This window comes from Rhizobium sp. NZLR1b (genome assembly GCF_019685155.1).
Lineage (GTDB): Bacteria > Pseudomonadota > Alphaproteobacteria > Rhizobiales > Rhizobiaceae > Rhizobium.
On record NZ_JABDWC010000009.1, the window covers coordinates 1 to 56865 of the forward strand.

General features: G+C 60.8%; 56 protein-coding genes and 4 tRNA genes (1 of these 60 only partly in view). 43 read left to right on the forward strand and 17 right to left on the reverse strand.

Annotation, left to right across the window (positions count from 1 at the left end; all coding sequences use genetic code 11):
* The first annotated feature begins 408 nt into the window (after positions 1–408).
* Positions 409–672, forward strand: coding sequence for a hypothetical protein (locus HJB84_RS14785; RefSeq protein ID WP_207583816.1), 264 nt, complete (start codon positions 409–411; stop codon positions 670–672).
* Positions 673–804: 132 nt separating this feature from the next.
* On the opposite strand, the gene rnr is transcribed toward HJB84_RS14785, so the two are convergent.
* The 6 genes from rnr to HJB84_RS14815 all read right to left on the reverse strand — a co-directional run bounded on the left by rnr (position 805) and on the right by HJB84_RS14815 (position 10147).
* Positions 805–3177 carry a ribonuclease R gene (gene rnr, locus HJB84_RS14790; RefSeq protein WP_221116265.1) on the reverse strand — a complete coding sequence of 791 codons (2373 nt, stop codon included), beginning with the start codon at positions 3175–3177 and terminating at the stop codon, positions 805–807.
* A 1-nt stretch (position 3178) separates the two neighbouring features.
* Positions 3179–5833, reverse strand: a complete 2655-nt coding sequence (gene topA / locus HJB84_RS14795) for a type I DNA topoisomerase (RefSeq protein ID WP_207583818.1) — start codon at positions 5831–5833, stop codon at positions 3179–3181.
* Between the two features lie 246 nt (positions 5834–6079).
* A complete protein-coding gene (gene dprA / locus HJB84_RS14800) occupies positions 6080–7222 on the reverse strand; it encodes a DNA-processing protein DprA (protein ID WP_221116266.1) in 1143 nt (380 codons plus the stop codon).
* Positions 7222–7842: a glycerol-3-phosphate 1-O-acyltransferase PlsY gene (plsY, locus tag HJB84_RS14805; RefSeq protein WP_221116267.1), complete on the reverse strand. Its 621-nt coding sequence runs from the start codon at positions 7840–7842 to the stop codon at positions 7222–7224. Before plsY ends, dprA begins: the two co-directional genes overlap by 1 nt.
* A 62-nt stretch (positions 7843–7904) precedes the next feature.
* Positions 7905–9194, reverse strand: coding sequence for a dihydroorotase (locus HJB84_RS14810; protein WP_221116268.1), 1290 nt, complete (start codon positions 9192–9194; stop codon positions 7905–7907).
* The gene (locus HJB84_RS14815) at positions 9191–10147 is read right to left on the reverse strand and encodes an aspartate carbamoyltransferase catalytic subunit (RefSeq protein WP_207583822.1); all 957 of its coding nucleotides are present in this window, start codon (positions 10145–10147) and stop codon (positions 9191–9193) included. The genes HJB84_RS14810 and HJB84_RS14815 overlap by 4 nt, the downstream gene beginning before the upstream one ends.
* 179 nt (positions 10148–10326) lie before the next feature.
* Here HJB84_RS14815 and HJB84_RS14820 point away from each other — a divergent pair, with 179 nt between their 5' ends.
* Positions 10327–11985, forward strand: coding sequence for an acyl-CoA dehydrogenase family protein (locus tag HJB84_RS14820; protein WP_207583823.1), 1659 nt, complete (start codon positions 10327–10329; stop codon positions 11983–11985).
* Between the two features lie 443 nt (positions 11986–12428).
* Here the strand turns inward: HJB84_RS14820 and HJB84_RS34100 are convergent, their stop codons facing one another.
* Positions 12429–12518 carry a type II toxin-antitoxin system VapB family antitoxin gene (locus HJB84_RS34100; RefSeq protein WP_405049244.1) on the reverse strand — a complete coding sequence of 30 codons (90 nt, stop codon included), beginning with the start codon at positions 12516–12518 and terminating at the stop codon, positions 12429–12431.
* 138 nt (positions 12519–12656) lie between these two features.
* Positions 12657–15536: a ribonuclease E/G gene (locus tag HJB84_RS14830; protein WP_221116269.1), complete on the reverse strand. Its 2880-nt coding sequence runs from the start codon at positions 15534–15536 to the stop codon at positions 12657–12659.
* A 623-nt stretch (positions 15537–16159) separates the two neighbouring features.
* Between HJB84_RS14830 and HJB84_RS14835 the strand changes: the two genes are divergently transcribed.
* The 3 genes from HJB84_RS14835 (at position 16160) to prfB (ending at position 21499) form a co-directional block, all read left to right on the forward strand.
* Positions 16160–17446 (forward strand): N-acetylmuramoyl-L-alanine amidase, encoded by a 1287-nt coding sequence (locus tag HJB84_RS14835; protein ID WP_221116270.1) that lies wholly within the window; start codon positions 16160–16162, stop codon positions 17444–17446.
* A 361-nt stretch (positions 17447–17807) separates the two neighbouring features.
* Positions 17808–20267: a penicillin-binding protein 1A gene (locus tag HJB84_RS14840; RefSeq protein ID WP_207583827.1), complete on the forward strand. Its 2460-nt coding sequence runs from the start codon at positions 17808–17810 to the stop codon at positions 20265–20267.
* A 100-nt stretch (positions 20268–20367) separates the two neighbouring features.
* A protein-coding gene (gene prfB, locus HJB84_RS14845) for a peptide chain release factor 2 (RefSeq protein WP_164009024.1) occupies positions 20368–21499 on the forward strand; the annotation gives its coding sequence in 2 pieces (ribosomal slippage) (positions 20368–20436 and positions 20438–21499; 1131 coding nt in all).
* A gap of 68 nt (positions 21500–21567) precedes the next feature.
* Here the strand turns inward: prfB and HJB84_RS14850 are convergent.
* The 3 genes from HJB84_RS14850 to HJB84_RS14860 are packed head-to-tail and all read right to left on the reverse strand — an operon-like array spanning position 21568 to position 23909.
* Positions 21568–22587, reverse strand: a complete 1020-nt coding sequence (locus HJB84_RS14850; protein WP_221116271.1) for a dienelactone hydrolase — start codon at positions 22585–22587, stop codon at positions 21568–21570.
* A 34-nt stretch (positions 22588–22621) separates the two neighbouring features.
* The gene (locus tag HJB84_RS14855; protein WP_207583830.1) at positions 22622–23131 is read right to left on the reverse strand and encodes a hypothetical protein; all 510 of its coding nucleotides are present in this window, start codon (positions 23129–23131) and stop codon (positions 22622–22624) included.
* A gap of 4 nt (positions 23132–23135) precedes the next feature.
* Positions 23136–23909 (reverse strand): NAD kinase, encoded by a 774-nt coding sequence (locus HJB84_RS14860; protein WP_207583831.1) that lies wholly within the window; start codon positions 23907–23909, stop codon positions 23136–23138.
* Between the two features lie 157 nt (positions 23910–24066).
* On the opposite strand from HJB84_RS14860, the gene HJB84_RS14865 reads away from it, so the two are divergent.
* Positions 24067–24142: transfer RNA gene (locus HJB84_RS14865), tRNA-Thr, on the forward strand.
* A 109-nt stretch (positions 24143–24251) separates the two neighbouring features.
* Positions 24252–24677 (forward strand): hypothetical protein, encoded by a 426-nt coding sequence (locus tag HJB84_RS33585; RefSeq protein ID WP_246762755.1) that lies wholly within the window; start codon positions 24252–24254, stop codon positions 24675–24677.
* Positions 24678–24738: 61 nt separating this feature from the next.
* Here the strand turns inward: HJB84_RS33585 and HJB84_RS14875 are convergent, their stop codons facing one another.
* On the reverse strand, positions 24739–24876 hold the full coding sequence (locus HJB84_RS14875; RefSeq protein ID WP_207583833.1) for a hypothetical protein: 138 nt from the start codon (positions 24874–24876) through the stop codon (positions 24739–24741).
* 167 nt (positions 24877–25043) lie between these two features.
* The gene (locus tag HJB84_RS14880; RefSeq protein ID WP_207583834.1) at positions 25044–25202 is read right to left on the reverse strand and encodes a hypothetical protein; all 159 of its coding nucleotides are present in this window, start codon (positions 25200–25202) and stop codon (positions 25044–25046) included.
* A gap of 206 nt (positions 25203–25408) precedes the next feature.
* Between HJB84_RS14880 and HJB84_RS14885 the strand changes: the two genes are divergently transcribed.
* Positions 25409–26149, forward strand: coding sequence for a hypothetical protein (locus tag HJB84_RS14885; protein WP_221116272.1), 741 nt, complete (start codon positions 25409–25411; stop codon positions 26147–26149).
* Between the two features lie 42 nt (positions 26150–26191).
* Here HJB84_RS14885 and HJB84_RS14890 read toward each other — a convergent pair whose 3' ends face one another.
* Genes HJB84_RS14890 through HJB84_RS14900 form a run of 3 tightly spaced genes read right to left on the reverse strand, consistent with a single transcriptional unit; the run spans position 26192 to position 27986 of the window.
* A complete protein-coding gene (locus tag HJB84_RS14890) occupies positions 26192–26884 on the reverse strand; it encodes an AprI/Inh family metalloprotease inhibitor (protein ID WP_207583836.1) in 693 nt (230 codons plus the stop codon).
* 38 nt (positions 26885–26922) lie between these two features.
* Positions 26923–27813: a 23S rRNA (guanosine(2251)-2'-O)-methyltransferase RlmB gene (rlmB, locus tag HJB84_RS14895; protein ID WP_207583837.1), complete on the reverse strand. Its 891-nt coding sequence runs from the start codon at positions 27811–27813 to the stop codon at positions 26923–26925.
* Complete coding sequence (locus tag HJB84_RS14900; RefSeq protein ID WP_207583838.1) at positions 27810–27986, reverse strand: hypothetical protein; 177 nt, start codon at positions 27984–27986, stop codon at positions 27810–27812. Before HJB84_RS14900 ends, rlmB begins: the two co-directional genes overlap by 4 nt.
* 30 nt (positions 27987–28016) lie before the next feature.
* Here HJB84_RS14900 and HJB84_RS14905 point away from each other — a divergent pair.
* From HJB84_RS14905 to rpoC, 14 genes are all read left to right on the forward strand, one after another.
* Positions 28017–28101 (forward strand) — tRNA-Tyr (locus tag HJB84_RS14905).
* Positions 28102–28125: 24 nt separating this feature from the next.
* A tRNA-Gly gene (locus tag HJB84_RS14910) sits at positions 28126–28199 on the forward strand.
* A gap of 302 nt (positions 28200–28501) precedes the next feature.
* Positions 28502–29905 carry an elongation factor Tu gene (gene tuf / locus HJB84_RS14915; protein ID WP_221116273.1) on the forward strand — a complete coding sequence of 468 codons (1404 nt, stop codon included), beginning with the start codon at positions 28502–28504 and terminating at the stop codon, positions 29903–29905.
* A 202-nt stretch (positions 29906–30107) separates the two neighbouring features.
* Complete coding sequence (locus HJB84_RS33590; RefSeq protein WP_259669787.1) at positions 30108–30242, forward strand: hypothetical protein; 135 nt, start codon at positions 30108–30110, stop codon at positions 30240–30242.
* Positions 30243–30411: 169 nt separating this feature from the next.
* Positions 30412–31305 carry an NAD(P)-dependent oxidoreductase gene (locus HJB84_RS14920; protein ID WP_207583840.1) on the forward strand — a complete coding sequence of 298 codons (894 nt, stop codon included), beginning with the start codon at positions 30412–30414 and terminating at the stop codon, positions 31303–31305.
* Positions 31306–31473: 168 nt separating this feature from the next.
* A tRNA-Trp gene (locus HJB84_RS14925) sits at positions 31474–31549 on the forward strand.
* A 194-nt stretch (positions 31550–31743) separates the two neighbouring features.
* Positions 31744–31944, forward strand: coding sequence for a preprotein translocase subunit SecE (gene secE, locus HJB84_RS14930; protein ID WP_003573826.1), 201 nt, complete (start codon positions 31744–31746; stop codon positions 31942–31944).
* Between the two features lie 17 nt (positions 31945–31961).
* Positions 31962–32492, forward strand: a complete 531-nt coding sequence (nusG, locus tag HJB84_RS14935; protein ID WP_003547516.1) for a transcription termination/antitermination protein NusG — start codon at positions 31962–31964, stop codon at positions 32490–32492.
* 176 nt (positions 32493–32668) lie between these two features.
* Entirely contained in the window at positions 32669–33100 is a 432-nt protein-coding gene (gene rplK, locus HJB84_RS14940; protein ID WP_003547518.1) for a 50S ribosomal protein L11, read from the forward strand.
* Between the two features lie 4 nt (positions 33101–33104).
* The gene (gene rplA, locus HJB84_RS14945; RefSeq protein ID WP_207583841.1) at positions 33105–33806 is read left to right on the forward strand and encodes a 50S ribosomal protein L1; all 702 of its coding nucleotides are present in this window, start codon (positions 33105–33107) and stop codon (positions 33804–33806) included.
* A gap of 328 nt (positions 33807–34134) precedes the next feature.
* Positions 34135–34653, forward strand: a complete 519-nt coding sequence (gene rplJ, locus HJB84_RS14950) for a 50S ribosomal protein L10 (RefSeq protein WP_164009047.1) — start codon at positions 34135–34137, stop codon at positions 34651–34653.
* A gap of 58 nt (positions 34654–34711) precedes the next feature.
* A complete protein-coding gene (rplL, locus tag HJB84_RS14955; RefSeq protein ID WP_164009049.1) occupies positions 34712–35089 on the forward strand; it encodes a 50S ribosomal protein L7/L12 in 378 nt (125 codons plus the stop codon).
* 261 nt (positions 35090–35350) lie between these two features.
* Positions 35351–39490: a DNA-directed RNA polymerase subunit beta gene (gene rpoB, locus HJB84_RS14960; protein WP_207583842.1), complete on the forward strand. Its 4140-nt coding sequence runs from the start codon at positions 35351–35353 to the stop codon at positions 39488–39490.
* A gap of 189 nt (positions 39491–39679) precedes the next feature.
* Positions 39680–43888, forward strand: a complete 4209-nt coding sequence (gene rpoC, locus HJB84_RS14965; protein WP_207583843.1) for a DNA-directed RNA polymerase subunit beta' — start codon at positions 39680–39682, stop codon at positions 43886–43888.
* A 164-nt stretch (positions 43889–44052) separates the two neighbouring features.
* Here rpoC and HJB84_RS14970 read toward each other — a convergent pair whose 3' ends face one another.
* The gene (locus HJB84_RS14970) at positions 44053–44346 is read right to left on the reverse strand and encodes a hypothetical protein (protein WP_007626097.1); all 294 of its coding nucleotides are present in this window, start codon (positions 44344–44346) and stop codon (positions 44053–44055) included.
* Between the two features lie 498 nt (positions 44347–44844).
* On the opposite strand from HJB84_RS14970, the gene rpsL reads away from it, so the two are divergent.
* From rpsL to rplF, 21 genes are all read left to right on the forward strand, one after another.
* A complete protein-coding gene (rpsL, locus tag HJB84_RS14975; protein WP_003547537.1) occupies positions 44845–45216 on the forward strand; it encodes a 30S ribosomal protein S12 in 372 nt (123 codons plus the stop codon).
* 77 nt (positions 45217–45293) lie between these two features.
* Positions 45294–45764 carry a 30S ribosomal protein S7 gene (gene rpsG / locus HJB84_RS14980; RefSeq protein ID WP_003578662.1) on the forward strand — a complete coding sequence of 157 codons (471 nt, stop codon included), beginning with the start codon at positions 45294–45296 and terminating at the stop codon, positions 45762–45764.
* A gap of 29 nt (positions 45765–45793) precedes the next feature.
* Positions 45794–47893, forward strand: a complete 2100-nt coding sequence (gene fusA, locus HJB84_RS14985; RefSeq protein ID WP_207583844.1) for an elongation factor G — start codon at positions 45794–45796, stop codon at positions 47891–47893.
* A gap of 68 nt (positions 47894–47961) precedes the next feature.
* Positions 47962–49137: an elongation factor Tu gene (tuf, locus tag HJB84_RS14990; protein ID WP_207583839.1), complete on the forward strand. Its 1176-nt coding sequence runs from the start codon at positions 47962–47964 to the stop codon at positions 49135–49137.
* Between the two features lie 154 nt (positions 49138–49291).
* Positions 49292–49600, forward strand: a complete 309-nt coding sequence (gene rpsJ, locus HJB84_RS14995) for a 30S ribosomal protein S10 (protein ID WP_003547547.1) — start codon at positions 49292–49294, stop codon at positions 49598–49600.
* Between the two features lie 39 nt (positions 49601–49639).
* Complete coding sequence (gene rplC, locus HJB84_RS15000; protein WP_007626085.1) at positions 49640–50281, forward strand: 50S ribosomal protein L3; 642 nt, start codon at positions 49640–49642, stop codon at positions 50279–50281.
* Between the two features lie 13 nt (positions 50282–50294).
* On the forward strand, positions 50295–50915 hold the full coding sequence (rplD, locus tag HJB84_RS15005) for a 50S ribosomal protein L4 (protein WP_207583845.1): 621 nt from the start codon (positions 50295–50297) through the stop codon (positions 50913–50915).
* A complete protein-coding gene (locus HJB84_RS15010; RefSeq protein ID WP_003547550.1) occupies positions 50912–51205 on the forward strand; it encodes a 50S ribosomal protein L23 in 294 nt (97 codons plus the stop codon). The genes rplD and HJB84_RS15010 overlap by 4 nt, the downstream gene beginning before the upstream one ends.
* An 11-nt stretch (positions 51206–51216) precedes the next feature.
* Positions 51217–52053: a 50S ribosomal protein L2 gene (rplB, locus tag HJB84_RS15015; RefSeq protein ID WP_007626082.1), complete on the forward strand. Its 837-nt coding sequence runs from the start codon at positions 51217–51219 to the stop codon at positions 52051–52053.
* Between the two features lie 15 nt (positions 52054–52068).
* Entirely contained in the window at positions 52069–52347 is a 279-nt protein-coding gene (rpsS, locus tag HJB84_RS15020) for a 30S ribosomal protein S19 (protein WP_003573797.1), read from the forward strand.
* A gap of 2 nt (positions 52348–52349) precedes the next feature.
* On the forward strand, positions 52350–52739 hold the full coding sequence (gene rplV, locus HJB84_RS15025) for a 50S ribosomal protein L22 (RefSeq protein ID WP_007626081.1): 390 nt from the start codon (positions 52350–52352) through the stop codon (positions 52737–52739).
* The gene (gene rpsC / locus HJB84_RS15030; protein WP_003547554.1) at positions 52739–53470 is read left to right on the forward strand and encodes a 30S ribosomal protein S3; all 732 of its coding nucleotides are present in this window, start codon (positions 52739–52741) and stop codon (positions 53468–53470) included. The genes rplV and rpsC overlap by 1 nt, the downstream gene beginning before the upstream one ends.
* 36 nt (positions 53471–53506) lie before the next feature.
* Positions 53507–53920, forward strand: a complete 414-nt coding sequence (gene rplP, locus HJB84_RS15035; RefSeq protein ID WP_003547555.1) for a 50S ribosomal protein L16 — start codon at positions 53507–53509, stop codon at positions 53918–53920.
* 12 nt (positions 53921–53932) lie between these two features.
* Positions 53933–54133, forward strand: a complete 201-nt coding sequence (rpmC, locus tag HJB84_RS15040) for a 50S ribosomal protein L29 (RefSeq protein ID WP_003547556.1) — start codon at positions 53933–53935, stop codon at positions 54131–54133.
* Positions 54134–54145: 12 nt separating this feature from the next.
* Positions 54146–54385 (forward strand): 30S ribosomal protein S17, encoded by a 240-nt coding sequence (rpsQ, locus tag HJB84_RS15045; RefSeq protein ID WP_003573791.1) that lies wholly within the window; start codon positions 54146–54148, stop codon positions 54383–54385.
* Between the two features lie 257 nt (positions 54386–54642).
* Positions 54643–55011 (forward strand): 50S ribosomal protein L14, encoded by a 369-nt coding sequence (rplN, locus tag HJB84_RS15050; protein ID WP_003573790.1) that lies wholly within the window; start codon positions 54643–54645, stop codon positions 55009–55011.
* A gap of 11 nt (positions 55012–55022) precedes the next feature.
* Entirely contained in the window at positions 55023–55331 is a 309-nt protein-coding gene (gene rplX / locus HJB84_RS15055) for a 50S ribosomal protein L24 (protein ID WP_003547559.1), read from the forward strand.
* Complete coding sequence (rplE, locus tag HJB84_RS15060; protein ID WP_003547560.1) at positions 55324–55881, forward strand: 50S ribosomal protein L5; 558 nt, start codon at positions 55324–55326, stop codon at positions 55879–55881. Before rplX ends, rplE begins: the two co-directional genes overlap by 8 nt.
* A 32-nt stretch (positions 55882–55913) precedes the next feature.
* Positions 55914–56219 carry a 30S ribosomal protein S14 gene (rpsN, locus tag HJB84_RS15065; RefSeq protein ID WP_007626078.1) on the forward strand — a complete coding sequence of 102 codons (306 nt, stop codon included), beginning with the start codon at positions 55914–55916 and terminating at the stop codon, positions 56217–56219.
* A 12-nt stretch (positions 56220–56231) separates the two neighbouring features.
* A complete protein-coding gene (rpsH, locus tag HJB84_RS15070; RefSeq protein WP_007626077.1) occupies positions 56232–56630 on the forward strand; it encodes a 30S ribosomal protein S8 in 399 nt (132 codons plus the stop codon).
* 42 nt (positions 56631–56672) lie between these two features.
* Positions 56673–56865 carry the 5' portion of a 50S ribosomal protein L6 gene (gene rplF, locus HJB84_RS15075; protein ID WP_007626076.1) on the forward strand. 341 nt of this gene lie beyond the right edge of the window, so only the first 193 of its 534 coding nucleotides appear in the window; its start codon is at positions 56673–56675; its stop codon lies beyond the right edge, outside the window.

Genomic DNA, 56865 nt, shown 5'->3' on the forward strand with positions numbered 1-56865 from the left:
TCGACATACGAAAACAGCGACCCCGTCCGATCATCCCCGCCGCGCATCCAAATTCCCTCGAAATCACTTGCAAGATGGAATCATGTGTCCAGCCCAAAAGCCAGTGGGTTTTTCAGCAGCCTGCTAGTGGTCGTGGGTACTGAGAGCTGACGCGGCCGGTAGCGCGATCGCGGTCGCGGAATATTCGCACCCTAGCAGCACGGGCCAATCGATCATCCCCCAACTGCAACAGGTTTGGCGGATTTCAATCCTCCGATGTGATTCGGTCGATCGCATCCTTGCATGCAGCCTTGATCAGGAGGACAACCGCCTCTTGGGATCGTCCCACCCCCAGCATTCGAACTATTGCGAAGCTCGTAAAAGCAAAGATTAGATGCGACAGCATCGCGTTGGCTGATTGAAAACGCCTTGCCCTTTGTTATTCGCCCAACCAGCACTTCGATGGTTTGCCGCCGGCGCTCGTTTCGCTCGATCAATGCCTGCGCGAATTCGGCGTCGAGCACCATTGCATCATGCAACCGACCGACGGCCGTTCCAGAAATTGCAGAAGATTTCGATCAAATGATCGAGTCCCGCTTGGGCATTCGGCATCGCCATCGCCTGGGCGATCCGCGTAAGGCCACCCTGAAGCGCAATCTCATCGAAAACGGTTTCAAGCAGTCCTCGCCGTGATCCGAACTGATTGTAGACGGCTGACGGGGCTTCTGACCATTCCGCCCATGCTACTCCAACCTGAAGCCCGTGGTCGTCTCAACGGGGTATATGGGGATTCATGTTTCTCGGCGGATCTCTTGCGGAATGGTACTAATGCCGCCCGCGCGGCGGCCTCGTTCCGGGCTTCTTGCGGACCTGGCCCCTGTCGCGGCGGCCCGCTTTGTGGAAGGAGCGCACCGCCGTCGGCATTTCGCGCCCTTCGCTGACCATTTCGAAACGCAGCGCGCCGGCGAGCGGAATCGCTTCGGCAAGCTTCACCGTGACGCTGTCGCCAAGGCGATAGCCAAGCCCTGTCCCTTCACCGGAGAGCGCCTGATGCGCCTCATCATAGATGAAATAATCGGTTCCAAGCGTCGATATGGGGACGAAACCGTCGGCGCCATAGTCCGGCAGAACGACAAAAAGCCCCGATTTCGTCACACCCGAGACGCGGCCGGCAAACTCCTCGCCGACGCGGCCGCTGAGATGGTGGGCGATCAGCCGGTCGACCGTCTCACGCTCGGCCGCCATGGCGCGGCGCTCGAAGGTCGAGATTTCGGCGGCGATATCGTCGAGAGCCGCCTCTTCCTCGGGCGTGATGCCCCCTTCACCGAAGCCCAGCGAGCCGACGAGGGCGCGATGCACGATGAGATCGGCGTAACGGCGGATCGGTGAGGTGAAATGCGCGTATTTCATCAGGTTGAGGCCGAAGTGGCCGATATTCTCCGGGCCGTAGATCGCCTGGCTCTGCGAACGCAGCACCATCTCGCTGACCATGGTCTGGTGCGGCGTGCCGTCCGCTTTCGCCAGGATGCCGTTGAAGTTGTTGGCGCGCATGTTGCCGCCCTTGGCAAGCGGGATGCCGAGCGTCGCCAGGAACTCGCGCAGGATTTCCTGCTTGGCAAGCGTCGGGCCGTCATGGATGCGGTAGATCAGCGGCTGACGTGCCTTTTCCAGCGTCTCGGCGGCGCAGACGTTCGCCTGGATCATCATCTCTTCGATCAGCTTGTGCGCCTCAAGGCGCGGCGGCACGACGACCCGGTCGACGGTGCCGTCGGGCTTCAGCTGGATCTTGCGCTCCGGCATGTCGAGTTCCAGCGGCTGGCGCCGGTCGCGTCCGCGCTTCATAACCTCATAGGCGTGCCAGAGGGGCTTCAGGATCGGCTCGAGCATCGGTCCGGTCTGATCGTCCGGCTTGCCGTCGATCGCCGCCTGCGCCTGCTGGTAGGACAGCTTGGCCGCGCTCTTCATCATGATGCGATAGAAGGTGTGGCCGATCTTGCGGCCTTCTCCGGAAAAGCTCATGCGCACGGCAAGCGCCGGGCGGTCGACACCTTCCTTCAGCGAACACAGATCGTTGGAGATGCGCTCCGGCAGCATCGGCACCACCCGATCCGGGAAATAGACAGAGTTGCCGCGTTTCAGCGCCTCGCGGTCGAGCGCCGACTTGGAGCGGACATACCAGGAGACATCGGCAATCGCCACGGTGACGACGACGCCGCCGGGATTGTCGGGCGAGGGGTCGAGTTCGGCATAGACGGCGTCGTCATGGTCCTTGGCGTCGGCCGGGTCGATGGTGATCAGCGGCACGTCGCGCCAATCCTCGCGATGCGACATCGTGGCGGGTTTTGCTGCGTCCGCCTCGTCAACGACGGCTGGCGGGAACACATGCGGGATGCCATGCGCATGAATGGCGATCATCGAGATCGCCTTTTCCGAGCCGACGGAGCCGACGACGGAAAGCACCTTGGCGCGCGGCAGGCCGAGACGGCCGAGGCGGGCGATTTCGACTTCGACCAGGTCGCCGTCCGTGGCGCCGCCGGTGAAGTCTGGATCGATGACCATCTCCTCGCCACGCCGCTCGATCGGCAGCAGCCGGCCGCCGCCGCCAGGCGCCGTGCGGAAAACGCCCATCGAGGCGCCGCGGCGCTTGTCGATCACTTTGATGATCCGCGCCGTATAGGCCGGCCCGCCGCGATCGACGGCCGGGAAGATCTTCGCCAGGATGCGGTCGCCGAGACCGGCGACGGGCGCCTTGCCCTTGCCCTGGCGGCCAGCAGGCGATTGTTGGCGGATGGCGACGGCAGGTGCGACACCCTGGTCTTCCGGCCATTCCGCCGGCCGGCCGATCAGATCGCCATCCTTGTCGCGCGTGGTGATATCGAGGACAGTGACCGGCGGCAGCGCGCCGGGACGGATCAGCGACTTGCGGTTCTTCTGCAGCATGCCTTCCTGCTCAAGCTCCTGCAGAAGGTGCTTGAGCTCGACGCGGTTGTCGCCCTTCAGGCCGAAGGCCCTGGCGAGTTCCCGTTTGGAGGCCTTCTGCGGATGATCGGCGATGAAGCGCAGGATCACCTCGCGCGAGGGCAGCGCGCCGTGGACGATGTTCAGCGGCTCGACCGCGGAAGCATCCTTGCCGGCACGACCGATCTTGCCAGGGCGCGTTCCCGCAGGGTTCGTTCTGTCGCGCGGTATTCTGCTCACGTCAGCTCTTTTTCGATTTCGCGGGCGCCTTCGCCTTTGTTGTCTTCGGCTTGGCCGCCGTCTTGGTGGTCTTGGCTTCGGCGGCCGCCGCCTTCGGCTTGGCTTTCGCCTTGATGGTTTTGCCAGCAGGCGCCTTGCCGGCCTTCTCGGCGATCAGCACGAGCGCCTCCTCGACGGTGATCGCCTGCGGATCCTTGCCCTTCGGCAGGGTGGCATTGACCTTGCCCCAGTTGACGTAAGGGCCGTACTTGCCGTCGCGAACGGTGATCGCGCCGCCGTCGGGATGGTCGCCGAGTGTCTTCAACGCCGCCGGCGTACCGCGCGAACCCCGGCCTGGCGGCTGGTTCGCCTTTTCGGCAATGACAGTCACGGCGCGGTTGAGGCCGACTGAGAACACGTCCTCGATGGTTTCCAGGTTGGCATAGGAGCCGTCATGCAGCAGGAACGGCCCATAGCGGCCGATGCCCGACGAGATCATCTTGCCGGATTCCGGATGTTTGCCGATATCGCGCGGCAGCGAAATCAGAGCCATCGCCTTTTCATAGTCGATGTCTTCGGGCTTCCAACCCTTCGGCAGCGAAGCGCGCTTTGCTTCCTTGCCGTCGCCGCGCTGAATATAGGGGCCGAAGCGGCCGGAACGCAGCGTCAGCTCCTCGCCGGTCGTCGGATCGGTGCCGAGGTTCTTCGGCTCGTTCAATCCGGCACCATCCGCTTCCCCGCCGTTTTCAGAAGAGAGCTGGCGGGTGTAGTTGCATTCCGGATAGTTCGAGCAGCCGACGAAGGCGCCATATTTGCCGAGCTTCAGCGACAGGTTGCCGGTGCCGCAGACCTGACAGATCCTGGGATCGCTGCCGTCCTCCCTTTTCGGGAAGACCAGGGGTGCCAGCGACTCGTTCAGCGAATCCAGCACATTGGTGACGCGCAATTCCTTGGTGTCTTCGATCTGCGCGAAGAAATCCTTCCAGAAATCGCGCAGCACCTGCTTCCAGTTCAGCTCGCCGGCGGAAATCCGGTCGAGCTTTTCCTCGAGATCGGCGGTGAAGTCGTATTCGACATATTTGGTAAAGAAGCTTTCGAGGAAAGCCGTCACCAGCCGGCCCTTGGCCTGCGGGATCAGCTTGCGCTTGTCGATCGTCACATAGTCGCGATCGCGCAATGTCGCCAGCGTCGCCGCATAGGTGGACGGGCGGCCGATGCCGAGCTCTTCCATCTTCTTGATCAGCGAAGCTTCCGAGTAGCGCGGCGGCGGCTCGGTGAAATGCTGGGTCGAATTGATCTTCTGCTTGGCGAGCGTCTCGCGCGCATTGATCTCCGGCAGGCGGCCATCCTCATCGCCGTCGTCGCTCTGTTCGCCGTCTTCCTTCTGGTCGGTATAGGCGGCGATGAAACCATCGAAGCGGATGACCGAACCGACGGCGCGCAGGCCGGCCTTCTCGCCCTTGTTGTCGGCGGTGATTTCAGCCGTCGTGCGTTCGATCTCGGCCGAGGCCATCTGGCTGGCGATGCCGCGCTTCCAGATCAGGTCGTAGAGCCGGATCTGGTCGGCATCGAGGAATTGGCGCACGCGGTCGGGTGACCGGTAGAAATCGGTCGGACGGATCGCCTCATGCGCTTCCTGGGCGTTCTTGGCCTTGGTGGAATAGAAGCGCGGCTTCTCAGGCATGTAGCGCTCGCCGAACTGGTCGACGATGGCGCTGCGCGCCGCATCGATCGCTTCCGGTGCCATCTGCACGCCGTCGGTTCGCATATAGGTGATCAGACCGACCGTCTCGCCGCCGATATCGACGCCCTCATAAAGCTTCTGAGCGATCTGCATGGTGCGCGAGGCGGAGAAGCCGAGATTGGAGGAAGCGGCCTGCTGCAGCGTCGAGGTCGTAAACGGCGGTCCCGGGTTGCGCTTGACCGGCTTGGCCTCGACCGTGTCGACGACATAGCTCGCACCATCGAGCAACGCCTTCAGCCGGCCTGCATCCTCGCCGTTGCCGATCGCGCGCGGCTGCAGCCGTTTGCCGTTCGCCGAAACCAGCCTTGCCTCGAACTCGTCGCCGCGCGGTGTCTTCAGAAGCGCCGAGATGTTCCAGTATTCTTCCGAAATGAAGCGCTCGATCTCGGATTCGCGGTCGCAGACCAAGCGAAGTGACACAGACTGGACACGGCCGGCCGAACGTGCGCCGGGCAGCTTGCGCCACAGGACCGGCGAAAGATTGAAGCCGACGAGATAGTCGAGTGCGCGGCGCGCGAGATAGGCGTCGACCAGCGGCACGTCGATGTCGCGCGGATCGGCCATCGCGTCGAGCACCGCCTTCTTGGTGATGGCGTTGAAGACGACGCGCTTGACCGGCTTGCCGTTCAGCACGCGCTTCTTGTTCAGCATGTCGAGAACGTGCCAGGAAATCGCTTCGCCTTCGCGATCCGGGTCGGTCGCGAGAAAAAGGCCGTCGGAGGATTTCACCGCGTCGGCAATGTCCTTCATCCGCTTGGCCGAGGCGCTATCGACCTCCCAAAGCATTTCGAAATCCTGATCGGGGAGGACCGAGCCATCCTTGGCAGGCAGATCGCGCACATGGCCGAAGGAGGCGAGCACTTTGTATCCCGGACCCAGATACTTGTTGATCGTCTTGGCCTTGGCAGGCGATTCCACCACTACAACATTCATGATGATTCTCTAAAAAGGAAACGACGCCAGCATTTAAGCCAGCGCAACACACACCGCAACATGGATGCCCGGCCCTCCGACATGGACAGGGAAATCGCCGCGGTCAAGGGGTTTGGTACAATTTTACGTCTTGCGTCTGTTGCAGCCGAAAGAGGATCGTCGGAAAAATACACCTTGAGATAGGTTGCCGATCATTTTCGGCATGGTTCGCCATTCTCAGCGCCGCGCCGAGATATCGCGCGAAATTCAATCGGCAAGCGAGACGAGACCGCCCTGATGCCGATGCAGCCTGCTTGAGATGTCGAGCTCCAGAAGGATGAGATAGACCGCGGATGCTGACAGACCGGTATGGCGGATGACGTCGTCGATCTCGACCGGGGTTGGTCCGAGCGCATCGATGATGCGAGCCCGGTCTGAATCGCCGGGCGGCATCGTCATCGCCTTGCCGTCACGTGCCGGTTGCTCGGCCATCGATGACGGGAACAGCTCGAATTGCGTAAGCGGCGCCAAAGCCTCGACGACATCGGCAGGTGTGGTGACGATCGAAGCGCCGTCCTTCAGCAGGCCGTTGCTGCCGTGGCAGCGCGGATCGAGCGGTGAGCCGGGCACGGCAAACACCAGGCGGCCGAACTCGCCGGCAAGCCGTGCGGTGATCAGCGAGCCTGAGCGCGTTGCCGCTTCGACGACCACAAGGCCGAGCGCGATGCCGGCGATCAGCCGGTTTCGGCGCGGGAAATCGCGGGCGCGCGGTTCCCAGCCGAAGGGCATCTCGCTCACCGCCAGGCCGTTGCCACCGGTTATTTCCTCGAGCAGGCCGATATTCTCCGGTGGGTAAGGCTGATCGAGACCGCCGGCAAGCGCTGCGATCGTGCCCGTGTCGAGGCTTGCCCGATGCGCTGCCGTGTCGATGCCGCGGGCCAGGCCGGAGACCACGGTATAACCGGCCCGGCCGCAGTCGCGCGCCACCATCGCCGCGAATTTCGCGCCGGCGATCGAGGCGTTGCGCGAGCCGACAATGCCGACGGCCGGTCGTTTGGCGGCGGTAAGAGCGCCCTTGACGGCAAGCAGCGGTGGCGCGCCGTCGATCTGCTTCAGGGCCTGCGGATAGTCCGGCTCGCCGATGCCGACGAAGCGGGCGCCGAAACGGCGAGCCGCCTCCAGTTCCCGATGTGCCTCAGCCTCGCTGGCGATGCGGATTGCCCGCGTCGAGCCGCCGCGCGCCGAAAGCTCCGGCAGTGCTGCGAGCGCTGCCTCGGCCGATCCGAAATGATTGATCAGGTCGCGAAAGGTGGCCGGGCCGATATTGTCGGAACGGATGAGGCGCAGCCAGGCGATGCGTTGCCGTTCGCTCAGCGCGACGCCTTTTGATCCCGCGCCCGGCGCATCCATTATCCCTTTGCTCCGATCTTGCTTTCCGTGCCGTCCATCAGGCGGGAAATATTGGCCCTGTGCTTCCAGTAGGAGATCAGCGTCATGATCGCCATGACAGCAGCAACCTTTTCGTTACCCAGTATCCATAGCGCAACCGGAATGACAAGCATGGCAACCAGCGCCGATAGCGACGAGTAGCGGCTGGTGAAGGCGACCGCCAGCCAGACGGCGGCGAAGAGCACGACCATGATCGGCGCGACGCCGAGCAGGGTGCCGATATAGGTGGCAACACCCTTGCCGCCCTTGAAGCCGATCCAGACCGGGAAGAGATGGCCGATGAAGGCGAAAAAGCCGGCGATGATCGCCGCCTCCTCGCCGAGGAAATAACCGACAACCCAGGCCGCTGCCGCCGCCTTCAGCGCATCGAGCAGCAGTGTCGCAGCCGCGAGCTTGCGGTTTCCTGTTCTCAGCACGTTGGTCGCGCCGATATTGCCGGAGCCAATGCTGCGCACGTCGCCGAGGCCGGCGGCACGCGTGAGGATCAGGCCGAAGGGAATCGAGCCGAAGAGGTAGCCGATGATGGCGGCGGCAAGCGCGATCGGCAGCGTAATCTGCCATGACATGAGATTGGATAACATATGCCGCCTCAGCCCCTCCGTGGCCTATCCCCAGTATGCCGTTTCTTAAGTCCAGCCGGTTCTTAAAGTGCGTGGACAAGCTTTCCCGAGACATAAGTCGCGACGGCCCGCCCGCTGAAGCGCGCATCTTCGAACGGCGTATTCTTCGAGCGGGAGAGAAGCATGTCTTTGGCGACAAGCCAAGGCTCATCGAGATCGATCAGCGCGATATCGGCCGCAGCACCCGGTTTCAGCGTGCCGGCGGCGAGGCCGAAGATTTGTGCGGGGCGGGTGGACATGGCGTCGATCAGGCGCATCAGGCTCACCTGACCGCCATGGTGGAGCCTGAGAGCCGCCGCCAGCATGGTTTCAAGGCCGATCGCGCCGTCCGCCGCCTCGCCGAAGGGCAGGCGCTTCGTATCGACGTCCTGCGGGTCGTGCGAGGAGACGATGATGTCGATCGCGCCGTTCGCAAGCGCCTCGACCATGGCGACCCGGTCGTCTTCCGGGCGCAGCGGCGGATAGAGCTTGAAGAAGCTGCGGTATTCGCCGATGTCGTTTTCGTTGAGCGCCAGATTGTTGATCGATATGCCTGAGGTCACCTTGGCGCCGCGGCTGCGGGCGCGTTCGATAGCCTCGACCGAGGCCGGCACCGAGATCATCGCGGCGTGATAGTGGCCGCGCGTCAGTTCTGCGATCCTGAGATCGCGTTCGAGCGGGATCAGTTCGGCTTCCCTTGGAATGCCGGAGAGCCCGAGCCAGCTGGCGAAAAGCCCTTCATGCATGACGCCGTTCGCGCCGAGATATTTGTCGCGGGTTTCGCAGGAGATGACGGCGCCGAATTCACGCGCATAGGTCATGATCCGGCGCAGCACCTGCGTGTCGTGCACGCTCGAATGGGCATCGGTGAAGGCGACGGCGCCCGCCTGCATCAACAGGCCGATCTCCGTCATCTCCGCGCCGGCAAGGCCCTTGGTGATAGCGGCTGCCGGATAGACGTTGACGGCGGCGGTATCGCGGGCCGTCTTCTTGACGAATTCGACGAGCGCAATGTCGTCGATGACAGGATCGGTGTCCGGCATCATGATGATCGAGGTGACGCCGCCGGCTGCTGCCGCCCGACTTGCCGAGGCGATGGTCTCGCGATGTTCGCCGCCGGGTTCGCCGATATGGACGCGCGCATCGACGAGACCGGGGGCCGCGACAAGGCCGGCGCAGTCGCGGATGGTCGCACCTTCCGGCGCGCCCTGGTTCTGTGCCGCGGAACCGGCAGCAATGATCACACCGTTTTCGACGATGATCGTGCCAACGTCGTCAAGATTGCGCGACGGATCGATGATGCGGACGTTTTTGAGGACGATCGGGTTGCTCATGCCATCATTCCATCGCTTCGGGGACCCTGGTTCTGCGAGACGAGCAGCGTCTCCATCACCGCCATGCGCACCGCGACCCCCATTTCCACCTGTTCGGCGATCACGCTCTGCGGCCCGTCCGCCACCTCGGAGGCGATCTCGACGCCGCGGTTCATCGGACCGGGATGCATGACCAGCGCATCCTCCTTCGCCGACTTCAGCGTTTCGGCGTCGAGCCCGTAGAAATGATAGTATTCGCGCACCGAAGGCACAAAGGCGCCGGACATGCGTTCGCGCTGCAGCCGCAGCATCATCACCACGTCGGCGTCCTTCAGCCCTTCCTTCATCGAATGGAAGACCTCGACGCCCATCTCGGCGATGCCGGCGGGCAGCAGGGTCGCGGGCGCGACGACGCGCACGCGGGCGCCCATCGCATTGAGCAGCAGGATATTGGAGCGCGCCACCCGCGAATGCAGCACGTCGCCGCAGATCGCCACGATGATGCGCGAGAGCTTGCCCTTGGCGCGGCGGATCGTCAGCGCGTCGAGCAGCGCCTGGGTCGGATGTTCGTGCTGCCCGTCGCCGGCATTGACGACGGAGCAGGAGACCTTCTGGGCGAGAAGGGCGGCAGCACCGGCGCTCGAATGGCGGATAACAAGCACATCGGGGCGCATCGCATTCAGCGTCATCGCCGTGTCGATCAGCGTTTCGCCCTTCTTCACCGAGGAGTTGCCGACCGACATGTTCATGACGTCGGCGCCGAGCCGCTTGCCGGCCAGCTCGAAGGAGGCCTGCGTGCGGGTCGATGCCTCGAAGAACAGGTTGATCTGCGTCAGCCCGCGCAACGTCGACGTCTTCTTCTCTCGCTGGCGGCTGATCTTGACGGCCTCGTCGGCCTTGTCGAGCAGATAGGTGATATCCTGCTCAGTGAGGCCCTTGATGCCGATGAGGTGGCGGTGGGGAAAAAAGACCATGACCCTGCCTCTTGCTGTCTCTGGCGGGTCTATAAAGAGTGATGCCCGCCGGGGCAAGCATGCGCTGTGGGCAAAGGCTTATGTCCCCATGCATTTTCGCCAAAATTCCGATAGAGCAGAATGAACCGAATCATAACTTCCGGTTTCCCTTTGCCGGGCTCTTACACTAGAAGCGAATTATGACCTCCGCCAACCGGACTGAAGAAAAACTCGCAGAACTCAATCAGCCGAGCCTGTGGTCCGGCATCAACGCCTATCGATCCGATCCGCTGATCGTCGATCTGACGGCAGCCCTGCCGCGCGGCATCCGCGAAGACCTGGAAAACATGGGCCGCTACGTCACCTCGCCGGAGGCGCAGGAGCTGGCGCGCATGGCGAACCAGGGTCCGCCGCAGCTGCGTACCCACGGTCCGCGCGGCGAGCGCCTCGACGTCGTCGAGTTCCATCCTGCTTGGCACGCGTTGATGCGCCGCTCCATGTCGGTCGGCCTGCATTCCTCGGTCTGGGATCCGCAGGCCGATAGCGAAGCCAAGGATGAGGCCCACAAGGTTCGCGCCGCCCGCTTCTATCTGTCGTCGCAGCTGGAATCCGGCCATCTCTGCCCGCTGACGATGACCAGCGCCTCGGTCGCCGCGCTCTCGGCCTCGCCGGCAATACAGAAGGATTGGGCCCCCAAAATCCTCTCGCGCAAATATGATTCGTCGAACAAGCCCGCCATGCAGAAGTCTGCCGTGACCATCGGCATGGGCATGACGGAAAAGCAGGGCGGCACGGATGTGCGCGCCAACCGCAGCGCTGCCGAAAAGGTCAGCGAGGGCATCTACCGGCTGTCCGGCCATAAATGGTTCATGTCGGCTCCGATGAGCGATGCCTTCATCATGCTGGCGCAGACGAAGGAGGGCATGGGCTGCTTCCTCGTGCCGCGCCTGCTGGAGGACGGTTCCGCCAACGGCCTGCAGTTCCAGCGGCTGAAGGACAAGGTCGGCAACCGCTCAAACGCCTCTGCCGAAGTGGAGTTCACCGACACGTTCGGTTTCCTGCTCGGCGGCCCGGATGCCGGCATCCGCACCATTCTCGACATGGTGACACTGACGCGGCTCGACTGCGCGCTGGCCTCATCCGGCATGATGCGCGCCTCACTGGCCGAAGCCGTACACCACACCCGCGGCCGCAGCGTCTTCGGCAAGATGCTCGTCAACCAGCCGATCATGACGCGCGTACTGGCCGACATGGCGCTCGATGTCGCCGCCGCGACGGCACTGTCCTTCCGTCTTGCCGATGCCTTCGACAAGGCGCGCGGCAATGCCGAGCAAGCAGCCTATGCCCGCGTCATGACGCCGGTCGCCAAATACTGGTGCTGCAAGATCGCGCCGGCGCTGATCTACGAGGCGATGGAATGCATCGGTGGCAACGGCTATATCGAAGAACGCCCGATCGCCCGCCACTACCGCGAGGCTCCGGTCAACGCCATCTGGGAAGGCTCCGGCAACGTCATGGCGCTCGACGTGCTGCGCGTGCTCAACCGTGGCAAGGATCTGTTCGAAACGGTGTTCGCCGGCCTTGCCCGCGATCTCGGCCCGGCCGGCAAGAAGACGATCGACGTGCTACGCGCCGCTGTCGCGCTCTGTGAACAGGATGAGGGCGCCGCGCGCTTGCTCGTCGAGCAGCTGGCGCTCGCCGCCGGTGCCGCCGAACTCTATCGGCTCGGGGCAGGGCGCATTGCCGATGCCTTCATCGAGACGCGCCTTGCCGGCGGCTGGCGCTCCACCTACGGCATGCTCGATTCTCGCTTCGACGCCAGCTACATCGTCGATCTGCTCTATCCGCCGGCGGCCTGACCGTAGCGGACGATGATCGCTCTTCGCCGGCATCGAGCAGCGATATCGAAGCGATTCGCGCCGACGGCTGCCCCTCACCATAACCCTCTCCCCGTAAACGGGGCGAGGGCACGTGCCTTGCAAGAGCGAGGTGGGAACGGAGAGGGCGCGGCATGTCCCTTCGCCCCGTTTACGGGGGGCCGCAGGACGGGTCGAGACCCGTGGCTCGACCCCGGTCGGTGCCGGCAGGCGGATGAGGGGCCGGCATCGGCGATCTCCCGGACCGGGTTGGCCGCACTTATCCCGCGCAGACGCACGATCCAAGACCGAACTGTGGACGACAATCACCGTCTTCCGTTCGGCTGGTCGCAACGTATCTCTTCCATGTCGCCTTCCCAGCCTATCCCTGCGAGGTCTGTGTTCGCATTTTTCCGGCGGCGCCTCTCGATCAGGCTTCGTAAAGCCTATTCGACGGCGGCCTCTTTTGTCGCCAATCCCGTGACGATCATTGCTGCGTCGAGCAAGCCATCATCGATATCGATCGTCGTCCGCATGACCACCTCGAGTGTGCCAATGGGTGAAGGTACACGCCCAGCCCTCAGGGTTCGACTTGCTGAAGAAGCATCGCCACAAACAAAAATCCGGCCGCGTCGCCGCGGCCGGATTGATCATTTACGTCCGAAAATCAGCGTTCAAAAGAAGCCACGGCGCTGCCACCAGCCGGCCTTCTTCGGCTTGCCGTCGTCAGCTTCGCCATTCTCGACGCGGGTGGATTTCACAGTCGGTTCGGAGGAGGTGATATTGGATTCGCGGTTGGCGCGAACCGGCTTTGCCTCTTCCTTGACCTCTTCCTGAACGGGTGTTCCGAGATCGGCGGTGGCTTCAACCAACTCCGGTTCGGCCTCGGCCGCAGGTGCCGTCTCTGCCACCGGTTCCTCGACCGGCACTGCGGCCGGTTTGCGGCGGCCGCGGCTGCGGGCGGGCTTTACATCCTCGGCTATCACAGGTGCGCTTTCGACGGCTGCCATCGCGGCCTGGCCTTCGCCGGCATCGGCAACTGCTTCGATAGTTTCGGCGACGACTTCGCTCGGAGCGCTGTCGTTCGAAACGTCGTCGCCTTCGTCCTCGCCATTGTCCTCACCAGCTTCGCTGGCCGTCAGTTCGGAGCCATCCTCGGCCCGATTGCGGCGACCGCCACGCTTGCCGCGACGGCGCCGCTTGCGGCGCTGCGATTCCTCGCTTTCAGCCAGCGTCTCGGACGTGGATTCGGCGGTTTCAACGCCTTCACCGCCCTCGTCGTCACCGTCCTCATCTTCGTCGCCGGCTTCGCCAGCGGCAGACGTCGGATGCTCGGCATTGCCGTTGCGGCCACGCCGACGCCGGCGGCGCTTGCGCTTGCGATTGCCGTCAGCTTCGCCTTCCGAGCGTGCTGCGACGGGTCGCTCGGCAGCGGCCGGCTTTTCCTCGAGCTCTTCGTCTTCGTCCTCATCCACTTCGATGACGATGTCGTCGTCGTCATCTTCAGGAATGGCTGCGAAGTTGAAGAGCGTTTCGATTTTGACCGGGTTTTCCACCGGATCGCCGCGATCGATCGCGAAATGCTGGGCGCCGACCGAACCGTCCGCATCGATGACGATAGCGACGCCGAAACGGTTTTCGTAATCGATGATCGTCTGGCGCTTGTGGTTGAGCAGGTAGAGCGCAATGTCAGGCGTGGTGCGCACGCTGATATTGTGCGTGGTATTCTTCAGCAGATATTCCTCGATACCGCGCAGGACATGCAGGGCGACGGAGGACTGCGAACGCACATGGCCGCTGCCGCCGCAATGCGAGCAGACCTGCGTGGTCGATTCGAGAACCGACGCGCGGATGCGCTGGCGCGACATTTCGAGCAGGCCGAAATGCGAGATCCGTCCGACCTGAATGCGGGCGCGGTCGTTCTTCAGGCATTCCTTCAGCTTCTTCTCGACAGCGCGGTTGTTGCGCTTCTCTTCCATGTCGATGAAGTCGATGACGATCAGGCCGGCAAGGTCGCGCAGGCGAAGCTGGCGAGCGACTTCGTCGGCAGCCTCGAGGTTCGTCTGCAGCGCGGTATCTTCGATCGAGTGTTCGCGGGTCGAGCGGCCGGAGTTGACGTCGATCGAGACCAGCGCTTCGGTCTGGTTCATGATCAGGTAGCCGCCGGACTTCAGGGTCACCTGCGGCTGCAGCATGCGGTCGAGCTGCGCTTCGATACCGGAACGCGAGAAGATCGGATGGATGTCGCGGTAGGGCTGAACCACCTTGGCATGGCTCGGCATCAGCATCTTCATGAAGTCTTTCGCTTCACGATAGCCTTCTTCGCCGGAGACGATGACTTCACTGATATCCTTGTTGTAAAGGTCGCGGATCGAGCGCTTGATCAGCGAACCTTCCTCGTAGACGAGGCAGGGAGCCGTGGACGCCAGCGTCAGTGTGCGGACGTTCTCCCAGAGGCGCATCAGATATTCGAAGTCGCGCTTGACCTCGACCTTGGTGCGGTTGGCGCCGGCGGTGCGAAGGATGACGCCCATACCCTGCGGCACTTCGAGCATGCGCGCGATTTCCTTCAGGCGCTTGCGGTCGGCAGGGTTGGTGATCTTGCGGGAAATGCCGCCGCCGCGCGCCGTGTTCGGCATCAGCACGGAATAGCGGCCGGCGAGCGAGAGATAGGTAGTAAGGGCTGCACCCTTGTTGCCGCGCTCTTCCTTGGCGACCTGCACGAGCAGGATCTGGCGGCGCTTGATGACTTCCTGGATGCGGTACTGCTTGCGCGGCTTGCGCTGCACCCGTTCCGGCACTTCTTCCATCGCGTCTTCGGCGCCGACGGATTCGATGATTTCCTCTTCGCCATGATCGTCATCGTCGTCGTCATCATCGTGGCGACGCTTGCCGCTATCGACGTCCTCGGAGATCGAGTCGGTTTCCACCATGGCCGCCATCGCGCCGCCGGTCGAACCGTCATCCTCGTTATCGACGCTCGAAGCGCCTTCGGCTTCGACGTCCGTGGGAACGGCGTCCTCGGTGGCGGTTGTCTCAGCAGCCGGTTCGGTCACCTTCTTGCGGCTGCGGCGCGGCCTGGCCTTCTTGGCCGGAGCTTCCTCGGTGGCCTCGGGCGATGCCGCGGCCTCCACCGCTGCCGGCTCGTCGGTTACGGCAGCCGTTTCCGGCGCCTCCGGCACGATGCCGACATCCGGCTGGTCCTGGGTCGAAAGATCGACCATCGGCGCGGTTTCGACATGCTCGACATCTTCGTCGCGGCGATGCTCCTCGGCTTCGGCCCGAAGCAGCGCCTGACGGTCGGCGAGCGGTATCTGATAATAGTCGGGATGGATTTCGGCGAAGGCCAGGAAGCCGTGCCGGTTGCCGCCGTAATCGACGAAGGCTGCTTGCAGCGAGGGCTCGACCCTCGTTACCTTTGCAAGATAGATGTTGCCGCGGATCTGCTTCTTGTGCTGAGACTCGAAGTCAAATTCTTCTATGCGGTTCCCGCGAACGACAACGACGCGCGTCTCTTCCTCGTGAGACGCATCGATAAGCATTTTGTCTGCCATGTAAGCTGTGCTCCTCGGCGTGGCCGCGAGAGCGCATTCCCGACTGCTGTTGAAACAGAAAGAATGCGGTCCGCAGTGGCCGCGCCGGATAATGAAAGTCGCGCCTGATGCGAGGGGGAGGGCAGCAGCCAGACCGCAGCCGGAACCATTTCGGTCCGGGGCCTGTACACTTCAGATAAAACCTGCTGCGAAACCATCAACAACCAAGCGTGATCGACAAATACGAAGACCCATTCGGGTCCGATGAGTTTGCTCCCTGAGAGCGTGGTGGCTGATCCACCAATGAATTCCGACAATGAGCCGGAAAATCAGGATCCAGTTCTAAGGATGAAGCGCATGAGACGGCGGACGATGACCGGTGTGGCGCCAGGTCCTGATCTGGCTGGCAGCCTCTGCGGCGACTCTATCCCGTCAACACTTTACCCTAAAATTCGTTGTAGGTTTTCCGTGTCACAATAGCAAGGGAAAAGCCAAATGTGCCATAATATTGATGGATTTCGTAACGCATAGAAGTTGGGGATAAAGTGATCGCGATTCGGCGGGCCGCAACGGGTGTTTCGTCTAGCGACGTTCGACGCGGCCGCGTCGGCTCCATCGCAGTACAGATAGGGTGTGGCGGTTCATTGTTTAAGAGGGCTCGGATCGCGGCGAAATCCCCAGTGCGGCGATCGATATTCGCAAGGTTGGTTCTGACGGCGCTTCTGGCGGTTGGTTTCCTGCCGGCCGTTGTTAGTTCCGTCGAGGCCAGGGATCCGCTGCTTGCCTATGGCGCGCGTATCGTCGGCGACGACGCAAGAACCCGCATCGTCATCGATTTCGATCGCGAACCGCGCTTCTCCGTCCACTATATCGCCAATCCGGAGCGCATCATCATCGACCTGCCGGCGACCGCCTTCGGTTTTCCGGCCAAGGATCTCGCTGCCCGCGGCCTGTTCAAGGATATCCGTTACGGCAAGATGGACGAGGAGAGCGCCCGCATCGTTCTGACGACGGCAGGGCCGGTGAAGCTGGCGCTCGCCAAGGTGCAGGCCGACGAGGCTGGCAAGGGTCATCGTCTCGTGCTCGATGCCGAGATGATCGATAAGCAGGCCTTCGCCGAACTGGTGAAGACGCAATCGTGGAGCGATCGGGCCTGGAGCGATCGGGCCTCGAACGATGGGAGCGAAGCGGCGCAGACGACCAGCGCCATTCCGGCGCCTGAGAAAGCCGCGCCCGGCGATTTCGTCATCGCCGTCGACGCCGGCCATGGCGGCATCGACACCGGCGCGATCGGCGTCGACACCAAGACCGAGGAAAAGCAGGTGACGCTTGCCTTCGCCAAGGCCTTGACCGACCTCCTGAACAAGGAGCCGGGCATCAAGGCTTTCCTGACGCGCGAGGACGACGAGTTCCTGTCGCTGTCGCAGCGTGTACTGATCGCCCGCCAGAACCATGCCGGGCTGTTCATTTCGCTGCATGCCGACACGCTGAAGCAGAAGGATATCCGTGGCGCCACCGTCTACACGATCTCCGACAAGGCATCCGACAAACTCGCCGCCGACCTTGCCGAACGTGAAAACCTCTCCGACCAGATCGCCGGCAAGGAAACGGTCGCCGAGCCGCCCGAGGTCGCCGATATCCTGCTCGATCTGACACGGCGCGAAACCCAGGCCTTCTCGATCTCGCTGGCCGAAAGCGTGCTGAATTCTTTCAAGGATCAGGTCGGCACCATCAACAATCCCCACCGTCATGCCGGTTTCCGCGTGCTGCAGGCCCCTGACGTGCCGTCGATCCTTCTCGAACTCGGCTTTCTCTCGAATGCCGAGGACGAGAAACTGCTGCTCGACGACACCTGGCGCGGCAAGATCGTCGGGCTTTTGACCGAGGCGGTGAAGCGATACCGCGCCGGCGTGATGGCGAATGGCGGCTAACGCTTTTTGCCCGAAATTCAGTTGCGGTTGCGGGACGGCCGTATCCATGAAAACAAAGACTTAAACTGCGTTGCATGAATCGAATTCTGAGCAGGATGGCTCAGCTTGGCGGCGGGAACGGGCGTTGCTTGGATGTGACAGTCCTAGTGAAACGCGCCCGCAGCGGTGAATGCGGCGGCGGGAGCCCTATTTTCCTCACAATCGCGCCGTTACTCCGGCTTATGTTTCGCAGCCTGAGGCGCGGAATCGGCTTGTGGCGGTAGCGCTCATGGAGTAAGCCGCGCAACGTGCAAATTGCCTTGATCCATACAATCGTTGCGTCTGCGCCGATTGACGATCGAAGAGACCGGTAGCTGAAAATATGGTTAGACTTTTTGGATATTTCTTCGGAATGGCCTGCGTCCTGTTTCTGGTCGCGGCGGCGGGTGTTGCCATCTATCTCGCCAACGTCGCGAAGGATCTCCCGGACTATGCCGTTCTGAACAGCTATGCGCCGCCGGTGACTACCCGCGTCCACGCCGGCAACGGCGCTCTGATGGCTGAATACGCCAAGGAAAAGCGTCTCTTCCTGCCGATCCAGGCCGTCCCCGACCGCGTGAAGGCCGCTTTCCTGTCGGCCGAAGACAAGAATTTCTACAATCATCCGGGCGTCGATCTCACCGGTCTCGGCCGCGCAATCCTCGTCAACCTGCAGAATTTCGGTTCCGGCCGCCGGCCGGTCGGTGCTTCCACAATCACCCAGCAGGTGGCCAAGAACTTTCTTTTGAGCTCTGACCAGACGATCGACCGCAAGATCAAGGAAGCAATCCTGTCCTTCCGTATCGAGCAGGCCTACAGCAAGGACAAGATCCTCGAGCTCTACCTGAACGAGATCTTCTTCGGTCTGAATTCCTACGGCATCGCCGGCGCCGCGCTCACCTATTTCAACAAATCCGTCACTGAACTGACCGTCGCCGAAGCCGCCTATCTGGCATCGTTGCCGAAGGGTCCGGCCAATTATCATCCTTTCCGCCATCCCGAGGCAGCGCTCGAACGCCGCAACTGGGTGATCGACCGCATGGTCGAGAACGGCTATGTCAGCCAGAGCGATGGCGAGGAAGCCAAGAAGCAGCCGCTCGGCGTCACCGCCCGCACGACCGGCCCTTCGCTCTTTGCTTCGGACTATTTCGCCGAAGCCGTGCGCCGCCAGCTGATCGACCAATATGGCGAGAAGGTTCTCTATGAGGGCGGCCTTTCGGTGCGCACGTCGCTCGATCCGCAGCTGCAGCTTGCGGCCCGCAAGGCGCTGCAGGACGGTCTGGTGACCTATGACGAGCGCCGCGGTTTCCACGGCCCGATCAAGCAGATCGATGCAAGCGGTGATTGGGGCAAGGCGCTTGCCGATATTCCTTCCCTCTCCGACGTGCCGGAATGGCGGCTTGCCGTCGTGCTTGCCGTCTCGGACAGCAACGTCGATATCGGCCTGCAGCCGGCCAAGGATGGAAGCGGCAAGGTTTCAGCCGACCGTCAACGCGGCACCATTGAAGCCAAGAACATGCAGTGGGCCTTCCGTTCGGCCGACGGCGCCCGCAAGACCGCGAAATCGCCGGTCGGCGCCGTAGCCCCCGGTGACGTCGTCTATGTTGCAAAACTCGGCGACGACGCGTCGAGCTCCTATCGCCTGCAACAGCCGCCGAAGGTGCAGGGTGGCCTGGTCGCCATGGATCCGAAGACCGGCCGCGTGCTCGCCATGGTCGGCGGCTTCTCCTACGGCCAGTCCGAATTCAACCGCGCCACTCAGGCGATGCGCCAGCCGGGTTCCTCGTTCAAGCCCTTCGTCTACGCGGCGGCGATGGACAACGGCTATACGCCGGCTTCCGTCATCATGGATGCGCCGATCGAAATCGTCTCCGGCGGCCAGGTCTGGAAGCCGGAAAACTACGGCGGCGAAGTCAGTGGCCCGTCGACGCTGCGCTCGGGCATCGAGCATTCGCGCAACCTGATGACGGTGCGCCTCGCCAACGATCTCGGCATGAACATCGTCGCCGAATATGCCGAGCGCTTCGGCATCTACGATCACATGCTGCCGGTTCTCTCCATGTCGCTCGGCGCCGGCGACACGACGGTGCTACGCATGGTCTCTGCCTATTCGGTCATCGCCAATGGTGGCAAGCAGATCAAGCCGACCTTGATCGACCGCATCCAGGACCGCTACGGCAAGACGATCTTCAAGCATGAGGAGCGTTTGTGCGAGGGCTGCAATGCCGGCGACTGGCAGAACCAGGAAGAGCCGAATGTCGTCGACAATCGCGAAACAGTTCTCGACCCGATGACCGCCTACCAGATCACCTCGATGATGCAGGGCGTCATCCAGCGCGGCACGGCCGCCGGCAAGGTCGATCTCGGCGGTCGCGACGTCGCAGGCAAGACCGGCACCACCAATGACGAGAAGGATGCCTGGTTCGTTGGCTTCACGCCGGATCTGGTCGCCGGTCTCTATATGGGCTTCGATACACCGGCCCCGCTCGGCCGCGGCGGCACCGGCGGCGTTCTCTCCGCCCCGATCTTCAACGAATTCATGCAGGCTGCCGTCAAGGATGCGCCGGAATCGAAATTCGTCATCCCGCCGGGCATGAATCTGATTTCGATCGACCGCAAGACCGGCATGGCCGCCGTCGACGGCGATCCGAACACCATCATCGAGGCCTTCAAGCCCGGCACCGGCCCGGCCGACAGCTTCTCCGTCATCGGCATGGACAGCACCATGGCGCCGGAAGAGATCCTGAAGACCTCGCCGCAGGCAAACCAGGCCGTCCAGACCGGCACGCCCGGCCTGTTCTGACCTCCGTCCCGATTTTTGAACGCCCGCGCGGCCTTTACATCCGCTGCGGGCGTCTCTATGTCCACCAGCACCGGAAGAACCCAGACAGAGAAGCAGGAAAATGCGAGCCGAAATCGAAAACGTGGTCGATGAAACCAAGCAGGCTATCACCCTGCTGAGGAGGCATCTTTGACTGGGACCAGGCGATAAGACGGCTGGACTGGTTGAACAACAAGGCAGAGGATCCCAACCTCTGGAACGACGCTTCCGAAGCGCAGAAGCTGATGCGCGAGCGCCAGCAGCTGGATGACGGCATCAATGGCGTCAAGCAGCTGGAACAACAGCTGAACGACAATATCGAGCTGATCGAGCTTGGCGAGGAGGAGGGCGATCAGAGTGTCGTCAAGGAAGCCGAAGACACGCTGAAAGCCCTGAAGGCCGAGGCTGCCCGCCGCCAGGTGGAGGCCATGCTCTCCGGCGAAGCCGATAGCAACGACACCTATCTCGAAGTCCATTCCGGCGCCGGCGGCACCGAAAGCCAGGACTGGGCGAACATGCTGCTGCGCATGTACACCCGTTGGGCCGAACGCCAGCGTTTCAAGGTCGAGCTTCTCGAAGTCCACGACGGCGAAGAGGCGGGCATCAAATCCGCGACCCTGCTGGTCAAGGGACACAATGCCTATGGCTGGCTGAAGACGGAATCGGGCGTGCACCGGCTGGTGCGCATCTCGCCCTACGACAGCAATGCGCGTCGCCACACTTCCTTTTCGTCGATCTGGGTCTATCCGGTTGTCGACGACTCGATCCAGATCGAGATCAACGAAGGCGACTGCCGCATCGATACCTATCGTTCGTCGGGCGCCGGCGGCCAGCACGTCAACACCACCGACTCGGCCGTGCGCATCACGCATATCCCGACCGGCATCGTCGTGCAGTGCCAGCAGGAGCGTTCGCAGCACAAGAACCGCGCCAAGGCCTGGGACATGCTGCGCGCCCGCATGTACGAAGCGGAACTGAAGAAGCGCGAGGACGCCGCCAGCGCCGAAGCCGCCTCCAAGACGGATATCGGCTGGGGCCACCAGATCCGCTCCTACGTGCTGCAGCCTTACCAGCTGGTCAAGGATATGCGCACCGGCGTTGCCAGCAGCGCGCCGGACGACGTGCTCGACGGCGATCTGAACGAGTTCATGGAAGCGGCCCTTGCCCACCGCATCAGCGGCGCCGCCGACGCGGTCGTCGACGATGTGGATTGATAGAGCCGCGCTCCGCTTTGAGCCGGCATATGCACGTGGAAAGCCCCGCTCCGGGGCTTTTTTCGTACTCAGCCCCTGGCGTCGATGGCGGTATCTCGAAACAGTGCTGCCGATAGATCGGCAATCTCGTCATGAATGGCCGCGCGCTCGATGCCCGGCGGATCGGTAAAGAGCTCTGCCGCAAAGGCAAGGCCGAGTGCGGTGCCCTCCGGCACGAAGACGTAATGCCCAAGGCCGCCAACGAAGATCTTAAGAGCGCTGCGTGAGAGCCGCGCATGCAGCCATGCCGAACATTCCTCGGCCGGCGCAGCCCTGTCGGCGTCGCCGACCAGGATAAGGGCGGGCGCATCGACAGCTTTCAGGGTTTCCGCGCTGAAACCGAGAACGGACCGGCCCGGCGCGCACAGCAGTGCGGCCTTGATTCTCTCATCCCGGTAGGACTTTGTCATGCGGGACCAGGATTGGCGAAACACCTCGCTGGTGGAAAGCAATGTCGGGATATGATCGGCAAGGTCGGGAAATTCCCTCGGTCCGCGCGCGCCACCCGGCTTCATCCTGGACGGTTCGAACTGCGAGAACTGGGTGACGGCGCCAAGAAGCAGCATCACGCTATATGCTCCGGCCGAAAATCCGGCCGCGAAGACGTGGGTCGTATCGATATGACCGGAGAGATCGCTGAGCCAGTCATCGCGGTGATCGAGCATGTAGCTGAGATCCGGCGCCCGCTCCCAAAGACAGGCAAAGCCTTCAGTGCGATAGGGCTCGTTGCCGGTATTGCCGTGATGGTTGACGCCAAGCGCTGCAAATCCGCGATCGACCAGCCGTCGCGCCAGCCATTCCAGTCCGGCCGCGGATCCGCCGGTGCCATGCGACAACAGGACGAGGGGATAAGGTTGGGCACCCGGCCGGACGGGTGCGTCGCGGGCGACTTTCGCCTTTTGGAACCAGCCTCTTTCCGTTGTGTCGCTTTCCCGCGTTTCATCGGCAGCGGGATACCACAGCGACCAGCTGATGGGTCTGGGGCCGTCTGCGTCCCAGTTCGACCTGTTCTCGTCGTAAAGGACGCCGTCGCGGAAGCCCAATTTCATCTCTCGGATGCCCCTCTGAACAGTTCCCGGCTGTTCAATTCGTCGCCTTCTCCACGGTGATGTCGCCGAATTCATCGATCAGTACGGTCCAGCCATCCGGCTCCGCAGAGGGATCGGTCTTCAGATAGATCGTGGCGAACAGCCCCGGCTCCTTGATGATGCCGTTTGAATTCTCGGGGCGTATATCGGTAATATAAGGCTTCAGGTCGCTGATCTCCTGCAACTCGACGGTAGAAGTGATCGCCGGGCCGGTCTCGGTCTGGGCAATCTGCTGCAGATAGACCTTCGAGGTCCTGTCTGCCTGGCGAACGGCAAATAGCTTGTAGTAGCCGTGGCGCTGCGTGGTCTTTCCCTCGGGGTTGGCAACGCGCTCGGCGCCTGTCGGCGCCCGCTCGACATCCGGTGCGTTGCCGTCATCCTGCCAGTAGCCGGTGCTGGTCGCGAAAATCACCGATGCCGGCAGGATGGCATCCTGCCCCGGCAAGGCTGCGGCCGACCACCCGATGAGGAACACGGTGGTCATCAATAGGCGTCGCATTGCCATCGTCTCAATCCTTGAACTGCTCGGCGAGAATACGGTCGGACCAGGAGCGGTCGGGATCGGAAAGGATGCGTGCCGTCATATGTTCCGACTGGGCGATGCGGACATGCAGCACCGATTTGACCTCGGTATTGTCGGCCACGGCGTTCACCGGCCGCTTGACCGGCTCGAGGACGTCGATATCGACGGTCACCCTGTTGGGAAGCAGTGCGCCCCTCCAACGCCGTGGCCTGAAAGCGCTGACCGGCGTCATGGCGAGCAGTGGGGCCTCGAGCGGCAGGATCGGGCCATGGGCGGAAAGATTATAGGCTGTCGACCCGGCGGGGGTCGCCACCATCAGCCCGTCGCAGATCAGCTCCTCCAGGCGGACGCGCCCATCCACCGCGACCCGTAGATTGGCGGCCTGATAGGACTGGCGGAATAGATAGACCTCGTTGATGGCGAGTGCCGTCGAATTGGTGCCGTCGGCGTTGGCCGTCGTCATCTGCAATGGCCGGAAGACGTTTTCGACGGCGACGCAGATGCGCTCCTGAAGTTGTTCGCTGCGATAGTCGTTCATCAGGAAGCCGACCGAGCCGCGATTCATGCCGTAGACCAGCTTGCCGGAGTTCATCGTGCTGTGCAGCGTCTGCAGCATGAAACCGTCGCCGCCGAGCGCGACGATAACGTCGGCATCGTCGGCCGGCACGTCACCATAAATGCGAATCAACTCCTCGCGCGCTTCAAGCGCCTCTGTCGTCGGTGAGGCGAGAAAGGAAAGAGTCTGAAATGAACGGCCCATGCAATGCCCTTTATGATGCTGTCCTAGCTAAAGGATAAAGGGCTGGCGCGACAAGGACGTTTTCTATCGCGAAGCGTTTTGAGCGGCAGTCGAGCTGTCCGCACTGACACGATTTTTCCTTTACAGAATCATAGAATCTGCTAGTTGGGCACCTATTGCCCTTGTAGCTCAGTTGGTAGAGCACCTGATTTGTAATCAGGGGGTCCCGGGTTCGAACCCTGGTGGGGGCACCATTTTTCCACGCGATACCGCCCGTCCAGACCATAGTCTCGGTTCGACGTTGCTTCGCTCGATCGCGCCGGCGGATTTGCCAGGTATCACGTACTCCTTGATGAACCTTGCCTGAAGGGCTGCTTCAGCGCCAATTCAGCCGCGCCAGCTTATCTTCGCCTCATCATCAATGAGGAAGAAGCAGCCATGAAGCTCGCACATCTCTTTTTCGCCGCAACCATGTCCGTTGGTGCGGCTTTGGCGTCCGTCGCCCCGGCCGCCGCCATGCCCGTCGATCGGCCGGCCGTGTCGGTCCAGGGCGATATCGTTCAAATTCGTGATGGCTGGCGACATGATCGCAACCGTGACGAAAGTGACGACCGCGGTTGGCGCGATGAGCGTGACGACCGTGGCTGGCGCGATCAGCGTGATTGGCGTCGGTCCGACTGGCGCGATGATGACTGGCGCTGGCGCCGGTGGCGTGCCGAGCGTTGGCAGGAACGCCGCGAGTGGCGCCATCGCGATCGTGATATGCCTCTCTGGCTCTACCGCGGCTGACGCGTCCGTTGCGCGCCTGAGACGCGCGGTTACAGAACGGCCCGGATCATCCGGGCCGTTTTCAATGCGTGGCGGGTTCGTTGACGCTTGCCTCAATCCTGTTGCCGTTGCCGGTCTGGCCGGCGCCGGAAGGTGACAGCATCGCGATGCTGAGCACTGAGACGATCATGAAGGCGACGACGGCGATCATTATGCGCATGAGCGTTCAATCCTCGTTCAATTACGGGATTAACGCCTGATCGCCGTCCGCGTTCCTGCTGGGCTAAAGCGCGCCGCATCGAATTTGATTCATGCGACGCGCTTTAGCCTTTTGTTTTTATGCATGTCGTTACCCCGGAACCGCTGCACACTTCCGGGCGATATGCATTATTGCACCTGTCCGGGCGTCGCGGGGCCGGGCGCCGTTGGCGACAACGGATCGGGCTGGTGGATCGGGTGCGACGTGTCCACCCACATGATGCTGAGGATAATCACGACGAAGACCGCGATGAAGAGGATACCGAAAATCAGCGGTCGAATGGCCATGATGGGGATCGTTCCTTCTTGCTTCTGACCGGTCGTTACGATCGGTCATCGGCCGATCATAGTGCCCCAGGAGGTCTTTCCAAGGCAAAATTGAATTTCTCCGGCTTCGGTCGAGCCTTGCGCGGTATCGCCGGCATCGGTTTTTCCAGCTGTCGCACCGGGTTAAACTGTGCCACGGATGCCTGAAACAGTTGGGGACGGGCATCATGAAGCGGATGGTTACAGCATCGGTCATTGTCGCGGCATTCGTCTCATGGGCCGGAGCGTCCGAAAATGCGGGCCTTTTCGACAAGCCGATAAAGCTGGATGTTGTCGTGTTGCCGAAGGATGAGCTCAATCCTGATGCGAAACCGAAGATCACCTGCAGCCGCTATCCCGCATTCATGGTCAAGGAGGTCGATCTCGGTGAGGTCGGAGCCGAAAAGCTGGCGCTGCTTGCCTCCGATGCCCCCTGTGAACGCATCGGCGAGCGCGAGCGGGTGATCGAGGATGATACCGCCGGCTATCTCATCGGCGTCAGCGGCGGTTTCGTGTTTTTCCGTGCGGCGGACGGATGGAACGGCGGGTTGCCCTTTGTCGTCTACGATGCGGCGGCGGGCGAGCGGCTGCTCGACGATTCCCTCGAGGGCGACGATTTTTCTGCGATAAGGAGCGGGAAGGGGGAGCTGGCCCTCGATTTCCGTCGCGTCTACATGGCCTCCTGTTCGCTCTATCTGGAGGGCACTGCCTGCGCCAAGACGATCGCCGCCGACACGGGTCTGTCGCCGCAGCAACTGCCGGATTGCACAGCTGCCTACAAGGCGGAAATCAAACGCACCCCCGAGCATGCGAGGGAAATCGAGAAACTGCCGAGCGTGATCGTCTATCCCGTGGAACTGACTTACGCGGCGGGCGAAGCGGTCCGCAGCCCTATGGACGGACCGACTGCCTGCCGGATACCGAGCTGACCCAGGCGAGTGGGTTGACGGGATACACCGTCAACTTTCAAATCAATGACGGACGAGCGATAGCGGCTTGCCGCCTTCGTCCTTCGATTTGTCGAAATTGCCGTCGGCGCGCATGTCGAAGTCAAGCGATGAGCCGTCATCGCCCATCAGCGTCAGCCCGAAACCCTCGATATGCCAGACTGTCAGTTTCAGCCTGGCGACATTAGCGGCGCAGTCTCCGGATAGTGACAGCGGCGCGTTGCCGTCAGCATTGACATGGCCGTCGAGTGTCACGCCGCAGAGCTTTTCGCCGTCCGGCCTTTGCATCGTCCAAATCCCGGCAAGGCTGTTGAAGGTCGGTAGTCGATCGACGCCGTCGGGTGCGGCGATCAGCAAAAGCGGCACCCGACCTTCCGTCTTCATCGGCGACCCTTCGTTCTCGACGAAACGGGCCAGCACCTTACGCAGCGGATCGATCAGGATGATGCCGCCATTGCCGTCGAAATTCCAGGCATAGGACTCGGCAAGCGAAGGCAGCGGCTTGGCGCAGGAATCCTGTCCGGACAGCCCATAACCGCCGATGGCTGTGCCGGTTTCGAGCGTCATCCGGCATCCGGCTCCACCGTCTTCCGGGGCAACGAGATAGGTTCCGGCCTGCGCTTTGAGAATATCGGGATCGATCTCCTGCCCATATGCGAGACCGCAGACAAGCAGCGCCGCTGCTGCAGCCGCAAGGCGGGGGATGATACGGATCATGGTAATTTCTCTTCGCCTCGGCCCGCTTGCGGACCAGCCTATGCCTTCAGGTAAAGCCGCGCCGCATAAAGCGCGATTGCCGCGGCATTCGAGACGTTCAGCGATTTGATCGCGCCGGGCATGTCGAGGCGGGCAAGCGCGTTGACGGTTTCGCGCGTCTTCTGTCGCAGCCCCTTGCCCTCGGAGCCGAGCACCAGCGCAACCTTCCCGCCCGAGAACGTGCCTTCGAGCGGCGCCGGCCCTTCCGAATCGAGGCCGATGGTGGAGAAACCGAGCTTGTGCAATTCACCGAGTGCATCGGCGAGATTGGTAACCTGTATATAAGGTATCAGTTCCAGCGCGCCGGAGGCGGACTTGGCGAGCACGCCGGATTCGGTCGGGCTATGTCTCTGTGTGGTGATAACGGCGCCGGCATTGAAGGCGACGGCTGAGCGCATGATGGCGCCGACATTGTGCGGATCGGTCACCTGGTCGAGAACGAGCAGGAGAGGGCTGTCTTTCAGCGCTTCGAGCCGGCGGACCGGCAGCGGCCGTGTTTCCAGCATGACGCCCTGATGAATCGCCTCTGGGCCGAGCACCTTGTCGATGTCCTGCGGCGAGACCATTTCGAAGGGAATGCCGAGTGTTTCGACGTCGACTTCGAGCCGCGCCAGCGCGTTCTGCGTCACGAAAAGCTTGATCTTCTTGCGCTCGGGATTGTCGAGGGCGGCGCGCACCGTATGCAGGCCGTAGAGATGCACCTGGTCGGGCGCTAGCGCCGGCGGCTTCCAGTCTTCGCCGCCGCGCTTGCGCTTCTGTGGCTGAGGCGTGGGAATCTCTCCGCGTTCGCGCTTGCCGTCACGGTGCGCGCGCCGCAGCGTGGCGTAATGCGTATCCTTGGCCGATGGGTCTGTCGCGGCCGTGCCGCCGGATTTTTTATCTTTGCTCATGCGGCTTTATAGCCATGGCGCTGGCTGCCGCATAGGCTTTCTTTCATCGGCCGGCTTTCGGCAAGGAATGAAATTTTTCGTGTTTTTTCCGTTGTCATCGTGTTGACAGACGGAAATGCTCCGGTCATATACGCGGCGCAGACGACGGGCCGCAACGCTTCGAAGTCTGACAAACTTGGTCTTCAAGATCCGGACGAATAACTGGAGAGATGCCCGAGTGGTTAAAGGGGACGGACTGTAAATCCGTTGGCTCAGCCTACGTTGGTTCAAATCCAACTCTCTCCACCATTCGTCATCGGATCGGACCACCCCGCGGGTATAGCTCAATGGTAGAGCAGCAGCCTTCCAAGCTGAATACGCGGGTTCGATTCCCGCTACCCGCTCCAGTTTTTCTAAGCCCAATTCACGTGACCGACGCCGCCGCGATAATTCGGCACGCAGATGTTTCAGAAGACGCCGGCGCGGTTGCTCATCTCCGGCAGTCGACGCGATTTTCTCCAAGGATTTCAGTAATTTTCGACGGTGCTCCGGCGAATCGCCTTGCAGGCGGCAAATTGTCCCCCATATGCGCTGTCACACCAAGAATGGCGCCTGCAATTAAGTCTTGCGCAATTTCGCCGAAAGCCTTAAACGGCGGCACTAAACCGGTTCGCCGGGGCCCACCATCTCGTTCACAGGAAGCATTCAAATGGGAAAGAGTAAGTTTGAGCGCAACAAGCCGCACGTCAACATTGGCACGATTGGCCACGTTGACCACGGCAAGACGTCTCTGACGGCAGCGATCACGAAGTACTTCGGCGAGTACAAGGCGTACGACCAGATCGACGCTGCTCCGGAAGAAAAGGCCCGCGGCATCACCATTTCGACGGCACACGTCGAGTATGAGACGCCGGCCCGCCACTATGCACACGTCNAAATGGGAAAGAGTAAGTTTGAGCGCAACAAGCCGCACGTCAACATTGGCACGATTGGCCACGTTGACCACGGCAAGACGTCTCTGACGGCAGCGATCACGAAGTACTTCGGCGAGTACAAGGCGTACGACCAGATCGACGCTGCTCCGGAAGAAAAGGCCCGCGGCATCACCATTTCGACGGCACACGTCGAGTATGAGACGCCGGCCCGCCACTATGCACACGTCGACTGCCCCGGCCACGCCGACTACGTCAAGAACATGATCACCGGTGCTGCCCAGATGGACGGCGCGATCCTGGTGTGCTCGGCCGCTGACGGCCCGATGCCGCAGACGCGCGAACACATCCTGCTGGCCCGTCAGGTCGGCGTTCCGGCCATCGTGGTGTTCCTGAACAAGGTCGACCAGGTTGACGACGCCGAGCTTCTCGAACTGGTCGAGCTCGAAGTTCGCGAACTGCTGTCGTCCTACGACTTCCCGGGCGATGACATCCCGATCGTCAAGGGTTCGGCGCTGGCCGCCCTTGAAGATTCGGACAAGAAGATCGGCGAGGATTCGATCCGCGAACTGATGGCCGCTGTCGACGCCTACATCCCGACGCCTGAGCGTCCGATCAACCTGCCGTTCCTGCTGCCGATCGAAGACGTGTTCTCGATCTCGGGCCGCGGTACGGTTGTGACCGGCCGCGTCGAGCGTGGCATCGTCAAGGTTGGCGAAGAAGTCGAGATCGTCGGCATCCGCCCGACGACGAAGACGACGGTGACCGGCGTTGAAATGTTCCGCAAGCTGCTCGACCAGGGCCAGGCTGGCGACAACATCGGCGCGCTGATCCGCGGCGTCACCCGTGACGGCGTTGAGCGTGGCCAGATTCTGTGCAAGCCGGGCTCTGTCAAGCCGCACAAGAAGTTCATGGCTGAAGCCTACATCCTGACGAAGGAAGAGGGTGGCCGTCATACGCCGTTCTTCACCAACTATCGTCCGCAGTTCTACTTCCGCACGACCGACGTGACGGGCATCGTATCGCTGCCGGAAGGCACGGAGATGGTCATGCCGGGCGACAACGTCACGGTATCGGTCGAGCTGATCGTTCCGATCGCGATGGAAGAAAAGCTGCGCTTCGCGATCCGCGAAGGTGGCCGCACCGTCGGCGCCGGTATCGTTGCTTCGATCGTCGAGTAATCCTGGGATTACCCGAAATTCAGGAAAAACCCCGCTGGAAACGGCGGGGTTTTTCGTTTTGATGCTATTAGGGGGATTAACACGTGTTGTAAAAATATCGTTAAGTTCGTCCGTCACAGTATTTTGTTCATCTCACATTCAGAAACCAGTTGTGATTGGTTCATTTTAGTCCAGACTCCTTCATGCAAAGAGGAGAGCCCGGATGATTCCAAAGGCCACGTTCGTTGCGACGATATTCGCGATGTATGTTTTCACGATGTTTTTCATCGCTGCAATTCCGCAAGAGGTTGTTCAGGCAGCCGGAGTGCAGCTCGGCGAGGTAAGTGTCGTCAAGTGATGATTTAGCAGTTCACCGCAGGCTGCTGCGGTGATTGGAAATGATCGGCCAGGTGCCCCTAAGAGGGCGCTCCTGGCGACGCGGGGGTGAACCCTTGCAGGACGCTCGCTTGCTCTTCGCGCGGAAGCGTCTATCTATGCCTCCGATTTCATGATGCGGAGGATATTCCATGAAGAAGCGGATTCTGTTCACGGGCGGTTCGGGCAAGGCAGGTCGCCATACCGTGCCGTGGCTCATCAATGCCGGTTACGAGGTTCACAACCTCGATCTCGTGCCGCTGGACAGTCCCGGCGTCACCAACCTCATTGCCGACATCACCGATAGCGGTCAGGTCTTCAACGCTCTGTCGATGCACCGCGATTTTCCTGATCTGGACGCGGGCCGGGGCGTGCAGCCTTTCGATGCCGTCGTGCACTTCGCCGCCATCCCGCGCATCCTGATCAAGCCCGACAATGAGACTTTCCGCATCAACACGATGGGCACTTACAATGTCATCGAGGCGGCGGTGAAGCTCGGCATCAGGAAGGTTATCGTCGCATCGAGCGAGACGACCTACGGCGTCTGCTTCGCCGAAGGCCATCGTGATTTCCACCAGTTCCCGCTGGAGGAAGACTACGACGTCAATCCGATGGATTCCTACGGGCTCTCCAAGGTGGTCAACGAGAAGACGGCCCGCGCCTTTGCCGAACGTTCAGGCTTCGACATCTATGCGCTGCGTATCGGCAACGTCATCGAGCCGCACGAATATGAGCGGTTCCCCACCTATTTCGCCAATCCCGAAATGCGCAAGCGCATTGCCTGGAGCTATATCGACGCCCGCGATCTCGGGCAGATCTGCCATCTCTGCATCGAAAAGGACGGTCTCGGCTATCAGGTCTTCAACGCGGCCAACGACACCGTCTCGGCCAACACGCCGTCGAAGGAGCTTGCGAAGCGATTCTACCCGAACGTGCCCTTCACCCGCGAAATCGGCGAATATGAAGGCCTGCTCTCCAACCGCAAGATCCGCGAGGTGCTGGGTTTTAACGAAGAGCACGATTGGCGGAAATATGTGACGGTCTGAACGGATATTGGTGGTGCGATGAAAGAGCCGATCGCTCGCATATGCGCAGAATGGCTTTGAAAATCGAAAATCGTGCTTGCCAATCTGCTGTCGTCGTCCTAAAGGGAGCGCCATGCTTTTCATCAGCGATTTGCGGACTTTGGTCCAGGCGCTGAATGATCGGCATGAAGGGGTATAGCTCAGTTGGTAGAGCGGCGGTCTCCAAAACCGCAGGTCGTAAGTTCGAGCCTTACTGCCCCTGCCATTTTCCTCGAAGCGGGACAGCGCGGACATGCTCGCGGCATTCCGGCCGGGGATTGATTGGCGGTAACTAATTTCGTTAAACTTCGGTTTCCCTCTTGTGTATTCGGAAATCGGTGTTTATTTAGGGTTCAACAGACACGCGGTGCGTGGGGCTGATGGTTTCAGCTTTACGCGCCGTAATTGCGTGGGCAGTCGATGGCATCCAAATCCAATCCGTTTGCGTTTCTGCAGCAGGTTCGCTCCGAGACGTCCAAAGTTACATGGCCGTCGCGCCGCGAGACGATGATCTCGACGGTTATGGTGCTTGTGATGGTAGTTTTCGCCGCGCTTTTTTTCTTTGCCGCTGACCAGCTGATCGGCTGGGTTCTGAGCTTCGTGCTGAATACCGGCAACTGATACGGGTGGAGATGAAAATGGCGGCACGTTGGTACATCGTCCACGCATATTCCAATTTTGAAAAGAAGGTCGCTGAGGACATCGAGAACAAGGCTCGCCAGAAGGGGCTTGAGCACCTGTTCGAGAAGATCCTCGTGCCGACCGAGAAGGTGGTGGAAGTGCGTCGCGGCCGCAAGGTCGACAGCGAGCGCAAGTTTTTCCCGGGCTACGTCATGGTTCGTGCCAATCTGACCGATGAAGCCTATCACCTGATCAAGAATACGCCGAAGGTTACAGGTTTCCTCGGCTCCGACAATAAGCCAGTTCCGATTCCGGATTATGAAGCCGAGCGCATTCTCGGTCAGGTCCAGGAAGGTGTCGAGCGGCCGAAGGCCTCGATTACCTTCGAGATCGGCGAGCAGGTTCGTGTTTCCGACGGCCCGTTCGCTTCGTTCAACGGCACGGTTCAGGACGTCGACGAAGAGCGTTCGCGCCTGAAGGTTGAGGTGTCGATCTTCGGCCGCGCAACGCCGGTCGAACTCGAATACGCTCAGGTCGAGAAGGTCTGATTGCAAGAGCTTGGAAGCTGGCCTTGCGGCCTGTTTCCTGCGGACTAGTCCGCATCCGCGTGGAAGGTGAGGGGGTCTTAGCCGGACCCTGATGATCCGCACCACGCAACCGCAGCCGCCGGAGAGATCCGGCATCACGGGCCGGGCGACCGGCCGTTCATGAAAGGCAGAGAGATATGGCTAAGAAAGTTGCAGGCCAGCTCAAGCTTCAGGTCAAGGCAGGATCGGCAAACCCGTCCCCGCCGATTGGTCCGGCGCTTGGTCAGCGTGGCATTAACATTATGGAATTCTGCAAGGCGTTCAATGCCGCCACGCAGGAAATGGAAAAGGGTATGCCGATCCCGGTCGTCATCACCTATTACCAGGATAAGTCCTTCACCTTCGCGATGAAGCAGCCTCCGGTCAGCTACTGGCTGAAGAAGGAAGCGAAGATCACCTCCGGTTCCAAGACGCCCGGCAAGGGCGCCAAGGCCGGCTCCCTCACAAAGGCTCAGATCAAGTCGATCGCAGAAGCCAAGATGAAGGATCTGAACGCAGCGGATATCGAAGGTGCAATGGCGATGATCGAGGGCTCTGCCCGCGCCATGGGCCTGGAAGTGGTGGGTTAAGATCATGGCTGGTAAGCGCACGCAGAAGATCAACGAAGGTGTTGATCCCACCAAGCTCTACGCTCTGACCCTGGCCATCGGCATGGTCAAGGAACGGGCTGTCGCCAAGTTCGACGAAACCATCGAAGTCTCGATGAACCTCGGCGTCGACCCGCGCCATGCGGACCAGATGGTTCGCGGCGTCGTCAACCTGCCAAACGGCACCGGCCGTACGGTTCGCGTTGCCGTCTTCGCTCGTGGCGTCAAGGCTGATGAAGCCAAGGCTGCCGGTGCCGATATCGTCGGCGCTGAAGAGCTCGTCGAAATCGTCCAGGGCGGCAAGATCGAATTCGATCGCTGCATCGCCACCCCCGACATGATGCCGCTCGTCGGTCGTCTCGGTAAGGTTCTCGGCCCGCGGGGCATGATGCCGAACCCGAAGGTCGGCACCGTCACCATGGATGTCGCCGGAGCCGTCAAGGCTTCCAAGGGCGGCGCTGTCGAGTTCCGCGTCGAGAAGGCTGGCATCGTCCATGCCGGCATCGGCAAGGCCTCTTTCGACGCCAAGGCTCTGGAAGAAAACATCCGCGCTTTTGCCGACGCCGTCATCAAGGCGAAGCCGGCTGGCGCCAAGGGCAACTACGTCAAGCGCGTGGCGATTTCTTCGACCATGGGCCCCGGCGTCAAGATCGAAGTCGGCTCGGTCACCGCAAGCCCGACTGCGTAAATTATTGCCGGGCTTTATGTCCGGCGACTGAATTTCCGGCCTCGCAAGGGGCCGGAATATTCCGGAGAAATCCGGAATCCTGTCCGAGATTGCAGGTGGTTTTCCCTTAATCACTTTGCCTGCATGAGACGGGTAAGACCCGAATTGCATGAAGTTCGCTTCTAGGAAATCGGTTCGAGCCTTGGATGCCTTGTGCCTCTTTAGCCTTGATTGGCGCGAGAGCGCGGGGGGACAGGATCCTCAAGCGTCGCTTGGGATCTCGCATGATCCCAGGAGGCAAAGGCAACCCGGCGGGCCCATTCTCGGTCCCGCCAACTGGAGATAGGCAGTGGAAAGAGCGGAAAAACGCGAATTCGTCACGGAACTGAGTGAAGTCTTCAAGGCTTCGGGCTCAGTTGTCGTGGCCCACTATGCTGGTGCCACAGTCGCGCAGATGAACGATTTTCGTTCGAAGATGCGTGCAGCTGGCGGTACCGTCAAAGTCGCGAAGAACCGCCTGGCCAAAATTGCCCTTCAGGGTACGGAAGCGGAAGGGATTACCAATCTCTTCAAGGGTCAGACGCTGATTGCATACAGCACCGATCCGATCACCGCTCCGAAGGTCGTCATGGATTTCGCCAAGACCAATGACAAAATCATTGTTCTGGGTGGTTCCATGGGAACAACCACGCTCAACGCCGATGCAGTCAAGTCGCTTGCGACCCTGCCTTCGCTCGATGAGCTGCGTGCGAAGCTGCTGGGCATGATCCAGACACCGGCTACCCGCATCGCTGGAGTTGTTGCAGCACCGGCAAGCCAGCTTGCCCGCGTGTTCGCGGCCTACGCCAAGAAGGACGAAGCCGCTTAAGGCGGTTTTTCGCTGTTTATAATCAACCGGTTCGAACCGAACAAAAGGAACTAGTAAAATGACTGATCTCGCAAAGATCGTTGACGACCTCTCCGCGCTGACCGTTCTGGAAGCCGCAGAACTGTCGAAGCTTCTTGAAGAAAAGTGGGGCGTTTCCGCTGCTGCTCCGGTAGCTGTAGCTGCTGCTGGCGGCGGTGCTGCTGCTGCTGTCGTTGAAGAAGAAAAGACCGAGTTCGACGTCATCCTCACGGATGTCGGCGCCAACAAGATCAACGTCATCAAGGAAGTCCGCGCCATCACCGGTCTCGGCCTCAAGGAAGCCAAGGACCTCGTCGAAGGCGCTCCGAAGGCTGTCAAGGAAGGCGTCAACAAGGCTGAAGCCGCTGACATCAAGAAGAAGCTTGAAGATGCTGGCGCCAAGGCCGACGTCAAGTAATCTTGAATTGCTTTTGGGAGGCAGTCTCTGCTGCCTCCCATTTGCCGTTTTTCTGAACGAATTACCCAAAAGCCGCGTCAAACCGGCTTTTGGGTAATGGGTTCTTCAAAAGGATAGTCTCGCACAGAGGGCAGCACAGCAATCCGAGCTGAGCGTTTTCGGGTGTCGGACGAGATTGGATTACTCATTGATTGACGGGATCGACTGGCCATCGGTTCCCGTCCGTTGCAGGCCCGGGTGCAAGATTTTGAAGGAGCGACGATGGCTCAGACCCTTTCGTTCAACGGTCGTAGGCGCGTACGCAAGTTTTTTGGTAAGATCCCCGAAGTCGCAGAAATGCCGAACCTCATCGAGGTTCAGAAGGCGTCCTACGACCAGTTTTTGATGGTTGAAGAGCCGAAAGGCGGCCGGCCCGACGAGGGTCTTCAGGCCGTTTTCAAGTCGGTTTTCCCGATCACCGATTTCTCCGGCGCCTCCATGCTGGAATTCGTGTCCTACGAATTCGAACCGCCGAAGTTCGACGTTGACGAATGCCGTCAGCGCGATCTGACCTATGCTGCGCCGCTGAAGGTGACGCTGCGCCTCATCGTGTTCGATATCGACGAGGATACGGGCGCGAAGTCGATCAAGGACATCAAGGAACAGTCCGTTTACATGGGCGACATGCCGCTCATGACCAATAACGGCACGTTCATCGTCAACGGCACCGAGCGCGTGATCGTTTCCCAGATGCACCGTTCGCCGGGCGTCTTCTTCGACCACGACAAGGGCAAGAGCCATTCTTCTGGCAAGCTGCTCTTTGCTGCCCGCGTTATCCCCTATCGCGGTTCCTGGCTCGATATCGAATTCGACGCCAAGGATATCGTTTACGCCCGTATCGACCGTCGCCGCAAGATTCCGGTCACGTCGCTGCTGATGGCGCTTGGCATGGACGGCGAGGAAATCCTCGACACCTTCTACACGAAGTCGCTCTACAAACGCGACGGCAAAGGCTGGCGCATTCCCTTCAAGCCGGAAACGCTGAAGGGTGCCAAGGCGATCACCGAGATGGTCGACGCCGACACCGGCGAAGTCGTCGTGGAAGCCGGCAAGAAGCTGACCCCGCGCCTGCTGCGCCAGCTTTCCGATAAGGGTCTGAAGGCGCTGAAGGCCGGCGACGACGATCTTTACGGCAACTACCTTGCCGGCGACATCGTCAACTACTCCACCGGTGAAATCTACCTCGAAGCCGGCGATGAAATCGACGAGAAGACGCTCGGCATCATCCTGGCGAACGGCTTCGACGAGATCCCGGTTCTCGGCATCGACCACATCAATGTCGGCGCCTATATCCGCAACACGCTGACCGCCGACAAGAACGAGAACCGTCAGGACGCTCTGTTCGACATCTACCGCGTCATGCGTCCGGGTGAGCCGCCGACCATGGAATCGGCCGAAGCCATGTTCAACTCGCTGTTCTTCGATGCGGAGCGTTACGACCTCTCCGCCGTCGGCCGCGTCAAGATGAACATGCGTCTCGACCTGACCGTCGAAGACACCGTCCGCATCCTGCGCAAGGACGACATCTTGGCCGTGGTCAGGATGCTGGTCGAATTGCGCGACGGCAGGGGCGAGATCGACGACATCGACAACCTTGGCAACCGCCGCGTCCGCTCGGTCGGCGAGCTGATGGAAAACCAGTACCGTCTCGGCCTGCTGCGCATGGAGCGCGCGATCAAGGAACGCATGTCCTCGATCGAGATCGACACGGTGATGCCGCAGGATCTGATCAACGCCAAGCCGGCTGCTGCCGCCGTCCGCGAATTCTTCGGTTCCTCGCAGCTCTCGCAGTTCATGGACCAGGTCAATCCGCTCTCGGAAATCACCCACAAGCGCCGTCTTTCGGCCCTTGGTCCGGGCGGTCTGACCCGCGAGCGCGCCGGCTTCGAAGTCCGCGACGTGCATCCGACCCACTACGGCCGCATTTGCCCGATCGAAACGCCGGAAGGCCCGAACATCGGTCTGATCAACTCGCTTGCGACCTTTGCCCGCGTCAACAAATACGGCTTCATCGAAAGCCCGTACCGCCGCATCGTCGAAGGCAGGGTGACGAGCGACGTGCTCTACCTCTCCGCCATGGAAGAGGCGAAGTACTACGTCGCCCAGGCCAACGCTGAAATGAACCCTGATGGTTCCTTCGTCGACGAGTTCGTCGTCTGCCGTCATGCCGGCGAAGTCATGCTCGCGCCCCGCGACAGCATGAACCTGATGGACGTTTCGCCGAAGCAGGTGGTTTCGGTCGCAGCCGCGCTCATCCCGTTCCTGGAAAACGACGACGCCAACCGCGCGCTCATGGGCTCGAACATGCAGCGTCAGGCAGTGCCGCTGCTGCGTGCCGAAGCTCCGTTCGTCGGTACGGGCATGGAGCCGGTCGTTGCCCGTGACTCAGGCGCTGCTATCGGCGCCCGCCGCGGCGGCGTGGTCGACCAGGTCGACGCGACGCGTATCGTTATCCGCGCCACGGAAGACCTCGAAGCCGGCAAGTCCGGCGTCGATATCTACCGGCTGCAGAAGTTCCAGCGTTCGAACCAGAACACCTGCGTCAACCAGCGTCCGCTGGTCACCGTTGGTGACGAGGTCAACCGCGGCGACATTCTTGCCGACGGTCCGTCGACCGATCTCGGCGACCTGGCGCTCGGCCGCAACGCGCTCGTCGCGTTCATGCCCTGGAACGGATACAACTACGAAGACTCGATCCTGCTCTCCGAGCGCATTGTTGCCGACGACGTGTTCACCTCCATTCACATCGAGGAATTCGAGGTGATGGCGCGCGACACCAAGCTTGGTCCTGAGGAAATCACCCGCGATATTCCGAACGTTTCGGAAGAAGCTCTGAAGAACCTCGACGAAGCCGGCATCGTCTATATCGGCGCTGAAGTTCAGCCGGGCGATATCCTGGTCGGCAAGATCACGCCGAAGGGCGAAAGCCCGATGACGCCGGAAGAAAAGCTTCTGCGCGCCATCTTCGGCGAAAAGGCCTCCGACGTGCGCGATACCTCCATGCGCATGCCGCCTGGCACCTACGGCACGATCGTCGAAGTGCGCGTCTTCAACCGCCATGGCGTCGAGAAGGACGAGCGCGCGATGGCGATCGAGCGCGAAGAGATCGAGCGTCTTGCAAAGGACCGCGACGACGAGCAGGCGATCCTCGACCGTAACGTCTACGGCCGTCTGATCGAAATGCTGCGCGGCCAGGCTTCCATCGCCGGCCCGAAGGGTTTCAAGAAGGGCGCCGAGCTTTCCAACGCCGTCGTTTCCGAATATCCCCGCTCGCAGTGGTGGATGTTCGCGGTCGAGGACGAAAAGGTCCAGAGCGAGCTCGAAGCACTCCGTGGCCAGTACGACGAATCCAAGTCGCGCCTTGAACAGCGCTTCATGGATAAGGTCGAAAAGGTCCAGCGCGGCGATGAAATGCCTCCTGGCGTCATGAAGATGGTCAAGGTCTTTGTCGCCGTGAAGCGCAAGATCCAGCCGGGCGACAAGATGGCTGGCCGTCACGGCAACAAGGGCGTCGTCTCGCGCATCGTGCCTGTCGAAGACATGCCGTTTCTCGAGGACGGCACGCATGTCGACGTCGTTCTGAACCCGCTCGGCGTGCCCTCGCGCATGAACGTCGGCCAGATCCTCGAAACCCACCTGGGTTGGGCTTGCGCCGGCATGGGTCGCCAGATCGGCGAACTGATCGACGCATACAAGGCCAATGGCAACATCGAGCCGCTGCGCAAGACCATCGGCGATGTCGTCGGTGACGGTCCGAAGGCCGAACAGGTCCAGGATTTCGACGACGACTCGGTTCTGCGTCTTGCCGATCAGTGGAAGCGCGGCGTTTCGATTGCGACGCCTGTTTTCGACGGTGCGAACGAAGCCGACGTCAACGACATGCTGCGTCTGGCAGGTCTCAAGGACAGCGGCCAGTCGACGCTTTATGACGGCCGTACCGGTGAGCAGTTCGACCGCCAGGTGACCGTGGGCTACATCTACATGCTGAAGCTCAACCACTTGGTCGACGACAAGATCCATGCCCGCTCGATCGGTCCATACTCGCTCGTTACCCAGCAGCCGCTGGGCGGCAAGGCGCAGTTCGGCGGTCAGCGCTTCGGCGAAATGGAAGTCTGGGCACTCGAAGCCTATGGCGCGGCCTACACGCTGCAGGAAATGCTGACGGTGAAGTCGGACGACGTCGCCGGCCGCACCAAGGTCTACGAAGCCATCGTCCGCGGAGACGACACGTTCGAAGCCGGTATTCCGGAAAGCTTCAACGTTCTCGTCAAGGAAATGCGTTCGCTGGGCCTTAGTGTCGAGCTCGAAAACACCAAGCTTGATGAGGCGCAGGCAGCCCAGCTGCCCGATGCGGCCGAGTAAGCACCTGATAGGGCGTGCGCTGCCAACGCGGCGCACGCCGGTCCCACCGGGCGCCGTATCCGTGTCGGCCCGGAAGGGAAGTTTCGCCGCATCTTGCGGTTATTCTCGTTTAAGCGAGGGAGGCGGCTCCCGGGAAATTGCCGCCGACCATCGCATTTTGAGGGCTCTCAGCCCATGAAGGAGACAGGCATGAACCAAGAGGTCATGAATCTTTTCAATCCGCAGGTGCCTGCACAGAATTTCGATTCGATTCGGATTTCGATCGCATCTCCGGAGAAGATCCTCTCCTGGTCTTACGGTGAGATCAAGAAGCCGGAAACCATCAACTACCGTACGTTCAAGCCGGAACGCGACGGTCTCTTCTGCGCGCGCATCTTCGGGCCGATCAAGGACTACGAATGCCTGTGCGGCAAGTACAAGCGCATGAAGTACAAGGGCATCATCTGCGAAAAGTGCGGCGTCGAAGTTACGCTGTCGCGCGTTCGCCGTGAGCGCATGGGCCATATCGAGCTCGCCGCTCCCGTTGCCCACATCTGGTTCCTGAAGTCGCTGCCATCACGCATTTCGACGCTGCTCGACATGACGCTGAAGGATGTCGAGCGTGTCCTCTATTTCGAAAACTACATCGTCACCGAGCCGGGCCTGACAGCCCTCAAGGAGCACCAGCTCCTCTCGGAAGAAGAGTACATGCTTGCCGTTGACGAATACGGCGAAGACCAGTTCACCGCGATGATCGGCGCTGAGGCGATCTACGAGATGCTGGCCTCGATGAACCTCGAAAAGATCGCTGGCGATCTGCGCGCTGAGCTTGCCGAGACCACGTCGGATCTCAAGCAGAAGAAGCTGATGAAGCGCCTGAAGATCGTCGAGAACTTCATGGAATCGGGCAACCGTCCGGAATGGATGATCATGAAGGTCGTTCCGGTCATTCCGCCGGATCTGCGTCCGCTGGTTCCGCTCGACGGTGGCCGTTTCGCCACCTCGGATCTGAACGACCTCTACCGCCGCGTCATCAACCGCAACAACCGTCTGAAGCGTCTGATCGAGCTTCGTGCGCCTGGCATCATCATCCGCAACGAAAAGCGTATGCTGCAGGAATCGGTTGACGCGCTGTTCGACAACGGCCGTCGCGGCCGCGTCATCACCGGCGCCAACAAGCGTCCGCTGAAGTCGCTCTCCGACATGCTGAAGGGCAAGCAGGGCCGCTTCCGCCAGAACCTGCTCGGCAAGCGCGTCGACTATTCCGGCCGTTCGGTCATCGTCACCGGTCCGGAACTGAAGCTGCACCAGTGCGGCCTGCCGAAGAAGATGGCGCTCGAACTCTTCAAGCCGTTCATCTATGCCCGCCTCGATGCCAAGGGTTACTCCTCGACCGTCAAGCAGGCCAAGAAGCTGGTCGAAAAGGAAAAGCCGGAAGTCTGGGATATCCTCGACGAGGTCATCCGCGAGCATCCGGTTTTGCTGAACCGCGCACCGACGCTGCACCGCTTGGGCATCCAGGCTTTCGAACCTACCCTGGTCGAAGGCAAGGCGATCCAGCTGCATCCGCTCGTCTGCACGGCCTTCAACGCCGACTTCGACGGTGACCAGATGGCCGTTCACGTGCCGCTGTCGCTCGAAGCCCAGCTCGAAGCCCGCGTGCTGATGATGTCGACCAACAACATCCTGCATCCGGCCAACGGCGCGCCGATCATCGTTCCCTCGCAGGACATGGTTCTCGGCCTCTACTACCTGTCGATCCTGAACCAGAACGAGCCTGGCGAAGGCATGGCCTTCTCCGATCTCGGCGAACTGCATCACGCCCTCGAAACCAAGGTCGTGACGCTGCACACCAAGATCCGCGGCCGGTTCAAGTCGATCGACGAGGATGGCAAGCCCTACTCGAAGATCTATGAGACGACGCCTGGCCGACTGCTCATCGGCGAACTTCTGCCGAAAAACGGCAAGGTGCTCTTCGACATCTGCAACCAGGAAATGACCAAGAAGAACATCTCCAAGATGATCGACACGGTCTACCGCCACTGCGGCCAGAAGGACACGGTCATCTTCTGCGACCGCATCATGCAGCTCGGCTTTTCCCATGCCTGCCGCGCCGGCATTTCGTTCGGCAAGGACGACATGGTCATTCCGGATGCCAAGGCCAAGATCGTTGCCGACACCGAAAGCCTGGTGAAGGAATACGAGCAGCAGTACAATGACGGCCTGATCACGCAGGGCGAAAAGTACAACAAGGTTGTCGACGCCTGGGGCAAGGCCACCGAAAAGGTCGCCGAAGAGATGATGGCCCGCATTAAGGCGGTCGAATTCGATGAGAGCACCGGTCGCCAGAAGCCGATGAATTCGATCTACATGATGAGCCATTCCGGTGCCCGCGGTTCTCCGAACCAGATGCGCCAGCTGGGCGGCATGCGCGGCCTCATGGCCAAGCCGTCGGGTGAAATCATCGAGACGCCGATCATCTCGAACTTCAAGGAAGGCCTGACCGTCAACGAGTACTTCAACTCGACCCACGGCGCCCGCAAGGGTCTTGCAGACACCGCCCTGAAGACCGCCAACTCCGGCTACCTGACCCGTCGTCTCGTCGACGTCGCGCAGGATTGCATCGTCACGCACGTCGATTGCGGAACGCAGACGGGCCTCACCATGACCGCCATCGTCGATGCCGGCCAGGTGGTTGCTTCGATCGGCGTCCGCATCCTCGGCCGCACGGCGCTTGATGACATCGATCATCCGATCACGGGTGAGCGCATCGTCGATGCCGGCAGGATGATCCTCGAGCCCGATGTCGTCGAAATCGAGAAGGCCGGTATCCAGTCGATCCGCATCCGCTCGGCGCTGACCTGCGAAATCCAGACCGGCGTCTGCGCAGTCTGCTACGGCCGCGACCTCGCGCGTGGTACGCCTGTCAACATGGGCGAAGCCGTCGGCGTCATCGCTGCTCAGTCGATCGGTGAACCGGGCACCCAGCTCACCATGCGTACCTTCCACCTTGGTGGTACGGCAACCGTGGTCGACCAGTCGTTCCTCGAAGCTTCGTACGAAGGTACGGTGCAGATCAAGAACCGCAACATCCTGCGCAACTCCGATGGCAACCTCGTTGCCATGGGCCGCAACATGACCGTCCAGATCCTGGACGAGCGTGGCGTCGAGCGGTCTTCGCAGCGTGTGGCTTACGGTTCGAAACTGCATGTCGACGAAGGTGACAAGGTCAAGCGCGGCCAGCGTCTGGCAGAGTGGGACCCTTACACCCGTCCGATGATGACCGAAGTGGCTGGTACCGTTCAGTTCGAAGACCTGGTCGACGGTCTCTCCGTTCTGGAAGCCACCGACGAGTCGACCGGCATCACCAAGCGTCAGGTCATCGACTGGCGTTCGACCCCGCGCGGTTCGGACCTCAAGCCGGCGATCGTCATCAAGGACGCCAGCGGCAACATCATGAAGCTGTCGCGTGGTGGTGACGCCCGCTTCTTCCTCTCGGTCGACGCCATCTTGTCGGTCGATTCGGGCACCAAGGTCTCTCAGGGTGACGTCCTCGCGCGTTCGCCGCTTGAAAGCGCCAAGACCAAGGACATCACCGGCGGTCTGCCACGTGTTGCCGAGCTCTTCGAAGCCCGCCGTCCGAAGGACCACGCCATCATCGCAGAGATCGATGGTACGATCCGCCTCGGCCGCGACTACAAGAACAAGCGTCGCGTTATCATCGAACCGGCGGAAGACGGTGTCGAGCCTGTCGAATACCTGATCCCGAAGGGCAAGCCCTTCCACCTTCAGGAAGGCGACTATATCGAAAAGGGTGACTACATCCTCGACGGTAACCCGGCTCCGCACGACATCCTGGCGATCAAGGGCGTGGAGGCTCTGGCCTCCTACCTCGTCAACGAGATCCAGGAAGTCTACCGCCTGCAGGGCGTTGTCATCAACGACAAGCACATCGAGGTGATTGTCCGTCAGATGCTGCAGAAGGTGGAAATCACCGATGCAGGCGACTCGACCTATATCGTCGGCGACAATGTCGACCGGATCGAGCTCGAAGACGTCAACGATCATCTGATCGAGCAGGGCAAGAAGCCTGCCTACGGCGATCCGGTTCTTCTCGGCATCACCAAGGCGTCGCTGCAGACCCCGTCCTTCATCTCGGCCGCGTCCTTCCAGGAAACGACCAAGGTGCTGACGGAAGCGGCAATCGCCGGCAAGACCGACGGCCTGCAGGGTCTGAAGGAAAACGTCATTGTCGGCCGCCTTATCCCGGCCGGCACCGGCGGCACCATGACCCAGATCCGTCGCATCGCCACGTCGCGCGACGAGATGATCCTCGAAGAGCGCCGCAAGGGCAGCGGCGCAGCCGTTGCCACGCCGATGCTGCAGGACATGGCCGAAAAGGCTCCGGCTGCGGAATAATCCGCAGCGGAAGCCGCCACTTTGGTGGCACGCGAATTGAAAAACCGCCCGGAGCGATCCGGGCGGTTTTCGTTTTTAGTCGGCTTTGGTTGGTCGGGGTGAGGGAAGGCGCTGCTTCCGCTTATGCTGCCTTTGGCGACCCGCAGCGCAAGCGGCGGCTCCCTTCAGTTGAACCGGATGATCGCGACCTCGCCATCGACGGCACCCTGATAGGCGGAGGCGTGCGGCTCTTCGGCCGGCACCTCGGTCAGCATGCCGATCTGGTCGAGATCGGCCTCTATGAAGCCTTCCTCGGCAAGGGCGTTCAAGGCCTCGCGTACGGCAGTGTCGTCGTCGGGCGCCTTCAACATGATGTGCAGGTCGATGCCTTCGCTGCCGTCGGACTCGTAGCCTTTGCCGATGATGATGAAGATCATCGGCCCGTCGAAATTATTGTCGTTGTCAGGTGTCGTAATCATCGCCTGTCCTTCGGCTCTTTGACGATTCGGTCGCTCGAATCCTGCTGTGAGGGCCGCACGCCGCAATTGCTGATTCCTTAACTGCTTTTGCTGCAATGCCCAAGTTTTTATCTTGGTGCTCGGGCCTGATTTCGTCTAGAAGCCTGGAAACAGGGCCTTAGGCCCGCAGATCAAGGCGATACGGCGAGTTTATTTCTTAACCGGCCTTGACGAGATCGGTGGAAACCAGTAGTACCCCGGCCATCAGATCCCATGTGAGGCTTGGCTGTTCGGGGCGACGCGCCCTGAAGTTCACCTCAAACAAGGTTCTAAACGCACGTTGAAGTCATGATGCTGCACGCACGACGCAAATTATATGCGTCCTCTGCTCCTTGTGGTCCATCTGCGGAAGCGGATCGGGCCATATTTTGCGCATTGACGGAAAGCGTGCGTCACTGCCGGAGACGGCGCGAGTTCAAGCCCGCAAGGGTACTGAGATAAAACGTAAGGGATGGTTGAATGCCTACCGTAAACCAGCTGATCCGCAAGCCTCGCCAGGCGAACGTAAAGCGTAACAAGGTTCCCGCACTCCAGGAGAACCCGCAGAAGCGCGGCGTTTGCACGCGCGTCTATACGACGACGCCGAAGAAGCCGAACTCGGCTCTGCGTAAGGTCGCAAAGATCCGCCTGACCAACGGCTTCGAAGTCATTGGTTACATCCCCGGCGAAGGTCACAACCTTCAGGAACACTCCGTCGTCATGATCCGCGGCGGCCGCGTCAAGGACCTTCCGGGTGTCCGTTATCACATCATTCGCGGCGTTCTCGATACCCAAGGTGTCAAGAACCGCAAGCAGCGCCGCTCCAAGTACGGCGCGAAGCGTCCGAAGTAATTCGGTTTTGAGTAATTCGGCGCTGCGCGAGGTCCTCCGCGTGATGAAGCGCCTTAACGGTTGAAGAGACGAAAATTATGTCCAGACGTCATAAAGCAGAAAAGCGCGAGATCAATCCGGACCCGAAGTTCGGTGATCTCGTCGTCACCAAGTTCATGAATGCCATCATGCTCGACGGCAAGAAGTCCGTTGCTGAAAACATTGTCTACGGCGCGTTCGACGTCGTCCAGGGCAAGTCCAAGCAGGAGCCGCTCACGGTTTTCCATTCTGCACTCGACAACATTGCCCCGCACGTTGAAGTCCGCTCGCGCCGCGTCGGCGGTGCGACCTATCAGGTCCCGGTCGATGTTCGTCCGGAGCGCCGCCAGGCTCTCGCCATTCGCTGGCTGATCGCTGCTGCCCGCAAGCGCAATGAAACGACTATGGTTGACCGCCTTTCCGGCGAACTGCTCGATGCGTCCAACAACCGCGGCTCCGCCGTCAAGAAGCGCGAAGACACGCACAAGATGGCTGACGCCAACCGCGCGTTCTCGCACTATCGCTGGTAATTCCGAACGGTATCGAAAGGCAGTCCATAATGGCTCGCGAATATAAAATCGAAGACTACCGCAATTTCGGTATCATGGCGCATATCGACGCCGGCAAGACCACGACCACCGAGCGTATCCTTTATTACACCGGCAAGTCGCACAAGATCGGCGAAGTCCACGACGGCGCAGCCACCATGGACTGGATGGAGCAGGAGCAGGAGCGTGGCATCACGATCACCTCCGCTGCCACCACGACCTACTGGAAGGGCCGTGACGGCAAGACGCGTCGCTTCAACATCATCGACACCCCCGGCCACGTCGACTTCACCATCGAAGTCGAGCGTTCGCTGCGCGTTCTCGACGGCGCCATCGCGCTGCTCGACGCCAATGCCGGTGTTGAACCGCAGACGGAAACCGTCTGGCGCCAGGCCGAGAAGTACAACGTCCCGCGGATGATCTTCTGCAACAAGATGGACAAGACCGGCGCGGACTTCTATCGCTCCGTCGAGATGATCAAGACCCGTCTCGGCGCAACGGCTGTCGTCATGCAGTTGCCGATCGGTGCGGAAACCGAATTCAAGGGCGTCATCGATCTGATCGAGATGAACGCTCTCATCTGGCGCGACGAGTCGCTCGGCGCCCAGTGGGATGTCGTCGAGATCCCCGACGACATGAAGGCCAAGGCTGAAGAGTATCGCGAAAAGCTGATCGAGACGGTCGTCGACATCGACGAAGCCGCGACGGAAGCCTATCTTGAGGGCATTCTGCCCGACAACGAGAAGATCCGCGAACTCGTTCGCCGCGGCACGATCGACGTCAAGTTCCACCCGATGTTCTGCGGCACCGCCTTCAAGAACAAGGGTGTGCAGCCGCTGCTCGACGCCGTCGTCGACTACCTGCCGTCGCCGATGGACATCCCGGCGATCAAGGGCATCGACTTCAAGACTGAAGCTGAAATCGAACGTCACGCCGACGACAGCGAGCCGCTTTCCATGCTCGCCTTCAAGATCATGAACGACCCCTTCGTCGGTTCGCTGACTTTCGCCCGCATCTACTCCGGCAAGCTCGAAAAGGGCACGTCGGTCATCAACACGGTCAAGGACAAGCGCGAGCGCGTCGGCCGTATGTTGCAGATGCACTCCAACTCGCGTGAAGACATCGAAGAAGCCTTCGCAGGTGACATCGTTGCTCTCGCCGGCCTCAAGGAAACCACGACGGGCGACACGCTCTGTGATCCGCTGAAGCCGGTTATCCTCGAGCGCATGGAATTCCCCGAGCCGGTCATCCAGATCGCCATCGAGCCGAAGACCAAGGGCGACCAGGAAAAGATGGGCCTCGCGCTCAACCGCCTGGCTGCTGAGGATCCGTCCTTCCGCGTCAAGACCGACCAGGAATCCGGCCAGACCATCATCGCCGGCATGGGCGAACTGCATCTCGACATCATCGTCGACCGCATGCGTCGTGAATTCAAGGTCGAAGCAACCGTCGGTGCGCCGCAGGTTGCCTACCGCGAAACCATCACCAGAACGCACGAAGAAGACTACACGCACAAGAAGCAGTCCGGTGGTACCGGCCAGTTCGCGCGCGTCAAAATCGTCTTCGAACCGAACCCGGACGGCGAGGAATTCAAGTTCGAATCGAAGATCGTCGGCGGCTCCGTTCCGAAGGAATACATCCCGGGCGTCCAGAAGGGCATCGAAAGTGTTCTGTCTTCGGGTCCGCTCGCTGGCTTCCCGATGCTCGGCGTCAAGGCGACCCTCATCGATGGTGCCTTCCACGACGTCGACTCTTCGGTTCTCGCTTTCGAAATCGCATCGCGTGCCTGCTTCCGTGAAGCAGCCAAGAAGGCCGGCGCTCAGCTGCTCGAGCCAATGATGAAGGTCGAAGTCGTGACCCCGGAAGATTATGTCGGCGACGTCATCGGCGACCTGAACTCCCGTCGCGGTCAGATCCAGGGCCAGGAAAGCCGTGGTATCGCCGTCGTCATCAACGCGAACGTTCCGCTCGCGAACATGTTCAAGTACGTCGACAACCTGCGCTCCATGTCCCAGGGCCGCGCTCAGTACACGATGACCTTCGATCACTACTCGCCGGTCCCGTCGAACGTCGCAACAGAAATCCAGGCAAAGTATTCCGGTCAGAAGTGACCGGAATACCAATTGACCGATAACAAGAATTAGATCCCTTCGGGGACTAGCAAAATGGAGACCCGAAAATGGGAAAGAGTAAGTTTGAGCGCAACAAGCCGCACGTCAACATTGGCACGATTGGCCACGTTGACCACGGCAAGACGTCTCTGACGGCAGCGATCACGAAGTACTTCGGCGAGTACAAGGCGTACGACCAGATCGACGCTGCTCCGGAAGAAAAGGCCCGCGGCATCACCATTTCGACGGCACACGTCGAGTATGAGACGCCGGCCCGCCACTATGCACACGTCGACTGCCCCGGCCACGCCGACTACGTCAAGAACATGATCACCGGTGCTGCCCAGATGGACGGCGCGATCCTGGTGTGCTCGGCCGCTGACGGCCCGATGCCGCAGACGCGCGAACACATCCTGCTGGCCCGTCAGGTCGGCGTTCCGGCCATCGTGGTGTTCCTGAACAAGGTCGACCAGGTTGACGACGCCGAGCTTCTCGAACTGGTCGAGCTCGAAGTTCGCGAACTGCTGTCGTCCTACGACTTCCCGGGCGATGACATCCCGATCGTCAAGGGTTCGGCGCTGGCCGCCCTTGAAGATTCGGACAAGAAGATCGGCGAGGATTCGATCCGCGAACTGATGGCCGCTGTCGACGCCTACATCCCGACGCCTGAGCGTCCGATCAACCTGCCGTTCCTGCTGCCGATCGAAGACGTGTTCTCGATCTCGGGCCGCGGTACGGTTGTGACCGGCCGCGTCGAGCGTGGCATCGTCAAGGTTGGCGAAGAAGTCGAGATCGTCGGCATCCGCCCGACGACGAAGACGACGGTGACCGGCGTTGAAATGTTCCGCAAGCTGCTCGACCAGGGCCAGGCTGGCGACAACATCGGCGCGCTGATCCGCGGCGTCACCCGTGACGGCGTTGAGCGTGGCCAGATTCTGTGCAAGCCGGGCTCTGTCAAGCCGCACAAGAAGTTCATGGCTGAAGCCTACATCCTGACGAAGGAAGAGGGTGGCCGTCATACGCCGTTCTTCACCAACTATCGTCCGCAGTTCTACTTCCGCACGACCGACGTGACGGGCATCGTATCGCTGCCGGAAGGCACGGAGATGGTCATGCCGGGCGACAACGTCACGGTATCGGTCGAGCTGATCGTTCCGATCGCGATGGAAGAAAAGCTGCGCTTCGCGATCCGCGAAGGTGGCCGCACCGTCGGCGCCGGTATCGTTGCTTCGATCGTCGAGTAACTAGCGGCTGGGCCACCAGGCCCAAGGAAAGGATAGGGACGCCGACCTCGGTGTCCCTCTCGATCTTTGAAACCGGTGACCCGCTAACGTAACTGAAGGTAAGTCGTGTCCCTCAATGGTGACACGCGGATAACAGACACAAGGATAAAGTCGAATGAACGGCCAGAATATCCGCATCCGCCTGAAGGCGTTCGATCACCGGATTCTCGATGCCTCCACGCGCGAGATCGTATCGACGGCTAAGCGCACCGGTGCAAGCGTCCGGGGCCCCGTTCCGCTTCCGACCCGCATCGAGAAGTTCACGGTCAACCGGTCCCCGCACATCGACAAGAAGAGCCGCGAACAGTTCGAGATGCGCACGCACAAGCGCCTTCTCGATATCGTTGATCCGACCCCGCAGACGGTAGACGCGCTGATGAAGCTCGATCTCGCCGCCGGTGTCGATGTTGAGATCAAGCTCTGAGACCTCGGGTCTTCGGGCTGAGTGAGAAGGATTGAACCGATGCGTTCAGGTGTGATTGCACAGAAGGTGGGAATGACCCGCGTCTATAACGACGCCGGCGAGCATGTCCCGGTAACGGTACTGCGCATGGAGGCCGTCCAGGTCGTCGCTACGCGTACTGTCGAAAAGAATGGCTATACCGCAGTTCAGCTCGGTGCCGGCCAGGCGAAGGTGAAGAACACGTCGAAGGCGATGCGCGGCAATTTTGCCATTGCCAACGTCGAGCCGAAGGCCAAGGTCACAGAATTCCGTGTGTCGGAAGACCAACTGCTTGAGATCGGCACTGAGATCAAGGCGGGTCACTTTGCAGCCGGTCAGCTCGTCGACGTGACGGGCACGACGATCGGTAAGGGTTTTGCCGGCGCCATGAAGCGCCATGGTTTCGGTGGTCTCCGCGCCACGCACGGTGTGTCGGTTTCGCACCGTTCGCACGGTTCGACCGGCTCGCGCCAGGATCCGGGCAAGGTTTTCAAGAACAAGAAGATGGCTGGTCACATGGGCCAGACGCGCGTCACGACGCAGAACCTGGAAGTGGTTTCGACCGACGAAGATCGTGGTCTGATCCTGATCAAGGGTGCTGTTCCTGGTTCCAAGGGTGCTTGGATCATCGTGCGCGACGCCGTCAAGTCGGCCGCGAAGTAAGGGAGCCAGATCAATGGAATTTAACGTCAAAACCCTCGAGGGAAAAGACGCCGGGAAGGTTTCCCTTTCGGACGCGATTTTCGGCCTCGAGCCCCGCGAAGACATTATCGCCCGCGTCATCCGCTGGCAGCTTGCCAAGAAGCAGCAGGGCACGCACAAGGCAAAGGGCCGCGCTGAAATTTCGCGCACCGGCGCCAAGATGTACAAGCAGAAGGGTACGGGCCGCGCCCGCCACCATTCGGCTCGCGCTCCGCAGTTCCGCGGCGGCGGCAAGGCTCACGGCCCAGTCGTCCGCAGCCATGAGCATGACCTTCCGAAGAAGGTTCGTGCACTCGGCCTGCGTCTCGCTCTTTCGGCCAAGATCAAGGCCGATGACGTCATCGTCATCGACAACCTGGTTGCCACCGAAGCCAAGACCAAGGCTCTCGCGTCTGTATTCGAGACGCTCGGCCTGACCAACGCCCTCTTCATCGGTGGCGCAGAACTTGATGGCAACTTCAAGCTCGCAGCTCAGAACATCCCGAACATCGATGTTCTTCCGATCCAGGGCATCAACGTTTATGACATCCTGCGCCGCGGCAAGCTCGTGCTTTCCAAGGCTGCGGTTGAAGCGCTAGAGGAGCGATTCAAGTGACCGATCTTCGCCACTACGATGTGATCGTCTCTCCGGCGATCACCGAAAAGTCCACGCTGGTATCCGAAAACAACCAGGTTGTTTTCAATGTCGCCAAGCAGGCGACGAAGCCGGAAATCAAGGCTGCTGTCGAGGCGCTGTTTGGCGTCAAGGTTACGGCCGTCAACACTCTGCTGCGCAAGGGCAAGACCAAGCGGTTCCGCGGTTTCGTCGGCAAGCAGAAGGACGTGAAGAAGGCTGTTGTGACCCTGGCTGAAGGCCAGACGATCGACGTCTCCACCGGTCTCTGAGGTATAAGAAAATGGCATTGAAAACATTCAATCCGATCACCCCGAGCCAGCGCCAGCTGGTCATCGTCGACCGTTCGGCCCTCTACAAGGGCAAGCCGGTCAAGGCGCTGACGGAAGGCCTGACCAAGAGCGGCGGTCGTAACAACCTCGGTCGCATCACCGCCCGCTTCATCGGCGGCGGTCACAAGCGCACGTATCGTCTGATCGACTTCAAGCGTCGCAAGTTTGAGGTCGAAGGCACGGTCGAGCGTATCGAATACGATCCGAACCGCACCGCTTTCATCGCGCTGGTGAACTATGCTGATGGCGAGAAGGCTTATATCCTCGCTCCTCAGCGCCTCGCTCCCGGCGACAAGGTCATCGCTTCCGAGAAGGCTGTCGACGTCAAGCCCGGTAACACCATGCCGCTGCAGTTCATCCCGGTCGGCTCCATCATCCACAATGTGGAAATGAAGCCGGGCAAGGGTGGTCAGATCGCTCGCTCCGCCGGTGGTTACGCACAGCTCGTCGGCCGTGACCAGGGCATGGCGATCCTTCGCCTGAACTCCGGTGAACAGCGTCTCGTTCATGGCTCCTGCCTTGCTTCGATCGGCGCCGTCTCCAACCCTGACCACGCCAACATCAACGACGGCAAGGCCGGTCGTACCGTTTGGCGCGGCAAGCGTCCGCACAACCGCGGTGTTGTCATGAACCCGGTCGACCACCCGCACGGCGGTGGTGAAGGTCGCACCTCTGGTGGCCGTCACCCGGTTACTCCGTGGGGCAAGCCGACCAAGGGCAAGCGCACCCGGTCGAACAAGTCGACCGACAAAATGATCATGCGCTCGCGTCATCAGCGTAAGAAGTAAGAGAGGAAGTCTCCAATGGCTCGTTCAGTATGGAAAGGTCCGTTCGTTGACGGCTATCTTCTCAAGAAGGCTGAGAAGGTTCGTGAAGGCGGACGTGCAGAAGTGATCAAGATCTGGAGCCGTCGCTCCACGATCCTGCCGCAGTTCGTCGGTCTTACCTTCGGCGTCTACAACGGCAGCAAGCATATCCCGGTCAGTGTCAATGAAGACATGGTCGGCCACAAGTTCGGTGAATTCTCTCCGACCCGCACCTATTACGGTCACGGCGCGGACAAGAAGGCGAAGAGGAAGTAACAATGGGCAAGGCAAAAGCCGAACGCCGGCTGAAGGACAACGAGGCGCAAGCAGTCGCCCGCACGCTCCGCGTCAGCCCCCAGAAGCTCAACCTGGTTGCTGCGGCTATCCGCGGCAAGAAGGTCGAGCGCGCACTCGCTGAGCTGGAGTTCTCCCGCAAGCGCATCGCAGGTGCCGTCAAGAAGACGCTCGAATCTGCGATCGCCAATGCCGAGAACAACCACGATCTCGACGTCGACTCGCTTGTCGTCGCCGAGGCCTATGTCGGCAAGTCGATCGTCATGAAGCGTTTCCACGCTCGTGGCCGCGGTCGCGCGTCGCGCATCGAAAAGCCTTTCGCGCACCTGACGATCGTCGTTCGTGAAGTGCAGGCAGTAGAGGAGGCCGCATAATGGGTCAGAAAATCAATCCAATCGGTTTCCGTCTTGGCATCAACCGTACCTGGGATAGCCGCTGGTTTGCGGACAATGCCGAGTACGGCCAGTTGCTGCACGAAGACCTGAAGATGCGCAAGTTCGTCATGAGCGAACTGAAGCAGGCCGGGATTTCCAAGGTGGTCATCGAGCGTCCACACAAGAAGTGCCGCGTCACGATCCACTCGGCACGTCCGGGCCTGATCATCGGCCGCAAGGGCGCAGACATCGACAAGCTCCGCAAGAAGCTGTCGGAGATGACGAATTCGGAAACGCACCTCAACATCGTCGAAGTGCGCAAGCCCGAAGTCGATGCGACGCTGGTCGCTCAGTCGATCGCCCAGCAGCTCGAGCGCCGCGTGGCTTTCCGTCGCGCCATGAAGCGCGCCGTTCAGTCCGCGATGCGTCTTGGGGCCGAAGGCATCAAGATCACCTGCGCCGGTCGTCTCGGCGGCGCTGAAATCGCCCGTACGGAATGGTACCGCGAAGGTCGTGTGCCGCTGCACACGCTACGCGCCGACATCGACTACGGCACGGCTGAAGCAGAAACCGCATTCGGCATCTGCGGCATCAAGGTCTGGATCTTCAAGGGCGAAATCCTTGAGCACGATCCGATGGCTTCCGAGCGCCGTGCGATGGAAGGTGACGCCCAGGGTCCGGCAAGCCGTGATCGTGACCGCGACAGAGACCGTCGCCGCGACAACGCTTGATAGCGCGCGTGGCAGAGAAGTTCGGAGAATAAGAAAATGTTGCAGCCAAAGCGTACCAAGTACCGCAAGCAGTTCAAGGGCCGCATCAAGGGCGTCGCTAAGGGCGGTTCTGACCTGGCATTCGGCGAATTCGGCCTGAAGGCTCAGGAACCCAACCGCGTCAACGCGCGCGAGATCGAGGCGGCCCGCCGCGCGATCACGCGTTATATGAAGCGCGCCGGCCGTGTATGGATCCGCGTGTTCCCGGACGTTCCGGTGACCAAAAAGCCGACCGAAGTCCGCATGGGTAAGGGTAAGGGCTCCGTTGAATACTGGGCATGCAAGGTCAAGCCCGGCCGTATGATGTTCGAGATCGACGGTGTCAGCGAAGAAATCGCCCGTGAGGCTCTTCGCCTCGGCTCCGCCAAGCTCTCGGTCAAGACGCGCTTCGTTCAGCGCATTGCAGAGTAAGGGATTGAGCTCATGAAAGCCTCAGATGTTCGCGGGTTTACCGCCGACCAACTCAAGGACGAGCTTGCCAAGCTGAAGAAGGAGCAGTTCAACCTGCGCTTCCAGAAGGCGACCGGCCAGCTCGAAAAGTCCTCGCGCATCAACGAAGTCCGCAAGGACATCGCCCGCGTGAAAACCATTGCCCGCCAGAAGGCGGCAGAAGTTAAGGCCTAAAGGAAGAAAAATATGCCGAAGCGCATCCTGCAGGGCGTCGTCGTTGGCGACAAGAACGAGAAGACGGTAGTGGTTCGCGTCGAGCGTCGTTTCGCTCACCCGCTGCTCCAGAAGACCGTTCGTCGTTCCAAGAAGTACAAGGCCCACGACGAGAACAATCAGTACAAGATTGGCGATACCGTATCCATCGAGGAATGCGCGCCGATCTCCAAGGACAAGCGTTGGACGGTGATTTCCGCCCAGGGCCAGTAACAGAATTTTGTGCGAGGCCTTGCGTCTCGCCGAAATATCTGTATGAAGCAGCGTCAGAACGCTCGAAAGCCGGGCGTTCTTTTGCTTTGAGCGCACGGAAGGTCCTTCGGGAAACCACCCTGGCACGATCGATCCCGCGCTATTCAGCTATTGCCGCGTCTGTGCTGCCGTCAAGGCATCTCGGCCGGCGAAAATTTTCATAAGCCGGAGTAGGGGGCTAGCCCAACCATTCCGGTAAACCAAGAAGGCGACCTGATATGATTCAGATGCAAACAAACCTCGACGTCGCGGATAATTCCGGCGCACGTCGTGTCATGTGCATCAAGGTGCTGGGCGGCTCGAAGCGCAAGTATGCCTCGATCGGCGACGTCATCGTCGTTTCGATCAAGGAAGCGATCCCGCGCGGCCGTGTGAAGAAGGGTGACGTGATGAAGGCGGTTGTCGTTCGTACCGCCAAGGACATCCGTCGTCCGGATGGCTCCGTCATCCGCTTCGACACCAACGCAGCAGTCCTCATCGACAACAAAAAAGAGCCGATCGGCACCCGTATCTTCGGACCGGTTCCGCGCGAACTTCGCGCCAAGAACCACATGAAGATCATCTCGCTGGCTCCCGAAGTACTGTAAGGAGCGAAGCGATGCAGAAGATTCGTAAGGGCGACAAGGTCGTCATGCTCGCTGGCAAGGACAAGGGCCGCACCGGCGAAGTTGTCCAGGTCATGCCGAAGGAAGATCGTGCCGTTGTTCGTGGCGTCAACGTCGTCAAGCGCCATCAGCGCCAGACGCAGACCCAGGAAGCCGGCATCATCAACAAGGAAGCCCCGGTCCACCTGTCTAACGTTGCAATCATCGACAAGGACGGCAAGCCGACCCGCGTCGGTTTCAAGGTTGTTGACGGCAAGAAGGTCCGTGTGGCCAAGCGTTCTGGAGAAGTGATCGATGGCTGAGGCAAAATACGAGCCACGGCTCAAGAAGGAATATGTCGAGCGCATCCGCAAGGCGTTGCAGGAGCAGTTCTCCTACGCCAACGAGATGATGATCCCGAAGCTCGACAAGATCGTGATCAACATGGGTGTTGGCGAAGCGACCGCCGACTCGAAGAAGCCGACGGTAGCTGCCGCCGACCTCGCAGCGATCGCCGGCCAGAAGCCGGTCATCACCCGCGCACGCAACTCTATCGCTGGCTTCAAGGTCCGCGAACAGATGCCGATCGGCGCCAAGGTCACCCTGCGCGGCGCCCGCATGTACGAGTTCATGGACCGTCTCGTGAACATCGCGCTCCCGCGCGTTCGCGACTTCCGCGGCCTGAACCCGAAAAGCTTTGACGGCCGTGGCAACTTCGCCATGGGCATCAAGGAGCACATTGTGTTCCCTGAGATCAACTACGACAAGGTTGATCAGATGTGGGGCATGGACATCATCGTTTGCACGACGGCGACGACCGACGACGAAGCACGGGCTCTTCTGAAAGAGTTCAGCTTCCCGTTCCGTCAATAACCGTAACGACGAGCGTAGAAAAGGAACCTGACATGGCGAAGACAAGCGCAGTTGAAAAGAACAAGCGCCGCCGTACTACGGTCGCCAACCAGTCCGCTAAGCGGGCTGCGTTGAAGGCGATCATCATGAACCAGGCTCTTCCGATCGAAGAGCGGTTCAAGGCCTCGATCAAGCTGGCATCCCTGCCGCGTGATGGATCGAAGACCCGTGTTCGCAACCGTTGCGAAGTTTCGGGGCGTCCGCGCGCATATTACCGCAAACTGCGCATGTCGCGTATTGCGCTGCGTGAACTGGGCAATTTCGGCAAGGTGCCGGGTATCGTCAAGTCGAGCTGGTAAGGAGCAGGTTACATGACAATGACTGATCCGTTGGGCGATATGCTCACCCGTATCCGTAACGGCGCTTCCCGCCGCAAGTCGTCGGTTTCGACGCCTGCGTCCAGGCTCCGTGCACGTGTTCTCGATGTCTTGCAGTCCGAAGGCTACATCCGTGGCTATTCCGTTGTCGATTTCGGCAATGGCAAGTCGGAACTCAGCATCGAGCTGAAATATTATGAAGGCGCGTCGGTGATCCGTGAGATCGGCCGTGTGTCCAAGCCGGGCCGCCGGGTTTATGTCTCGGTCAAGTCCATTCCGCAGGTCGCGAACGGCCTCGGCATCACCATCCTTTCGACTCCGAAGGGTGTGATGGCCGATCACCAGGCTCGCGAACAGAACGTTGGCGGCGAGGTTCTTTGCTCGGTCTTCTAAGATCGGGCAGGGATCTCCATAGCGAACAGACAGGATTGAAACATGTCTCGTATCGGTAAGAAGCCCGTTCAGGTACCTGCTGGGATCACGGCTACGGTCGATGGCCAGAAGGTCACTGCAAAGGGCCCGAAGGGCGAGCTGTTTTTCGTTGCTAATGACGAAATCAGCCTCAAGCTCGAAAACAACGCGGTCGTCGTGACGCCGGTGAACCAGAGCAAGGATGCACGTTCAAAGT

Excerpts from the sequence above, each read along its gene's own strand:
- rplE (WP_003547560.1), top strand. The coding sequence starts at position 55,324 with ATGGCTGAGGCAAAATACGAGCCACGGCTCAAGAAGGAATATGTCGAG.
- rplL (WP_164009049.1), top strand. The coding sequence starts at position 34,712 with ATGACTGATCTCGCAAAGATCGTTGACGACCTCTCCGCGCTGACCGTT.
- rpsG (WP_003578662.1), top strand. The coding sequence starts at position 45,294 with ATGTCCAGACGTCATAAAGCAGAAAAGCGCGAGATCAATCCGGACCCG.
- rpsH (WP_007626077.1), top strand. The coding sequence starts at position 56,232 with ATGACAATGACTGATCCGTTGGGCGATATGCTCACCCGTATCCGTAAC.
- HJB84_RS14855 (WP_207583830.1), bottom strand. The coding sequence starts at position 23,131 with ATGGCAATGCGACGCCTATTGATGACCACCGTGTTCCTCATCGGGTGG.
- fusA (WP_207583844.1), top strand. The coding sequence starts at position 45,794 with ATGGCTCGCGAATATAAAATCGAAGACTACCGCAATTTCGGTATCATG.
- tuf (WP_207583839.1), top strand. The coding sequence starts at position 47,962 with ATGGGAAAGAGTAAGTTTGAGCGCAACAAGCCGCACGTCAACATTGGC.
- rplX (WP_003547559.1), top strand. The coding sequence starts at position 55,023 with ATGCAGAAGATTCGTAAGGGCGACAAGGTCGTCATGCTCGCTGGCAAG.
- HJB84_RS14830 (WP_221116269.1), bottom strand. The coding sequence starts at position 15,536 with ATGGCAGACAAAATGCTTATCGATGCGTCTCACGAGGAAGAGACGCGC.
- rplV (WP_007626081.1), top strand. The coding sequence starts at position 52,350 with ATGGGCAAGGCAAAAGCCGAACGCCGGCTGAAGGACAACGAGGCGCAA.
- HJB84_RS14820 (WP_207583823.1), top strand. The coding sequence starts at position 10,327 with ATGACCTCCGCCAACCGGACTGAAGAAAAACTCGCAGAACTCAATCAG.
- HJB84_RS14920 (WP_207583840.1), top strand. The coding sequence starts at position 30,412 with ATGAAGAAGCGGATTCTGTTCACGGGCGGTTCGGGCAAGGCAGGTCGC.
- dprA (WP_221116266.1), bottom strand. The coding sequence starts at position 7,222 with ATGGATGCGCCGGGCGCGGGATCAAAAGGCGTCGCGCTGAGCGAACGG.
- rlmB (WP_207583837.1), bottom strand. The coding sequence starts at position 27,813 with ATGAGCAAAGATAAAAAATCCGGCGGCACGGCCGCGACAGACCCATCG.
- HJB84_RS14860 (WP_207583831.1), bottom strand. The coding sequence starts at position 23,909 with ATGGGCCGTTCATTTCAGACTCTTTCCTTTCTCGCCTCACCGACGACA.
- rpsQ (WP_003573791.1), top strand. The coding sequence starts at position 54,146 with ATGCCGAAGCGCATCCTGCAGGGCGTCGTCGTTGGCGACAAGAACGAG.
- HJB84_RS14840 (WP_207583827.1), top strand. The coding sequence starts at position 17,808 with ATGGTTAGACTTTTTGGATATTTCTTCGGAATGGCCTGCGTCCTGTTT.
- HJB84_RS14880 (WP_207583834.1), bottom strand. The coding sequence starts at position 25,202 with ATGGCCATTCGACCGCTGATTTTCGGTATCCTCTTCATCGCGGTCTTC.
- rpmC (WP_003547556.1), top strand. The coding sequence starts at position 53,933 with ATGAAAGCCTCAGATGTTCGCGGGTTTACCGCCGACCAACTCAAGGAC.
- rpsN (WP_007626078.1), top strand. The coding sequence starts at position 55,914 with ATGGCGAAGACAAGCGCAGTTGAAAAGAACAAGCGCCGCCGTACTACG.
- rpsC (WP_003547554.1), top strand. The coding sequence starts at position 52,739 with ATGGGTCAGAAAATCAATCCAATCGGTTTCCGTCTTGGCATCAACCGT.
- rpsJ (WP_003547547.1), top strand. The coding sequence starts at position 49,292 with ATGAACGGCCAGAATATCCGCATCCGCCTGAAGGCGTTCGATCACCGG.
- rplA (WP_207583841.1), top strand. The coding sequence starts at position 33,105 with ATGGCTGGTAAGCGCACGCAGAAGATCAACGAAGGTGTTGATCCCACC.
- HJB84_RS34100 (WP_405049244.1), bottom strand. The coding sequence starts at position 12,518 with ATGCGGACGACGATCGATATCGATGATGGCTTGCTCGACGCAGCAATG.
- HJB84_RS14890 (WP_207583836.1), bottom strand. The coding sequence starts at position 26,884 with ATGATCCGTATCATCCCCCGCCTTGCGGCTGCAGCAGCGGCGCTGCTT.
- nusG (WP_003547516.1), top strand. The coding sequence starts at position 31,962 with ATGGCGGCACGTTGGTACATCGTCCACGCATATTCCAATTTTGAAAAG.
- HJB84_RS14875 (WP_207583833.1), bottom strand. The coding sequence starts at position 24,876 with ATGCGCATAATGATCGCCGTCGTCGCCTTCATGATCGTCTCAGTGCTC.
- HJB84_RS14810 (WP_221116268.1), bottom strand. The coding sequence starts at position 9,194 with ATGAGCAACCCGATCGTCCTCAAAAACGTCCGCATCATCGATCCGTCG.
- rplK (WP_003547518.1), top strand. The coding sequence starts at position 32,669 with ATGGCTAAGAAAGTTGCAGGCCAGCTCAAGCTTCAGGTCAAGGCAGGA.
- plsY (WP_221116267.1), bottom strand. The coding sequence starts at position 7,842 with ATGTTATCCAATCTCATGTCATGGCAGATTACGCTGCCGATCGCGCTT.
- HJB84_RS14850 (WP_221116271.1), bottom strand. The coding sequence starts at position 22,587 with ATGAAATTGGGCTTCCGCGACGGCGTCCTTTACGACGAGAACAGGTCG.
- rplC (WP_007626085.1), top strand. The coding sequence starts at position 49,640 with ATGCGTTCAGGTGTGATTGCACAGAAGGTGGGAATGACCCGCGTCTAT.
- rplB (WP_007626082.1), top strand. The coding sequence starts at position 51,217 with ATGGCATTGAAAACATTCAATCCGATCACCCCGAGCCAGCGCCAGCTG.
- HJB84_RS14885 (WP_221116272.1), top strand. The coding sequence starts at position 25,409 with ATGAAGCGGATGGTTACAGCATCGGTCATTGTCGCGGCATTCGTCTCA.
- HJB84_RS14815 (WP_207583822.1), bottom strand. The coding sequence starts at position 10,147 with ATGGTCTTTTTTCCCCACCGCCACCTCATCGGCATCAAGGGCCTCACT.
- secE (WP_003573826.1), top strand. The coding sequence starts at position 31,744 with ATGGCATCCAAATCCAATCCGTTTGCGTTTCTGCAGCAGGTTCGCTCC.
- rpsS (WP_003573797.1), top strand. The coding sequence starts at position 52,069 with ATGGCTCGTTCAGTATGGAAAGGTCCGTTCGTTGACGGCTATCTTCTC.
- rplP (WP_003547555.1), top strand. The coding sequence starts at position 53,507 with ATGTTGCAGCCAAAGCGTACCAAGTACCGCAAGCAGTTCAAGGGCCGC.
- topA (WP_207583818.1), bottom strand. The coding sequence starts at position 5,833 with ATGAATGTTGTAGTGGTGGAATCGCCTGCCAAGGCCAAGACGATCAAC.
- rpoB (WP_207583842.1), top strand. The coding sequence starts at position 35,351 with ATGGCTCAGACCCTTTCGTTCAACGGTCGTAGGCGCGTACGCAAGTTT.
- rpsL (WP_003547537.1), top strand. The coding sequence starts at position 44,845 with ATGCCTACCGTAAACCAGCTGATCCGCAAGCCTCGCCAGGCGAACGTA.
- HJB84_RS14970 (WP_007626097.1), bottom strand. The coding sequence starts at position 44,346 with ATGATTACGACACCTGACAACGACAATAATTTCGACGGGCCGATGATC.
- rplD (WP_207583845.1), top strand. The coding sequence starts at position 50,295 with ATGGAATTTAACGTCAAAACCCTCGAGGGAAAAGACGCCGGGAAGGTT.
- rplN (WP_003573790.1), top strand. The coding sequence starts at position 54,643 with ATGATTCAGATGCAAACAAACCTCGACGTCGCGGATAATTCCGGCGCA.
- HJB84_RS33590 (WP_259669787.1), top strand. The coding sequence starts at position 30,108 with ATGATTCCAAAGGCCACGTTCGTTGCGACGATATTCGCGATGTATGTT.
- rpoC (WP_207583843.1), top strand. The coding sequence starts at position 39,680 with ATGAACCAAGAGGTCATGAATCTTTTCAATCCGCAGGTGCCTGCACAG.